The 57,671-nt window shown below is 38.8% G+C and carries 49 protein-coding genes and 1 tRNA gene; 18 read left to right on the plus strand and 32 right to left on the minus strand.

Annotation, left to right across the window (positions count from 1 at the left end):
* Positions 1 to 230 (plus strand): efflux RND transporter permease subunit (locus tag N523_RS18880; protein WP_036959666.1); only part of this gene is annotated, 230 nt, incomplete at its 5' end.
* A 683-nt stretch (positions 231 to 913) separates the two neighbouring features.
* Here the strand turns inward: N523_RS18880 and N523_RS0103515 are convergent.
* Together N523_RS0103515 and N523_RS0103520 are read right to left on the minus strand one after the other, a co-directional pair.
* Entirely contained in the window at positions 914 to 1,423 is a 510-nt protein-coding gene (locus N523_RS0103515) for a type I restriction-modification system subunit M N-terminal domain-containing protein (protein WP_331280062.1), read from the minus strand.
* A 173-nt stretch (positions 1,424 to 1,596) separates the two neighbouring features.
* Positions 1,597 to 1,833: a helix-turn-helix domain-containing protein gene (locus N523_RS0103520; protein WP_028834328.1), complete on the minus strand. Its 237-nt coding sequence runs from the start codon at positions 1,831 to 1,833 to the stop codon at positions 1,597 to 1,599.
* Between the two features lie 100 nt (positions 1,834 to 1,933).
* On the opposite strand from N523_RS0103520, the gene N523_RS0103525 reads away from it, so the two are divergent.
* From N523_RS0103525 to dinB, 3 genes are all read left to right on the plus strand, one after another.
* Positions 1,934 to 2,458 (plus strand): hypothetical protein, encoded by a 525-nt coding sequence (locus N523_RS0103525; protein WP_028834329.1) that lies wholly within the window; start codon positions 1,934 to 1,936, stop codon positions 2,456 to 2,458.
* A complete protein-coding gene (locus N523_RS0103530; protein ID WP_028834330.1) occupies positions 2,455 to 3,888 on the plus strand; it encodes a DEAD/DEAH box helicase in 1,434 nt (477 codons plus the stop codon). Before N523_RS0103525 ends, N523_RS0103530 begins: the two co-directional genes overlap by 4 nt.
* Positions 3,889 to 3,954: 66 nt before the next feature.
* A complete protein-coding gene (dinB, locus tag N523_RS0103535) occupies positions 3,955 to 5,013 on the plus strand; it encodes a DNA polymerase IV (RefSeq protein WP_028834331.1) in 1,059 nt (352 codons plus the stop codon).
* Between the two features lie 326 nt (positions 5,014 to 5,339).
* Here dinB and N523_RS0103540 read toward each other — a convergent pair whose 3' ends face one another.
* From N523_RS0103540 to N523_RS19515, 8 genes are all read right to left on the minus strand, one after another.
* Positions 5,340 to 6,092, minus strand: a complete 753-nt coding sequence (locus N523_RS0103540; protein WP_028834332.1) for a hypothetical protein — start codon at positions 6,090 to 6,092, stop codon at positions 5,340 to 5,342.
* Positions 6,093 to 6,205: 113 nt separating this feature from the next.
* A complete protein-coding gene (locus N523_RS18885) occupies positions 6,206 to 8,413 on the minus strand; it encodes a hypothetical protein (protein ID WP_051440306.1) in 2,208 nt (735 codons plus the stop codon).
* Positions 8,414 to 8,559: 146 nt separating this feature from the next.
* Positions 8,560 to 9,258: a hypothetical protein gene (locus N523_RS0103550; protein WP_028834333.1), complete on the minus strand. Its 699-nt coding sequence runs from the start codon at positions 9,256 to 9,258 to the stop codon at positions 8,560 to 8,562.
* A 513-nt stretch (positions 9,259 to 9,771) separates the two neighbouring features.
* Entirely contained in the window at positions 9,772 to 10,329 is a 558-nt protein-coding gene (locus N523_RS0103555) for a hypothetical protein (RefSeq protein ID WP_028834334.1), read from the minus strand.
* Positions 10,319 to 13,090, minus strand: coding sequence for a hypothetical protein (locus N523_RS0103560; RefSeq protein ID WP_028834335.1), 2,772 nt, complete (start codon positions 13,088 to 13,090; stop codon positions 10,319 to 10,321). Before N523_RS0103560 ends, N523_RS0103555 begins: the two co-directional genes overlap by 11 nt.
* Positions 13,091 to 13,101: 11 nt before the next feature.
* Complete coding sequence (locus tag N523_RS0103565; RefSeq protein ID WP_036949848.1) at positions 13,102 to 15,384, minus strand: hypothetical protein; 2,283 nt, start codon at positions 15,382 to 15,384, stop codon at positions 13,102 to 13,104.
* 1 nt (position 15,385) lies between these two features.
* Positions 15,386 to 16,618, minus strand: coding sequence for a site-specific integrase (locus N523_RS0103570; protein WP_028834337.1), 1,233 nt, complete (start codon positions 16,616 to 16,618; stop codon positions 15,386 to 15,388).
* Between the two features lie 201 nt (positions 16,619 to 16,819).
* A complete protein-coding gene (locus N523_RS19515; RefSeq protein ID WP_013464196.1) occupies positions 16,820 to 16,996 on the minus strand; it encodes a hypothetical protein in 177 nt (58 codons plus the stop codon).
* Between the two features lie 316 nt (positions 16,997 to 17,312).
* Here N523_RS19515 and N523_RS0103580 point away from each other — a divergent pair, with 316 nt between their 5' ends.
* From N523_RS0103580 to N523_RS0103590, 3 genes are all read left to right on the plus strand, one after another.
* Positions 17,313 to 17,744 (plus strand): acyl-CoA thioesterase, encoded by a 432-nt coding sequence (locus N523_RS0103580; RefSeq protein ID WP_028834338.1) that lies wholly within the window; start codon positions 17,313 to 17,315, stop codon positions 17,742 to 17,744.
* Between the two features lie 12 nt (positions 17,745 to 17,756).
* A complete protein-coding gene (locus N523_RS0103585; RefSeq protein ID WP_028834339.1) occupies positions 17,757 to 18,809 on the plus strand; it encodes an aldo/keto reductase in 1,053 nt (350 codons plus the stop codon).
* A 123-nt stretch (positions 18,810 to 18,932) separates the two neighbouring features.
* Positions 18,933 to 19,865 (plus strand): ABC transporter substrate-binding protein, encoded by a 933-nt coding sequence (locus tag N523_RS0103590; protein ID WP_010390904.1) that lies wholly within the window; start codon positions 18,933 to 18,935, stop codon positions 19,863 to 19,865.
* Here the strand turns inward: N523_RS0103590 and N523_RS0103595 are convergent.
* From N523_RS0103595 to N523_RS0103605, 3 genes are all read right to left on the minus strand, one after another.
* A complete protein-coding gene (locus N523_RS0103595) occupies positions 19,798 to 20,418 on the minus strand; it encodes a fumarylacetoacetate hydrolase family protein (protein WP_028834340.1) in 621 nt (206 codons plus the stop codon). The two genes, N523_RS0103590 and N523_RS0103595, sit on opposite strands and share 68 nt — an antisense overlap.
* Positions 20,419 to 20,660: 242 nt before the next feature.
* Positions 20,661 to 23,177: a glycoside hydrolase family 3 protein gene (locus N523_RS0103600; protein WP_028834341.1), complete on the minus strand. Its 2,517-nt coding sequence runs from the start codon at positions 23,175 to 23,177 to the stop codon at positions 20,661 to 20,663.
* Positions 23,178 to 23,193: 16 nt separating this feature from the next.
* Positions 23,194 to 24,459: a sugar MFS transporter gene (locus N523_RS0103605; protein WP_028834342.1), complete on the minus strand. Its 1,266-nt coding sequence runs from the start codon at positions 24,457 to 24,459 to the stop codon at positions 23,194 to 23,196.
* A gap of 251 nt (positions 24,460 to 24,710) precedes the next feature.
* On the opposite strand from N523_RS0103605, the gene N523_RS0103610 reads away from it, so the two are divergent.
* From N523_RS0103610 to N523_RS0103620, 3 genes are read left to right on the plus strand one after another with little or no spacing between them, the layout of a single operon-like run.
* The gene (locus N523_RS0103610) at positions 24,711 to 26,045 is read left to right on the plus strand and encodes a GH1 family beta-glucosidase (RefSeq protein ID WP_028834343.1); all 1,335 of its coding nucleotides are present in this window, start codon (positions 24,711 to 24,713) and stop codon (positions 26,043 to 26,045) included.
* A 15-nt stretch (positions 26,046 to 26,060) separates the two neighbouring features.
* Positions 26,061 to 27,389: a glycoside-pentoside-hexuronide (GPH):cation symporter gene (locus N523_RS0103615; protein WP_028834344.1), complete on the plus strand. Its 1,329-nt coding sequence runs from the start codon at positions 26,061 to 26,063 to the stop codon at positions 27,387 to 27,389.
* A gap of 11 nt (positions 27,390 to 27,400) precedes the next feature.
* Positions 27,401 to 28,402, plus strand: a complete 1,002-nt coding sequence (locus N523_RS0103620) for a LacI family DNA-binding transcriptional regulator (RefSeq protein ID WP_028834345.1) — start codon at positions 27,401 to 27,403, stop codon at positions 28,400 to 28,402.
* A 32-nt stretch (positions 28,403 to 28,434) separates the two neighbouring features.
* On the opposite strand, the gene N523_RS0103625 is transcribed toward N523_RS0103620, so the two are convergent.
* Genes N523_RS0103625 through N523_RS0103645 form a run of 5 tightly spaced genes read right to left on the minus strand, consistent with a single transcriptional unit; the run spans position 28,435 to position 33,955 of the window.
* The gene (locus N523_RS0103625; protein WP_028834346.1) at positions 28,435 to 30,396 is read right to left on the minus strand and encodes a response regulator; all 1,962 of its coding nucleotides are present in this window, start codon (positions 30,394 to 30,396) and stop codon (positions 28,435 to 28,437) included.
* A 25-nt stretch (positions 30,397 to 30,421) separates the two neighbouring features.
* Complete coding sequence (locus tag N523_RS0103630) at positions 30,422 to 30,883, minus strand: response regulator (RefSeq protein ID WP_028834347.1); 462 nt, start codon at positions 30,881 to 30,883, stop codon at positions 30,422 to 30,424.
* A 1-nt stretch (position 30,884) separates the two neighbouring features.
* Positions 30,885 to 32,369 carry a sensor histidine kinase gene (locus N523_RS0103635; RefSeq protein ID WP_028834348.1) on the minus strand — a complete coding sequence of 495 codons (1,485 nt, stop codon included), beginning with the start codon at positions 32,367 to 32,369 and terminating at the stop codon, positions 30,885 to 30,887.
* Between the two features lie 18 nt (positions 32,370 to 32,387).
* Complete coding sequence (locus N523_RS0103640) at positions 32,388 to 32,597, minus strand: hypothetical protein (RefSeq protein ID WP_028834349.1); 210 nt, start codon at positions 32,595 to 32,597, stop codon at positions 32,388 to 32,390.
* A gap of 17 nt (positions 32,598 to 32,614) precedes the next feature.
* The gene (locus tag N523_RS0103645) at positions 32,615 to 33,955 is read right to left on the minus strand and encodes a sigma-54-dependent transcriptional regulator (protein ID WP_028834350.1); all 1,341 of its coding nucleotides are present in this window, start codon (positions 33,953 to 33,955) and stop codon (positions 32,615 to 32,617) included.
* 227 nt (positions 33,956 to 34,182) lie between these two features.
* On the opposite strand from N523_RS0103645, the gene N523_RS0103650 reads away from it, so the two are divergent.
* Positions 34,183 to 34,698: an NUDIX hydrolase gene (locus N523_RS0103650; protein ID WP_028834351.1), complete on the plus strand. Its 516-nt coding sequence runs from the start codon at positions 34,183 to 34,185 to the stop codon at positions 34,696 to 34,698.
* A gap of 28 nt (positions 34,699 to 34,726) precedes the next feature.
* On the opposite strand, the gene N523_RS0103655 is transcribed toward N523_RS0103650, so the two are convergent.
* The 3 genes from N523_RS0103655 to N523_RS0103665 all read right to left on the minus strand — a co-directional run bounded on the left by N523_RS0103655 (position 34,727) and on the right by N523_RS0103665 (position 36,903).
* Positions 34,727 to 35,233, minus strand: a complete 507-nt coding sequence (locus N523_RS0103655) for a YgjV family protein (protein WP_024601536.1) — start codon at positions 35,231 to 35,233, stop codon at positions 34,727 to 34,729.
* A 62-nt stretch (positions 35,234 to 35,295) separates the two neighbouring features.
* Entirely contained in the window at positions 35,296 to 35,862 is a 567-nt protein-coding gene (locus N523_RS0103660; protein ID WP_028834352.1) for a Crp/Fnr family transcriptional regulator, read from the minus strand.
* A gap of 6 nt (positions 35,863 to 35,868) precedes the next feature.
* Positions 35,869 to 36,903, minus strand: coding sequence for an NAD(P)H-dependent flavin oxidoreductase (locus N523_RS0103665; RefSeq protein ID WP_028834353.1), 1,035 nt, complete (start codon positions 36,901 to 36,903; stop codon positions 35,869 to 35,871).
* A 200-nt stretch (positions 36,904 to 37,103) separates the two neighbouring features.
* Between N523_RS0103665 and N523_RS0103670 the strand changes: the two genes are divergently transcribed.
* Positions 37,104 to 38,480 (plus strand): NAD-dependent succinate-semialdehyde dehydrogenase, encoded by a 1,377-nt coding sequence (locus tag N523_RS0103670; protein WP_016900150.1) that lies wholly within the window; start codon positions 37,104 to 37,106, stop codon positions 38,478 to 38,480.
* 71 nt (positions 38,481 to 38,551) lie between these two features.
* Here the strand turns inward: N523_RS0103670 and N523_RS0103675 are convergent, their stop codons facing one another.
* The 4 genes from N523_RS0103675 to N523_RS0103690 form a co-directional block, all read right to left on the minus strand.
* A complete protein-coding gene (locus tag N523_RS0103675; RefSeq protein ID WP_028834354.1) occupies positions 38,552 to 39,088 on the minus strand; it encodes a DUF924 family protein in 537 nt (178 codons plus the stop codon).
* A gap of 132 nt (positions 39,089 to 39,220) precedes the next feature.
* Positions 39,221 to 40,300: an endonuclease/exonuclease/phosphatase family protein gene (locus N523_RS0103680; protein WP_028834355.1), complete on the minus strand. Its 1,080-nt coding sequence runs from the start codon at positions 40,298 to 40,300 to the stop codon at positions 39,221 to 39,223.
* A 9-nt stretch (positions 40,301 to 40,309) separates the two neighbouring features.
* Positions 40,310 to 40,681, minus strand: a complete 372-nt coding sequence (locus tag N523_RS0103685; RefSeq protein WP_028834356.1) for a hypothetical protein — start codon at positions 40,679 to 40,681, stop codon at positions 40,310 to 40,312.
* A gap of 73 nt (positions 40,682 to 40,754) precedes the next feature.
* The gene (locus N523_RS0103690; protein WP_013464176.1) at positions 40,755 to 41,003 is read right to left on the minus strand and encodes a TIGR03643 family protein; all 249 of its coding nucleotides are present in this window, start codon (positions 41,001 to 41,003) and stop codon (positions 40,755 to 40,757) included.
* Between the two features lie 143 nt (positions 41,004 to 41,146).
* Between N523_RS0103690 and N523_RS0103695 the strand changes: the two genes are divergently transcribed.
* On the plus strand, positions 41,147 to 41,803 hold the full coding sequence (locus N523_RS0103695) for a YoaK family protein (protein ID WP_028834357.1): 657 nt from the start codon (positions 41,147 to 41,149) through the stop codon (positions 41,801 to 41,803).
* Between the two features lie 56 nt (positions 41,804 to 41,859).
* Positions 41,860 to 43,929, plus strand: coding sequence for a TonB-dependent receptor (locus tag N523_RS0103700; RefSeq protein WP_028834358.1), 2,070 nt, complete (start codon positions 41,860 to 41,862; stop codon positions 43,927 to 43,929).
* A gap of 58 nt (positions 43,930 to 43,987) precedes the next feature.
* Here N523_RS0103700 and N523_RS0103705 read toward each other — a convergent pair whose 3' ends face one another.
* From N523_RS0103705 to N523_RS0103725, 5 genes are all read right to left on the minus strand, one after another.
* Positions 43,988 to 45,127 (minus strand): Na/Pi symporter, encoded by a 1,140-nt coding sequence (locus N523_RS0103705; RefSeq protein ID WP_013464173.1) that lies wholly within the window; start codon positions 45,125 to 45,127, stop codon positions 43,988 to 43,990.
* A 402-nt stretch (positions 45,128 to 45,529) separates the two neighbouring features.
* On the minus strand, positions 45,530 to 46,522 hold the full coding sequence (locus tag N523_RS0103710; protein ID WP_016900142.1) for a fatty acid desaturase: 993 nt from the start codon (positions 46,520 to 46,522) through the stop codon (positions 45,530 to 45,532).
* A gap of 165 nt (positions 46,523 to 46,687) precedes the next feature.
* Positions 46,688 to 47,497: a substrate-binding periplasmic protein gene (locus N523_RS0103715; protein WP_036949852.1), complete on the minus strand. Its 810-nt coding sequence runs from the start codon at positions 47,495 to 47,497 to the stop codon at positions 46,688 to 46,690.
* A gap of 1 nt (position 47,498) precedes the next feature.
* The gene (locus N523_RS0103720; protein ID WP_028834360.1) at positions 47,499 to 48,779 is read right to left on the minus strand and encodes a sensor domain-containing diguanylate cyclase; all 1,281 of its coding nucleotides are present in this window, start codon (positions 48,777 to 48,779) and stop codon (positions 47,499 to 47,501) included.
* A gap of 289 nt (positions 48,780 to 49,068) precedes the next feature.
* Positions 49,069 to 49,153 (minus strand) — tRNA-Leu (locus tag N523_RS0103725).
* Between the two features lie 271 nt (positions 49,154 to 49,424).
* Here N523_RS0103725 and N523_RS0103730 point away from each other — a divergent pair.
* Positions 49,425 to 49,922: an RDD family protein gene (locus N523_RS0103730; RefSeq protein ID WP_028834361.1), complete on the plus strand. Its 498-nt coding sequence runs from the start codon at positions 49,425 to 49,427 to the stop codon at positions 49,920 to 49,922.
* 113 nt (positions 49,923 to 50,035) lie between these two features.
* Here N523_RS0103730 and lptG read toward each other — a convergent pair whose 3' ends face one another.
* Both lptG and lptF read right to left on the minus strand, forming a co-directional pair.
* Complete coding sequence (lptG, locus tag N523_RS0103735; RefSeq protein WP_016900139.1) at positions 50,036 to 51,103, minus strand: LPS export ABC transporter permease LptG; 1,068 nt, start codon at positions 51,101 to 51,103, stop codon at positions 50,036 to 50,038.
* Entirely contained in the window at positions 51,100 to 52,212 is a 1,113-nt protein-coding gene (lptF, locus tag N523_RS0103740; protein ID WP_028834362.1) for an LPS export ABC transporter permease LptF, read from the minus strand. The genes lptG and lptF overlap by 4 nt, the downstream gene beginning before the upstream one ends.
* 307 nt (positions 52,213 to 52,519) lie before the next feature.
* Between lptF and pepA the strand changes: the two genes are divergently transcribed.
* The 3 genes from pepA to N523_RS0103755 all read left to right on the plus strand — a co-directional run bounded on the left by pepA (position 52,520) and on the right by N523_RS0103755 (position 57,561).
* On the plus strand, positions 52,520 to 54,031 hold the full coding sequence (gene pepA, locus N523_RS0103745; protein WP_013464166.1) for a leucyl aminopeptidase: 1,512 nt from the start codon (positions 52,520 to 52,522) through the stop codon (positions 54,029 to 54,031).
* Between the two features lie 172 nt (positions 54,032 to 54,203).
* Positions 54,204 to 54,650 carry a DNA polymerase III subunit chi gene (locus N523_RS0103750; RefSeq protein WP_013464165.1) on the plus strand — a complete coding sequence of 149 codons (447 nt, stop codon included), beginning with the start codon at positions 54,204 to 54,206 and terminating at the stop codon, positions 54,648 to 54,650.
* Positions 54,651 to 54,708: 58 nt separating this feature from the next.
* On the plus strand, positions 54,709 to 57,561 hold the full coding sequence (locus N523_RS0103755) for a valine--tRNA ligase (RefSeq protein WP_028834363.1): 2,853 nt from the start codon (positions 54,709 to 54,711) through the stop codon (positions 57,559 to 57,561).
* The last annotated feature ends 110 nt before the right edge of the window (positions 57,562 to 57,671 follow it).

The raw sequence follows: 57,671 nt of genomic DNA on the forward strand, positions 1-57,671 counted from the left end.
TTTTTGAAGGCGCTACTTCAAGATTAAGACCTGTACTTATGACTGCTATAACATCAGCTTTAGGTTTGATACCGATGTTAATGTCTAATGGTGTTGGTGCAGAAATACAGCGCCCATTAGCGAGTGTTATTGTTGGCGGCTTGGTAACTGCAACACTGTTAACATTATTTGTTTTACCTGTTTTATATCGCTGGTTTTCAGAGAAAAAAATAAAAGAGCTATCCAGATAAAATGACTGTGAACTCTAACCCCACGCTAAAGTCACGTTTAGCGTGGGGTTATTGAGTAGATGAACGAAAAGAAAGATTAGATTTAACAATAAACTAATAGTCATGACTGCTTTGTCGGAATATTTGTCGTTAAACAGGCCAAAGCTAACTTCCGCTTTCGTATCTTTGCAGTCTTAATCTTTATGTGTCTCAAGGTCGGCTTATGGCACAGAGCCGTCCTTCGGCTCTAACTCATTTATGTCCAAAAACGCGCTAGAGTGGCCGTCTGCTCATAGCTGCATATCAGGTGGCTTCTATACTTATTAAGCTACTTCAAATTATGATTGTTATTAACTTTGATCCCATGATTGATGTCAAAGAGCAGCTTCACTATGCTTATATTTAGCTTACCCAAAGACAACCCTCATAGAAGCACGTAATTATCGCTGGTATGTGTAAACTCAAATCGCCCCGATTTATCTGATATGTCATAAGTAGATTTAGTATCATTATCATGGTGATATAAAAAATCACTTTGATGAGTATGATTCAACACTTTGCATTTGGATCTTACTAATAATATGGCAACTATAGTGCACGTTAAACTCTGTATTAATCTTTCGTTGGATTTAAAAAGTAGATAACACTTTGGTTGCTAAATTTAGGTGGCATTCGTATAGAAAACTTGAAGATAACATTATTTATTATTCACTCTCGTTACGGCCAGCGTTACCCATGCTTTGAATTTTTACTTCGTACAGGTGGGAAAGCTCATGCTTTTCTTCTTGCGAACGAAAGCGCAGTTCGTCTACTTTTTCGAGCGCATCACGCAGTGAATAACCGCTTTGAATTTTGTTTTTGATCTCGCTAAAAATCTCACCGATTTTGTATTCAATGGTATCTGGGCGCTCCGCACGAAGCTTAAAGCCTTTAAGGTATGGAAATAACTCACCATCAACAAAATCCATTAAGTCGCTGCCGGTTAAGGCGTTATCGTGATCAAACTCACCATTAGCAGTTTTAGGCGCAGCCCAAGAACTCCAGCGGTATTTCTCATCGATAATGTATTGGTAGTCTTCTGCGATCAATTCGGCTTCTTGCGACTTTGTAAACTCTAAGTCATCAAGGTATTTTAAAAATAGCATCCACGACGATTGCTCGGTGTAGTCTAGTTCGCTAGAACAGCCAGCATTTTTATGGAAAATGTCGTCGATATTTTAAAGGTTTGATCGAACATGTAAATTAAGTCCTTGTTAGCCAATGAGTTTGAGATGATTTTTTTGCTTAAAGCAACTCACTCGCTTATTTATATTTCTGAGGTAATAGTGATTAATATACCCTAATTAATTAAAAAATTAATAATATATTAGTATCAAGTAGTTTTTGGTTAATCTAGGTCAATTTTATACTTTTTCCTTGCCGGTAGTATCTCTTCAAACTCGCAATTTAATGCGTTTACTAATTTATATAAGGTTTCGAGTTTAATATTAACATTACCTCTTTCCATTTTTCCGTAATTACCGCGCTCTATACCGACATAGGCGGCAAAGCCTTCTTGCGAATAACCTGCTTCTTTTCGTTTTTCTCGTAGTTTTTCACCAAAATTTTTAACTAAATCACTCACCAGATTCCCCTCAAGGCAAAATGATTAGATTTTCATGTTGAGGGCTTAACTACCACGCCCTATAATACCCATTATTATAAGAAGTTTATTAGGATTTACTTTGAAATTTGACCCTCTCGTAGCTCAAATTATTGTTGCACCAAATTTTGATAACTTTACAACAAGTGATGTGCGCTCGGCGTACTTAGCATTAAAAAGTGATTCTTCTTTAGTACCTACCGCAGTTAGGCGAAGTATATACGCAGAACTGCTCAAGCTTGTTAAAAAAGGCTGGCTGAAAAAGGTGGTATCAAATAAAAAAGGATTTACGCGATTCAATAAAACAGAGAGCTTTGATGTTGAGGTAATTACTCACTTAGCTAGTTCAATACCTATTTCAATCACAGAAAAAGAAAATGATAAACATGCGCTGTTACTTAGTAAGTTAAACCATTACAAAGCCGAGTTATTATTGAATATGGGGGAATCAGAGGCGTATAAAGAGCTCTATTTGGAGTCACCCGAACTGGTAGATGAACTACAGCCACAATACAACAAAGCAAGAGACAACAATACCAGAATACTTGGCAAGATTAGAGCGATTGAAGGCTTACTGAAGCAAAACGAAGCATTAGAAAAAATATGAAACTAAGACTATGGCAAGCCGAATGTATTAATTTTGCGCTTACACAATATCAGAACGGCAATAGCCACTTTTTAGCCTTGGCAACTCCTGGGGCGGGTAAAACTTTGATGGCTTCAGAATTAGCTAACCAGTTATTAAAAAGCAATATGGTCGATTTAATCATTTGTTTTTCACCGTCGTCTATTGTTTCCCAAGACTTTAAGGAAAGCTTACAGCTAAAAACGAATGAACGATTTGATGGGTTTATTGGCGCTAAAGGTAGAGCTTTAACCTATCAAAGCTTACAGTATTTAGATGTGCACTTTTGGCAACTATTTGAACGATATCGTGTTTTTGTAATATTTGATGAAATTCATCATTGTGCAGGCTCTAATATTGACAATGCCAATGCATGGGGTGAGCAGATAATACTTAACATTCAAAATAAAGCACAGTACACATTAGCCTTAACAGGCACTCCCTGGCGCTCTGACGCTGCTCCTATTGTTCTTTCATCGTATCAACAGCCTAACAATAAAATAACGTGTGACTACGTTTACGGGCTTTCTGAGGCTATTGGAGATAATGTTTGTCGGGTTCCACAAATAGTAGCTGTTGATAATAGCCGCATTACAGTTGTAGATGACGCTGACACCAAAACATTTAACTGCTTTAAAGCGTTATTAAACGACTCTGGCGTTTCTTATCAAGAAATTATTGAAAATGAAGCGGTAATAAAATACATGATTTCTTCAGCTCAAAAGAAGCTGACTTCAATCAGAGTGAAAACCCCCGATGCAGCGGGGTTAATTGTTGCATCGTCTGTTGAGCATGCCCATCAAATCTCTATGTTAATGCGAACTCAGTTTGACGAGGGTAGCACTGTTGTAACCTATCGAGAAAATGAACCTACAAGTATTATTCAGCAGTTTAGGTATGCACAAACTAAGTGGATTATTTCTGTTGGTATGATTAGCGAAGGTACAAACATCCCTCGTTTGCAGGTTTGCTGCCACCTTACAAACATAAAAACAGAAATGCATTTTAGGCAAATATTGGGCCGTATACTGAGGGTAACAAACTCTAAAAACCAAGAAGCTATTATGTACATGCCCGCCGAACCTAAGCTTTTAGAGTATGCGTATAGAGTTAATCAAGATGTTCCTTTTGAAGCTGATGTAGTTAAGTTTGAAAAGATGAAAGCTACTGCTAAAGAGCCTACAGAAGGTAAAGATTTAAGTAAAATGACTTTTAATAAGAAAAATAAAAAACCTTCCAAAGCTCAGTTTGATTTAGATAACTTTGCTGACTTTTTTGATCAGCCAGTTATGAGCAATAGGCCTGAAGCGACTGAGGAGCATTTTTTAACCGGTGCCTATGAGCGAATAATTAATATATCAGGCCGCTTTCAGCAAGAGGCTATTGCTTTGGGGTTAAGTGAATTGAGATAGACTGTTAATTGATCTCTGCAAAAAAACACTGTATTTTTATACAGGCTTCATTTTTTATTAATAAATATGCGAAAAATAATTCATGTAGATATGGACGCATTTTATGTGTCTGTAGAAATTAGAGACAACCCAAAGCTAGCGAATAAGCCCGTTGCAGTTGGTGGTAGCAGGAGCTCTAGAGGCGTGCTCTCTACTAGTAATTATATAGCGAGGCGATATGGTGTAAGAAGTGCAATGCCGACAAGTGTAGCACTGCGAAAATGCCCTGACTTAATTTTGGTTCCGGGCAGAATGGAAGTATATAAATCGGTAAGCTCTCAAATTAGAGAGATTTTCGAACGATATACAGACATTATTGAGCCCCTAAGCTTAGATGAAGCATACTTGGACGTTACTGATTGTAAGCTCTTTAGCGGTTCAGCCACGCTAATCGCACAAGATATATGTCGCTCTATCCATAAAGAATTAAATCTCACAGCTTCTGCTGGCGTTGCACCAATAAAGTTTTTAGCTAAAGTTGCCTCTGACTTAAATAAACCAAATGGTGTTTATGTCATTCCCCCTAAAGATGTAGATTCTTTTATCGATAATATGGAGTTAAAAAAAATCCCTGGTGTTGGTAAAGTAACTAATGAAAAGCTACTTCTTAATAACCTTAAGTTTGGTAGAGACGTGAAAGCATCTAGCTTAGAGTATTTAACTTCTAAATATGGAAAGCTTGGTCGATTGTTATGGGACCGATGCAGTGGAAGTGACGATAGACCAATTATGGTCAGTAGAGAAAGAAAGTCGGTAGGTGTTGAAAGAACGTTCCCTGAAGATATATTAGATCTATCTATTCTTGATGATATTCTCAAAAATAAATTACTCCCAGAGCTTCAAAAAAGAGCCGAAAAACAATTGTTAGATAGAGGTATCAGCAAGATTGGCGTTAAAGTTAAGTTCTCTGATTTTCATCAAACAACTAAAGAGTTTTCAACAGATAAAATTGACTTGGCCATTTTATCTGAATTATTAGTTGAAGCCTTTGCACGAGGAAATGGAAAAAAAGTACGTCTACTTGGTATCCACATAGGGCTTACACCTAATAAAAGTGAAACAGAGCAAATTTCATTTGAGTGGTAGTACGATTTAAGGGACAGTCTATTGGTAAGCGCCACTTAAATTGAGATTTCACGGCAGCTTGAGAATAGTTTGAATTTCAAGCACGGTGTAGTGTTGGAGTTTATTAGTTAGAGCCTGCTTTAAATTAAAGTAAGGTTAGTTAAGGTTTAGGTTTAGGTTTAGGTAAATATTTTAATGGTCGAAAATTTATTACATTAAGTCTTTAAAAACTTTAGTCTATAGATACGGAATTTATCAACAGGCTATTTCCGGTATGTGCCATTTCCGGACGTTCGTAACGCGTCAAGCAGGGGCGCAGCTTTGTTGCGTCCCTGCTTGATTGTTAGCTACTTTTCGCCTTTTGATCCGCTGTCGGAAGCGCTTGTCTTACCTCCATCAGTGTTGCCCTTAAAGATCACATTTTGTGGACCAATTGGCTTAGGAGCTGCTGAAGGCGTTGGCAAAGGGGCTGCACTGGGAGCCGCTTGCTGTCCTTGGTTGCTGTTACCCGAATCATTATCGGCCATATTTTCTTCCTTTTTTTGGGATATATTATCAATTAAATTTACTTGGTAAACCTTATCTACTGTAGTAACTCGTTCGTAAATATAAAAAGGCGAAGCACAGAATAGAAAGACAAAGGCAACAACCACGAATAAGGTTGCATCGTGTAAGTAGTTACCTCTTTTTATATTGTTTGCACTATTGTGCTCAGCGGCTTCCGACAACTTTTCGTCAAAGTATTCATCAAAATCAATAATTGCTTTATCGACGCATGAGCCATTTGTATTATGCCAATTTTTAAGATCTTCTAGGTGTTTTCTCAACTGTTTCGCTAGCGGTATTTTTTGATACGAATATCCTAAGAATGTCCGAACCAGCTTATAAACAGAAATTAACATGCTTCCGATAGCAAGAAGTACAAACAACAAAAACAAATATGTAGCTGGTTCATTTGAGTACCTAAATCCAGTAATTACAGCAGCAAGCGCTCCACCGAGTATCGTTAATGCAACAATAGGTGTATTTGTCGCCGAAGCTATACCGTTCCTCTGCTCAAGCTCAAAATCATATTGTTTTTGAAAAACATCCCTATTCAAATCTCGCCTCCGATATAGCTAACGCCCCCAAAAGGGGCTGATAATAGTTTACTAAAATGTGCAAAGTAGCGGAACCGAGCAAACTATTAGCAGTTCCGTGCTTAATGTGCTTGTTAAAGGGCTGGCTCGCTTTCTTGAGTAACTGGAACTGCCGACTCTAACTCCAAAATTTCTGAATACAATGTGATTAAGTGTTCGATCGTCAAATCTAATATCGGTTCATACATGAACGAATTAAGGTGAATGTTCGAGCTAACAGTAATGCTAACCTTTTCAAGAGTGCTGATAGCTTGACTATCAGGTAATTCTTTTATGTATGACTTTATTAGAGCACCAAACTGATTCATTGATTGACACCAATAAGTATCATCAGATTTTATTTTGCGCATTTCTTCGATAAGAAAAATTTCAGATCTCATTCTGATAGCTATTGATAAAAGGACTTTATCTTCTAAATTAAGTCCCTCATGGTTAGCCCTATCTTTGATCTCATTTGCTTTATTAAATAATAATTCTTTGAAAGAATTTGCATCGTTCGTCGGGTAATTCGTACCAAATAACCGATTATAGATCTTATAATACTCACCTATAGTAATTTGGGCTGTGTCTTCTTTCCAGTGCAATAGACTAGTAAGCTTCAAGTAATCAGGATCAGTTTCGCCTTTAATATACTCGAGCAGATTTCTTGTAAAAGGTACTGTCGCACAAAGGATGAACTCACTATTAGTTATGTTTCTTTTCCACTTTCCAATAAAGTAGTTTTTTATACCTTCAGCTTGAGAGAGCTCTATACCATTTTCAGTTCTGTTAGCCATTAAACATCTTTCACGATGAACAAAGTTATTTGCCAAAGTTCTAAAGAAATCAAAATTATGAGTCAGAATTAATTGTGAGAAATGTTCAATCTCAGAGATATCCTCAAGGTATTGAACAATAGCATGCTTATTTTTGTAATCGAAAGAGTCTGCTACATCGTCAATAATAAAAAGAGTCTCCGCTGATTTTCTTTTTCTATCTTCTACTTCAAAGATAAAATTAAGAAGATAAAGTGCGCGTTTCTCTCCTTGGCTTAAAGACTTAATTTCACTTCTAGTACAATCTATACGATCATCACCATCTTTAAACGTGAACTTTAATTGTGCTTTATCTTTACCTAATGCTGCTTCAACCTGATTAAATAATGAAAGAGTAAAAGGCATGTCGACAAAACGATTATTAAAAAGCTCTATAGCTACAGACCAATTTGGAGCTTCTGTTGCAGCGTCTAATTCGATTTGTTGCAACTCAGCTTGATTGTCGGAGAAAGCTTCTAGGAATACATCAGTATCAGGACAATTTTGAATATAAAAAGCCCATAAGCTCCTTTTAAATTCTGCTTGGTTATCAGGTTTTACATTATGCAAAAGTAGCTCAACCTCAGTTGCAGAAATATTTTCCAACAATGAAATTAATGCTTGAGTCTGTGCATTTTTAGCTAAATTAACTCTTAACTTTTTAAGTTCATCATCACTGTCAATTGACTCATGTACAACCCTCATTTTTTCTTGCAGTTCTTCGTAATTAATTGAAGAAGCCTCACCTTGAAGATGAACTTTATGCCCACCGGCAAAGTAACCTTGCTTATTTAAGGTGCTGAAAGATATATCTGCTTTTGTAGGGTTAAAAACCCCTCTACTGTATATTGTTCCTTCTTGATTAAAGAGCTCTTGATAACGCTGATTAAACTCATCGGATTTTGATAGAAACTCAGGACTTTCTAGTATCGAAATGGCTTTGGGGTCGAATATTTCGTTATAGATAAAACTTTTTAAATCATCACCAATAACAATTTCTTTTGCTAATTCTATTGCTCTAACAAAATTATCTGTTTGAAAGTCATTTATCAGCCTATTTTCGACTTCACCTTTTTTTAGTTTGGACTTTTTTTGGAGTGATGTTTCAAGCTTTGATTTCAATTTGTGAATGTTAGAAATTAATGTGTCATATCTAATCTTACTCTCTTGATTAATTAGAATATTTGTTACGGCTTCATTATCAGAGCTTATTTCTATTTCAGATTTAAGAACGTATATTTGTTCCTTTTTAATTTCAACATTATCAACTTCAATAGTACAAGTTGGTAGGCGATTAAAGCGTTCTTCTTTTGGCTGTTCGCCTTTTGATAAGGCATCAAAAGTTCTAGAAAACGATGTTTTCATCAGTCCGTTTGGGGCATAGATTGAGTAAGCTTTAGTTTTTCCTCGGGTGTTAGATAAATCAAAAGTTTCATTTAATGAAGAAATACCGTAACAGTTTTCAAAACGTACTTTAAGGTTATCCATAACTCATCCTTTTAATTATTAACCGAGGGTAGATTAATCATCTAGCCCTGTAACGCCGCACTAAGCGGACTAAAATGGTGGGTTGAATGTGTGCGAAGCAAAACGTAACCTATTGTTTTACTCTCATTTAAGTGCCTAGTTAGCTGCTATATATTCTGAAGTTCATTTTTCATTTGTTTTATTAAACTAGTTCGAATAATTTCATTTTGTAGACCTAGCTCAGTAAGAATATTTGTTAACTCAGTTTGTTTATCTTTATCATTCATACCATTGGGAGTCGCAAGATACTGCATAAAATCAGTAGATAAATCCTTTGTTTGCTCCAAGTTGATAAGTAAATCATTCAATAAACTTTCAGCTTCATCAGAAGTGCTCAGTCGCAATTTGTTTGTTTGATTTTTTACTTCGACAAAAGCCAAGTTTAAGTCGTTACATAGTAAGAGCATTTCAGAAAAGTAATCTGAAAATGAAACCTCTACACTTTTCGTTGAGCCGTCACTATCCTCAATTGATTCAAGCAACCGAGTCATCATAGGCATCATTCTTTCTTTAAAGATGACTTGCCCTTGGCTCTGGTACTTATCTAAGTCGTTACAAAAGTCAGAGTACACTTTCCTTTTATCTTCATACTGATATTTTCGGTGTTCAATCTCTAAGTTATGCTCTTTTTTTACTTGCTCTACCTCTACAACGAACTTCTTTTCTACAGATCTTTTTTCTTCTTCTAATCGCCTAACATCTTCTAATAATGCGCGGTTCTGTGCTTTCTTTTTAAGGTATGCAGCCACATATCCAGCTATAGCACCAAGAATAATTCCTATTAAAATTTCGATTGGAGACTCCAAAGTATTCCTTAGCAGCTAACAGCTTTATCAGTGGACACTTTCCTATTTTAGCGCGAAAACGTCCTTATTTTATGAATCCCTATTAATAGCAAATAGCGTAAACTATTGCCAGCTACAAATATTATGCTTTCTGTAGCCTATATAAACATGTAAAAAAGAGGAAAGTTTCCTCTTATTCTTACTAAGCTAATAACAACTTACTTAAATGACTGGTTTTCGCTCAAATAAGACCCCGAAAAGTTGCTCATATATCTATCTAGGTTAACGCTATCAAAAAACAAAAGTATATTTCCGGTAATTACCCTTGAAGCCCTATAAACGGAAGTTTTCTTCCGAAATATAGCAATATAGGCTTACAAACCGGAAGCTTACTTCTGCTTTGTATTTTAAGATTATAAGCAGGTGTTTAGTGAAAGCGGGGAAGTCCAGTGAGCCACCTTACTCAGTGTGGAATATGACAATTTATATAAACTTGCTCTAATTACTAAAAGCGCATATTTCTATACATTTATTTTATAGGCCTAGTTTTAGCCTGTAATCTAATGGCATTTTATCTATAGCTAAATCGAGCACTTCTTTAGTTGTTCGTGCTTTAAGTTGATTTAATTCGTTTTCGATATCTTGGTGACTCCTCACAATAGCTTGTTTCTTTCGAGACCGAATCCCCGTATTTTTTTGTCTATTTCTTTGCTTAATTTGTTCTTTTTCATACAACTCTAACAAGGCGATATTTATTTCATCAAAAAACTTAAGAATTGAAGGGCTAAACTTTGAAGTTCTGAAGATACTTTGAGAACTAATCTCCATTTTTTCTGCAACTTCAGACTTTAATATCTTATACAAAGATCTTTGTGTTTTATTATTAGCAACTTTTCCAAACTTTTTGATGTTTTCTTCTTTTTCTTCTTTAATTACCAAAATAATTTGCCAAGACTTATATGTAGTATGATTCTCATCATCAATTACCCACGATGGTCTTTCGGGTGTATGAGACTGAATATATTTATCATCTAGAGTTTCTAGGAATTTTTCTCCAATTAACTCATCCAAGTCAATATGATCATTTGCCATATATTGTATTCTCTTGCTGAAGCTTTAATTCAATTGTCTTGATTGCAGTTTCGATAACCCCTAAAATTTTCGCCACTGCTTCCGAGTTTGATGATTGTAGTTGCTTTATTCGCTTATAGCCTGAGCGTAAAGTAGGTAAATGTGATTCCAGCATGAAACCTAACGTATTTTCGTTAAGAGCTTCTTTCACCATCGGTTGAATTGTTGTCCAAATACCTCTTAAGTTTCCAGATGTAATAACAGCATTAGTGCAATTCAAACAGAACTCTGGTTTGGCATCTTGTGGATTAATACTGCCAAATTTGGCGCATTTAGCCCTTATTTCACCGCTATCTCTAGGAATACATATAGCAAAAATGCTTGGCTGAATACTAATGATACGCTCGTTGATACTCGACCTTAATGTATTAAACTTATCTACACTTACTGGCTTAGTAAGAGCAACAGCTTTTTTGACATAATGAGCAAAACCACCAATATACTCTTGCCCTACTTTATCTGAATCAATGAGCAACGAATCCACAATAGAATTAAGATAACGTTGACTTGCACCTTTCATTAAGCCTCGAACGTCTTTATTTCGAAGATACGCCATAAAGAACGAGCTATCTAAATGACAAAATTGATGCTGAATCACGGCACCTATATCACCATGATATCGAGTTAATACGGCTTCAGCCCAAATATGTCTCAATGCATGTGAAGATGGATAACGAACTCCCACTAGCAATTCATTAACAATATCATTCATAGCTTTGTTGTCTAAAACCACAGTTCCGGAGCGAAGCAATTTTTTTGTTTTTTCAGAAAAGTAAGTTTCTATTAACTTTTGATGTAACTCATTGTGGGTGAAACCAACGGATATAAAAGACTTTAATGAAGCTTTAAACGCTCTTTGGGCTCGAGAGCTAGAAAAAGAAGTACAAGACAATCTTTTCCAATCCCGTTTTACCTCTTTTGCTGTAGATAATAGATGCTTATACCGAGCGCTTTGGGGATCATACATGTGACGTAATCGATCAAAGTCTTTTAACTCATCACTGTTCATAAATTCCACATCTTTAGAATTCAATAGCGCTAATTTAAGAACATCATTAAAAGGCTGATAACTATACACAAAATCTTGCCAGTTTGCCTTCACCCTTCTTTCAATAAACATCTCAGATTGAGTCGTCACTTTCTTCCCTTCACCGCATTCATACAAGCATGGATCATCGAATGAAGCACTGAATAAGTTATTTAGCTGTACTGCGATTTGATAGCACTGCGAAGTAATCTCTCTCTTAATTTTAGTTTTCCCATGAGTTTTTGGAACAAGCCAATTTAACTTAAAACGAAATGGTATATGTGAACTATCAAGAATATCTATGTTTGGTTCTATGTGAATTGCATTTAACGGAAAACCAAACTCACTTTTTCGATAACCTAGCCAAGCAGCAACAAGGGTAGTCATAGCATGAACAATATTATTCAATGTAGCCTTAAAAGATCTATAATCAGGCCTTAAACCTTTTTTTAGAATCTTATCACCGAAACATTCAAGGGTTCGCAAAAACTCCGCTTTTTTCAGTTTTTTTGGTAAAATTATGCCTTGCATTTGTTCATAGACGCATTCAATAGTCACTTCAGCTAATTTATGACTTTCAATAAAAGTCTTATCGAGTGAAGCTAAATAACTATCCCATATCTCTGTTGGTGATTTTTGCACATCCAAATCATAAAACTTTGCGAGCATTAAAATACGAATTATTTCAACGCCATCGAACCGCATACCAAGACCGAGCTTGATTACTAGCTCTTTGATACACTTTTCATTGAGCGACATGGCACTCTCAAACAGCTTTTGATACTCGCTGAATGCAATTTCTTGCACCTCATTAAATAAGTCTTTGTGATTAATACCTTTTGTGTGTTTCTTATGGGGGTCTAATTTGTGATGAGTTAACGAAGCTACCACCACATCGTTTATCCTGACGTGTAACTTTGAATCCAAAACTCTATTGTAGGTCTCAGCTACTTTTTTAATGGTCTTCTTACATATGGCCATATATAAGTAATCTTTTTGGTAAACCAACCTTAAATAATCAATATAGTACTGCCCAAGCTCTAAACCTAAAAAGTTAAAACTCCCCCCTAATCTATATTCACTCAGTGTTATACCTAACTGTGATTGGCATACATTATCTAGTATGATTTCAACCTTTTTTTGCGTAATATTATTATCTATGACACCAATAACACCTAGCGCTTTAAGTTTGTTTCTTGTAATGGCAAGAGGTATAAACTTGATAGCTGCACTAAAGCTCGGAGGAGATAAACGATTATAAAATCCATTTTCGTTAACTGACTCACTTAAATATGAAATCCAAAAATCTTCTAATTTATTTGAACTTAGATATAGAGCTTTATGGAAGTTTAGGAAAGCAAAAATATGTATTACTATTTGTAAAATAGAAGTAATACCGTATACATTATTTTTGGGGATAGTAGCGATAAAAAATAATTTGGCATATTCTTTAGCTGACAGTGGGTATACATCTCCCCCTATTTTTAAAGTTGCAGATCCACTTGAATTAATGTGAGGCATGTCAAACAATGAAAAATTAATTTCTGTAACGTTATTTATATTGTGGTGTTTAAAATAGAATACATCATCGAAAATTATTCCTTTTTCCTTTATAAAACAAGGGTGTGAGAGCAGCTTTTGATTTTGATCTTCCCAAAACATTTCATATGCAGTTGTAGAAAAATTTAATTTCATATTAAACCTCATTAAATAGAATGAAAAACACTAACTACAACGCGGTTTTTAATTGCATTCTCGAATATGGCCTGTCCAGCCTCTTGACTTTCTTTACTCAACTGACTCAGAGTATGTTCTGCCCACTCTACAGTAGGCAAAACTGTCTTATAAAGGTATTCAGAGTTTCGGGATAATAACTTTTTATAATGCTTCTTAAATTCGTGTAAATAATTGAACATTTTCCATGCAACAACAGCACTATCCATGACATACAAAAAGGATAATTTTGGTGTATCCTCAACACTATCGAGAGCTGATACTCCCACTTCATTAATTTCACCTTTATTTTGTCCGGTTATAATTCTAAGTCTAGATAACATCTCACCCGCTTTATAAGACACACTTTGTGTTACTGACATGAATTCACTATTAAACCGCTCAACAGCTTCTTTCTTACCCTTGGTATTTAAATCTTCAAAATCTAGATCATACACATTATTAATTAAGTCCAACATGACTTCTCTAGTTATACGTCCTGCTGAATTAATCCAGTTTTCATTCTCACTATTCAAATAATGCCGCTTTTCAGTTTGATTAGAGTGTGAGTTTTTATTAATGAGGTAATTAAGCGTGTAAGGGTCACTAAAAGCATGTACAGCGCTATTTTTTATAGCCTGAAAACCAAAGAGTGTAACTGGGCAAGTTAAATTTGTTGTTGCCACAGGTTTTGATGCATCTTCAACTAAAAGACCATTATATGGGCCCCCCTCAATACCAGCGTAACCACCAGTATTTTTAATCAATGAAATTAATGCTCTAGGCATAGACAATGGTATATTATCTAGCTTACGATGGTGTTCAATCAAATAGTTTGACAATACTCTTGTCGTTAATAGGCAATAAAGAGTACCAACTAGTGAGTTAACCCCATTACTAATTACAAGGGCCCTTTTTTCAACAAGATACTCACTTTCTTTTCTTAAAGACAAATATGATACTAGTGCTTCACCTTCAAGAGTACTAACAGAAAGAGAGCGGGTTGTATGAAATACCTTTGCCCGGCCTTTAAAGTATTCACATTCAATATTTCTAACTTTGCCTCCAACCTTCAACAGGCGAAATGATCCTACCGTAAGCTTTGGTATGTCAAAAGGTTGAACACATTGAGATGCCATCAACCATGAAAACATTAATTCTTCTATTACGGTTGCAGGGGGGGAGAATTTATCAAGAGTAATTTGTTGCAACACTTCAAAGCTAAATAAGTTACCTGGCATAACCTGAGAACAAGTACCTGCGCAAAATACAGAACTGACCTCTCCCTTAAATTGCGATTGACTAGTAAAGAGGTCATCACATTGCGTTTTAGAAGCTAAAGCTGATAGTAAAAATTGGAAAGATTTGAAGTTATTCGAATTTGATAATAATACTACTTCTAAAGCCCCTTTTAGCACGCAGCTAGGGGTTTTCATTCTATGGTAAGCAGAAAGCAGTCGATATATTGTACTCCCAACAAACTTTCTTTTTTTTGTATGAGAGAGGTTTTTAGGAATTAAAAATAAAGAAAAATCAACTCCCTCTGACTTGAAAAAGCTATGTAACTCCTGCTTATATTTGGCCAGTACATTAATAACCGTAGATGCAGTTAAGCTTAATGATTTAACAGTTAGGTTCGGTGAAGCTAATACATTATACAACTCATGTCCTATTCCCACATCATCACGTCTTAACCAACTGATTGAACCAAAGTAACTTGCTAAAGATATTTGTGTTTTATTCAAGTTAGGACTAGCTTTTGTTTTCCTAAGCTCGTATAAGTAGCTGAGCTCTGATGAAGTTAGCGCTTCATGTAGCTCAATTGATTTATCTAATGCATGACAAAATAATGTCTTCAGTGAGGTAAGCCGACTTACCCCACCATGATTACTCATTTTATCAAATTGATATTCTTCATACTCTTTCAGGATCTCAAAACGGTTTGTTACCACTGCGATGTTTAACCATTCCACAAAACGAGGAGCAATACTTAAAAAGAATTGCTTGGCTGAAAGTGCCGCTGATTTATCAAAATAAGCGTAGTTATATGCTGCAACAATAAATTTATATAAAACCTCTTTATCTGGGTTGTTGGTGTCGGTCATTCTAATTTTTAGTTTGATCAATTTTGAGGTTTTACGGACTATAATTTCTCGTGCCTCAAGTGGGTATTTAAATTCACCTACAAACTCTTTATGATTAAACTCCGATTGAAGAAGTTGCTCATAATAATCAGAGCTTTTTGGTTTCCGAACTTTTTTCTCTGAATCTTCCATCTTATTGTTCTCCATTAACAACCAGTTTTAGTAAACGCTCTTTATAACCGCAAGAATGTATATATAATTTGGTTGTTTGATTCGAACTATAGCCATCTACCTTATGGCCCATACGCCTAGCTGTCTCAATGTAAGTTGCAGACTCAGTGGTGATTGACTCAAAATTTTTGCCACTATTCCTGCACAGCTCGTAAAATACATCCGTCCCAAACGAGTGTCGCAAGTGATGGTAAACAGCCCCTCTTTCGAGGATCTGGCAACCTGTATATAATTCTGGATTTTCATCTATACTGTTGATAACTTTAAGTAAAACTTTATGAAATGTCCTAGAACCATATTCAGAGGATAAAACGCATCCCTTTGAGTAATTATTGGCGTTAGATACAAATAGATTATTGGAGTTGGTAATTGGTCTTTCAGTAGAATAGTAGCGTTGCATTTTCTCTAGTAAAAACCTTGGTATATAAAGAGTCCTTGAACGTCCATATTTGGTATATAGAGAAGAGAGATGGTATTCAAATTCATGTTTATCGGCTTTTTTTTCTAATTCAGAGAATAAGCTCAATAGACCACTGTGTTTTTTCTGGTTTGCAGTAAAATCTTTTAGTAAAAAGCCTTGATTTTCTTTAGTCCGACAACCTAAGTCACCGCCAGTTCGCAGTATAATTTCTTCGAGTAGTGTCCCTGCTCTGCGGTATAATAGCTCTCTAGTTGCAGGTAGAAGGTATTTAACAAGCAAGCATTGTTTGTTATTGGCTCTTGATAGTGTTCGGTGAGATGAAAACACAAAAATATTTTTATATTTATTATCAAAGAAATAACTTAACCAATTGAAGTAACTTTTCAAGGAGTAAACAGCTTTAGAAACAGCAGCTTCACTCTTACCTTGAGTTTTAATAAGGTAGTTATTTATATATCCATTAATAACATCACTAGGCAAAGCAGTATGGTTAGTTAAGGACATTTGAGAGCCTGATAGAGATTGCATACAAACCCAATCTAAGAAAAGGCCAAGCTGATTACAACGAACATACTGCCCGTCGAAAGAAGTTTCTACTTCCTCAAAAAAGTGGATGATTTGATTAGTAATTCTATCTTTTTTTACTTTGAGCTCAATATATACCCCTCGCTGAGTTATATATCGAGCGTAAAGACAAGGTAAAATTAAAGGTGTATTATTATCATCTAAGTAGATCCAATGCTTATTATATTTCTTATCATGAAACCTCTGCATTTAAAAACAACCCTAAGTTACTCTCTATAACTTAAGAGTAGCAGAGATAATTTAACTTACATTTAAAACCGCAAGAATACACCCCTGAGTTTAAAAGCAGTCCATATCTATATGAATAAACTTTTTCATCACACAATAACAACTGTTTATTTATACAGCCATTATTGTGGAATCACTTTTAATTAGCAAGCATGTTATTGCTTAAAAAGAGCGTTTACTTTTCTTTGGCTTATTAAAACAATACATCCAAAATAAAATTTCTAAAGAAAAGCCTAATAAAATCAAAACAATTGCCCCAGCCTCATTACCCATAGCGTAACAAGTAAACGACGCTATAAAAACGGTGCATGCCAATAACCAATTAATTATATTCTGCATAGTTATCTCCTTGTGTGTTAATAGTTACTATAGCCATGAATTTAAAGAGGTACAATTTTTACTCAAGGGTTTTTATTTAGCACTGTTGTTTTTTTAAGGTTAAGGTTTGTTCAATCTGAGGCAGTTTACTCGCGGCGCGAGGTTTATAGCCTAATTGTTTAAATAAAAAAGGCGCAAAGCTTCCATGTCCTGCTTACGTCCCTTATTTACATCCATGAGGGCAATACAGAGTAGCTCTACCCCTAGTTATAATTCCCTTGAGCTCATCCGACCATATTGCTAATCTAAATGCTTTAAAACTAAGAGCAATAAATACATGGAAACGTTTAAACAACAACACCCTATTCATACCGATATCACTGTGGCATGGGGCGATATGGATGCCCTACAGCATGTTAATAACTGTGTTTATCTGCGTTATTTTGAAATAGCCAGAATCGATTTTTTAAATAAATTAAATTTATTTGATACCATCAACTCAAAAGCCACGGGGCCTGTGATCAGTGAAAATAATATTCGCTATAAGCGTCCAGTTACCTTTCCCGACACATTGAGCGTAGGTATTACCATTAGTGATATTAAATCTGACCGATTTGTAATGAACTACAGTGTGTTTAGTCATGCGCAAAACGCGATAACAACCACCGGCATGTCAAAAGTGGTGATGTTTGACTTTAAAACAGGCCAAAAAGCCACGATCACTGAGCCATTGTTATCGGCTTTAAAAGCAAACTCTCAAACCGAATAATTAGGATTAGCAATGCAATATAGTCAATTAGGCAGTAGTGGTGTTAGCGTTTCAAGAGTGTGTTTAGGTAGCATGACCTGGGGAGTACAAAACACCCAACATGATGCCGACCAACAGATAGCCTATGCGCTTGAGCAGGGTGTGAACTTTATTGATACAGCAGAAATGTATGCTGTTCCTCCCTCTCCCGATACCTACGGTAAAACAGAAGAAATTATAGGCAATTGGATAGCACGTAATTCACAAAAACGAAAAGACATTGTTATTGCAACTAAAATTGCCGGTAATGGGCTTTCATGGATCCGTGATGGCGGTGATATTACTCGCCAAGCTGTTATTGATGCCGTTGATCAGTCTCTAAAGCGCTTACAAACAGATTATATTGACTTATACCAATTACATTGGCCAAATCGTCGCACTCCTCATTTTGCAAGGCAATGGCCTGGCATGCTTAAATTTACTGATGTCGATGCAAAACAACACACCGCTGATATGCTTGATATTTTAGAGGGGTTAGATGCGTGTGTTAAAGCAGGAAAAATTAAGCATTGTGGGCTTTCTGATGATACGCCTTGGGGAATTAGCCAATTTTTAAATTTATCAAAAGAGCATAACTTGCCAAAAATGGTGTCTATCCAAAACGAGTTTAGCCTAGTACATGCCAAAGATTGGCCTTATTTAATAGAACAATGTGTACATGAAGATATTGCTTATTTACCTTGGTCACCATTGGCCGCAGGGCTATTAACCGGTAAATACCTAAATGGAGCACGCCCTGAAGGCTCCCGCTGGACATTTATGCAGCGTAACGGTATTTTTCGTGATACGCCACAATCACAACAGGCGACCAAAGAGTATGTTGAACTTGCCCATGCACACGCTATCACCCCAGCTCAATTAGCGCTGGCTTGGAGTAATCAAGTTGATGGAGTGACATCATCTATTATTGGTGCCACTACTATGGCGCAATTAAAGGAAGACATTGATGCGTTTGACCTAACACTAAGCGATGACGTGTTATCAGCGATTGATATCATATTTAGAAATAATCCAATGCCTTACTAATGAAATCAAGCAAAGGGTAAATGTTATTCAATAATGTTGATTCTTTGCTATTCTTTATGTTTATTTTTTAAGCGCTAAGGTATAATTAAATACAGTCATTTAATAAAGAATTATCAGCTTTTTATGGATACAGCTCGTTATTTCTGCCTGCTATTTTTAATATTCTCGAGTAACAGTATTAGCCAATCTAAAAATCAGCTCACTGAAATTTTATGGCTACAAAGCAACACACCACCTTTTCACTTAGACTCAGAGAATACTCAAATGGGCTTGTGTGATAATTTAACTAAGCAACTAATCAGTAGTATAAAGGATGTAAAACATACTCGATTATTTGTTCCACAAAAACGAATTAATAAATATATCAAAGAAGGCAAAAATGTCTGCTTTCCATGCGTAATCCATAAAAAGAGCACCAACGAAGTCTATACATACTCACGTCCTACCTCTATCTACCCTGAGTTTAGTATTATTACAACTAACCAAAAAGCAGAAACACTTACTAAAGCACATGGTAATCCTATAAATTTAATTAGTTTACTTAGCGATGAACGCTTTACCTATGGACAAGCCGCAGCACGACGTTTTTCACCACACATAAATATGATTATTGAAAACTCTTTGAGCCATCATAACGTGTCCTTGAGCTTAAGTAGTGATAATGAGAGTGGCGTTGTGATCGATAGGTTGAGGCATGGCTTTTTAGACTACTCGCTCGATTACCCTTTTATGGCCAGTTACTTTAACCAGCAACAACACCCTATAAAAATAGTTAGTATACCCATAGCTCAAAATACGCGCTCATTAATCAAAGGAGCTGTAGGCTGTGCGACTAATGCGCCTAATGATTTTGCTAATCAGGCAATTAAGAAAATTAATGCGGCATTAGAAAGTACCATACTAGAATCAGCGGCTCATCAACTAAGCCAGCGACACTGGCTAAGTGAACATATCGATAATTTTGATAAACAATATTATCAACACATAATTAACTTTGACTCACAGACCAATGATGCTCCAATAAACACTGCTGACCAGAATAAAGAGCAACGTTGAACTCTCGTCCAGTACTAACCATCCCTACGCCAGCAGGAGTGCCAGTCATAATAATGTCGCCTTCTTCGAGGCTCATAAACTGACTAACCTCAGCCAATATTTGTGCAGGTTGGTGCAACATAAGTTGGCTATCACCATGTTGAACCGGCTTGCCATCAATATGTAATTCAAATATAAACGATGTCATTTCTGGCGTTAATTCAATAAACTCACTAAATAATGCTGAGCCATCGAATGCTTTAGCACGTTCCCACGGCAAGCCCTTTTCTTTTAAACTGCTTTGCAAAGCGCGCTTAGTCAAATCAAGTCCAATCCCTACGCCCACAAGTTGTTTATTTTTAACCACAAAGCATAATTCAGTTTCATAATGCAACGTATCACCGTTATGGGAAGAGAGTAAGGTATTAGTGATCGCGCTATTAGGCTTATTAAAAATTACCATTTGCTCAGGGTGTTCGTTGTTTAATTCAGCAATATGCGCACTGTAATTGCGCCCCACACAGACTATTTTTGAAGGCTGTATGCTCTGCGAAGCCAGCTTTATTTGATTCATTTTCTCACCTGTTAATTACATAACGCTTTTAATATTTCGGCATACTCTCAAATAATTAACGCAAAAGCGAATGCAGTTTTATTATGTTTTTATGATAACTATTGAGCTGAATATAATCAATCACATAGAATGGAATGAAAGTAAGAAGGGACTAATTTGGTAGGTTTTTGTATACGCGGTTTTAAAGCAATAAGCAGGTACATTTAGTACCTGCTTATTGATGTTTGTTAATAGGTTATTGACTACTTACAAGTAACACTACTTTGCTCGGCAGCATTTGCTGTAATAGCCAGCTTAGCAATAGATACATGCCAATCACCTTGCGTGCTTAACTGCCAAGGGGTGAACACTTGTGCTAAATCAACACCTTGCTCTGCAAAACAACTTAAGTTGATGTTTAATGTTTGCCATTGACCTGATTGCTCAAGGTTATCAGTAATATCAAACTTACCCTGACAACTCTCACCACACCCCATACCAACCCATAACGGACTAGCCGCGGCTTTATCTACTTTAATTTGCATTTGCAGTTGGCCATTACTCTCAACGTATGAGCGTAAGTCAGATGGGAATGCCGCGGCTAAATTAACCCCAGCCATTGCTTGGCCATTAAAACGAATAGCGCGCGCATCTTCTTGCACCTCTTTATCAAATGTTTGGATGCTCACCGCACCTAATGACTCGCGACTGCTCGCCACCGTTTTTTGTTGCTCACCACTTTTTAAAACCAGTGACCACGGTGCTTTAATTGCACGCTCAAACAATACTAAATCATCCAGTTTTTCAGTCTGTTGAGTTTGCTCCACCAAGTCATCTTTTAAGACATTACTATCGTTGTAAGTTAAACCAAAACCATAAGGAAGTAATGGGCTGTAAGCTTCGTCGTTACGGTTTTCATTATCAATTGGATTATTAGGCCATGAAAACGATAATTTCCCTTTAAAGTCATGATTAATTGAACCGTCTGCATTTTTAAACAAGACATCGCTAATAGCATCGCCTTCACTACCTGGAAGCCAAATAGCAACGAACGCATCACTGGCGTTAAGCTCAGCATTAACCCACATAGGGCGACCGCTTATAAATAATGAAACAACAGGAATTCCCGCATCTTTAAACTTACGCAGTAGCGCTAAGTCGCTTTTATTACCGCGCTGGTATTCGAGGTTATCAACATCACCATTACCCTCTGCGTATGGTTGCTCACCAAACACCACAATGGCGACATCAGGGCGTGCTGTATATTCCCCTTCAACGCTCAGCGCTGCACTGCCACCAGCTTGCTCTACAGTATCTTTAATACCTGCATAAATAGAGCTGCCACCAGGAAAATCACTGTTTTTATTACCTGTACCTTGCCACGTAACACTCCAACCACCCGACTGCATACCTATGTTATCAGCCCCTATGCCTGCGACTAATACGTTGGTTTTAGGTGATAATGGCAGTAACTGCTGCTTATTTTTAAGTAATACTAAAGACTCGCGTACAGCCTGTTTAGCCACTGCACGGTGATCGCTACTACCAATAATTTCAGTTTTTCCAGACAGGGGACGCTTCGCAGGGCTTGGTTTATCAAATAACCCTGCACGCATTTTAACGCGTAAAATACGCGTTACTGCATCATTAATTCTACTGAGTGGGATTTCACCGCTATTAGCTTGGTTAACCAAGTTGCTAAATAATGGTTTCCACTCATCCGGTGCCATGTATACGTCTAAGCCCGCATTAGCCGCTTGAGCACAGTTACTATTAGAACAACCTTTAACCTGCCCGTGGCCATTCCAGTCACCGACAACAAAGCCATCAAAACCCATTTTATCTTTAAGCACATCGGTCAGTAAATATTTACTGCCGTGAATTTTTTCACCATGCCAGCTATTAAACGAGGCCATTACCGTTTGTGCACCTGCACCCAAACCACCAACATAACCTTGAGCATGAAGCGCAAATAATTCTTCTTCAGAGGCGATATTATTACCTTGATCATCGCCATTCACAGTACCGCCATCACCTAAAAAATGCTTAACCGTACTGACTACCCGCGTATCTGATAAAAAGTCTTCATCAACAGCGCCTTGTAAGCCTTTAACAATTGAGGCTGAATATGCTTTTACTATTTCAGGGTCTTCAGAATACCCCTCGTAAGTGCGACCCCAACGATCATCTCGCACTACGGCAACCGTAGGTGCAAATACCCAGTCAATACCGGTAACCATAACTTCACGCGCCGTTGCTGCGGCAATTTTTTCAATAAGTTCAGGGTTGTTCGCCGCCCCTAAACCAATATTATGCGGAAATAAAGTCGCACCAATCACATTGTTGTGTCCATGTACCGCATCAGTGCCCCACATTGTAGGGATCGTGCTGCCATCGAGGGAATCATCAATAGACGCTTGATACATCTTTTCAGCTAAATCAACCCAGTCTTCGGGGGTTGCATGTTTATTGTTATTTGGAAACGAGCCACCGCCGTTTAAATAGGAGCCAAAGCCATATTTACGCATATCTTCAACCGTAATGTGACGAATTTCAGGTTGGATCATTTGCGCTATTTTTTGCTCTAGCGTCATGCTCTTTAACATATCTGCGATTTTTTGCTCCATTTGAGCATCGCTTTTAATACCGGTCTCTATTGTTGGCCAAATTTCTTTTTGATTTGTCGCATCGCTAGCACTGTTAGAGGGTTGCGAACAACCGCTGCTGGTTATTGCTGCTAGCATCAGTGCAGTGACTGAAAAAGTTCGTTTAATAATCATAGCATTCACCTAAAACTTAAAGACGAGTTGACGTTGTTTTTTTTGCACCAAACAGCGCGAAGTAAGTAATATATAAATAGCAGCCAATAGGCAGTATAAGCGCTAACTGCACACCGATATTGTCAGCCAGCATACCTTGTAGTAATGGAATAATAGCTCCACCTACAATCGCTAAGCATAAAATACCCGACCCCTGTGAGGTGTATTTACCCAAGCCTTGAAGCGCTAAACTAAAAATAGTAGGGAACATAATAGAGTTACACAGACCAACCAATAAAATAGCCCACATAGCGAGTGACCCTTGACCTGTCATTGCAATTAACACTAACACACCGGCCAAAATACCATGACAAGCTAACACCTTGGCTGCATTTAATTTTTGCATAATCGCAGCGCCAGCAAATCGCCCTATCATTGCACCTGCAAAATAATAGCTAATATAATGTGCAGCTTGTTGCTCTGGTAAACCTGCAATATGGTCAAGGGTTAAAAAGCCGACTAAAAAGCTACCAATCGCAACTTCAGCACCTACATAAACAAAAATACCAATAGCGCCCAAAATAAGATGGCGATATTTCCAAACACTGCCTAAGTCAACAAACTCAGTGTCACCTTGATTTTCAGCTTCACTATCAATCGCTTTACCGAGTTTAGGTAACTTCAAAAAAGCAAAAATAATAGCCAGTGTTAGTAAACTTGCACTGAGCATTAAGTAAGGGAACTTAACTTGTTCGGCTGTAGCTTGACTAATTTCAGACAAAATCAACCAACTACCAAATAATGGCGCAACCGTTGTTCCTAAAGAGTTAAAAGCTTGGGTCATAGTTAAACGCGAAGACGCTGTTTTTGCAGGCCCTAATACGCTTACATAAGGGTTAGCAGAGACTTGTAAAATAGTGATCCCTGAAGCAAGCACAAATAAAGCAAGTAAAAATAGTTCGTAAACATGTGCCTCTGCAGCGGGGTAGAATAATGCACACCCTATCGAAGCAACAACCAAACCAACAACAATACCAAATTGGTAACCTATTTTACTAACGAGTTTTCCTGCAGGAATTGACATAACAAAGTAGGCACCAAAAAAACAAAATTGTACCAACATTGCTTGGGTGTAATTAAGGGAGAACATTCCCTTTAAATACGGAATTAAAATATCGTTCAGGCAGGTAAGAAAACCCCACATAAAAAACAAGGTCGTAAGCGATGTTAACGCAAAGGTGTGTGTAGACCCTGGTTTTTGGCTGTTTTCTGCTGCCGGTAGTGGCTGTGTGATATGTGCCATAGTATAATCTCTAATTATTTATAATTATCAGATTGTTACCTCTATTTAATTGCGTTTAGTAAAACTTAAAAAGCAGATAATAGTTGCAACACCAAATGTAAGCGCTTACATTTATAGCATACAGAGAAAATTTATCAATTTATTTACAAATAATATTGTAAGCGCTTACATTGCTGTATTATACAATTTCTATTGATTAGCTAATTACGGTAAAGCGCATTATTATTGCAAGCTTAAGGACGTATCTCATTGTGTTTAAAACAATTTATTTGCCAGGCACGTCAGCCCTTTTAAAATCGCCGTTTATTTTTGGTGTTGCCACGGCCTCTTTTCAAATAGAGGGAAGCCACAACACGCGCCTACCATGTATTTGGGATACTTTTTGTAGCAAACCAAACACCATTGCAGATAACAGTAACGGCAATCACGCCTGTGAGCATGTAAAACATTGGCAACAAGACGTTCAAATGATTGCCGATTTAGCCGTTGATGCCTATCGACTTTCTATTTCTTGGCCCCGCGTTTTACACCAAGATGGAAGTTTAAACATTCAGGGCATGGCGTTCTATAAGTCATTACTACAAGCTCTTAAAGCACGCAATATTAAAACTTATGTCACTTTATATCACTGGGATTTGCCACAACATTTAGAAGACAACGGTGGTTGGCTAAATCGCGATACCGCGTATCAATTTGCTCATTACGCTCATATAGTAACTCAGCAACTAGAGGGCTTAGTGGATTCTTATGCGACCTTAAACGAACCGTTTTGTAGTGCCTACCTAGGCTATGAAATAGGGGTACATGCACCAGGCATAAAAAGTCAAAAAGCAGGACGCCAAGCGGCGCACCATTTACTACTAGCCCATGGACTTGCGATGCAAGTGATACGCAAAAACTGCCCTAAGATAGAGGCCGGTATTGTGCTTAATTTTAGCCCTGCCTATCCATTTACTCCTGACGATGAACGCGCTGCTAAATTAGCTGATGACTATCATAACCAATGGTATATTCAGGCTGTATTAGAGGGTCATTACCCTGAGATGATTAACCAGCTGAGCAGTGATGCACAACCCGACATGGCGGATGGCGACATGGCAATTATTAGCCAAAAAATCGATTTTTTAGGGGTTAATTACTATACTCGTATCCATTACAAAAATACGCCAGATCATTGGTTTAGCGAAGCTCCTTTAGAGAATATTGCCACTACTGATATGGGCTGGGAAATATACCCACAGGGATTGTGTGAACTCCTACTTTCATTAAATGATCGTTACACGCTACCCAAAGTATATATAACTGAGAACGGTGCAGCGATGGCCGATGTATTAATAGATGGAAAAGTAGATGACATACATCGTATCAATTACTACCATACACACCTTAATGCCGTTCATAATGCCGTTGAGCAAGGCGTTAATGTGCAAGGCTACTTTGCATGGAGTTTAATGGATAATTTTGAATGGGCCTATGGCTATGAAAAACGCTTTGGGCTAGTCTATGTTGATTACCAAACTCAACAACGCACCTTAAAACAAAGCGCAATTGCGTATCGTGATTTTCTTAAACAGCGCCAAAAATAATAATGAGTGGCTTTTATGCTGAGTAAAAAAGAAAAAATAGCTTATGGCCTAGGTGATACGGCCAGTAATATTATTTTTCAAACCGTAATGCTATTTTTAACTTTTTTCTACACCGACATTTTTGGTATTTCGCCTGCTGTTGTTGGTACCCTTTTTTTAGTCGTCAGAGTCATTGATGCAGTTACAGACCCAATAATGGGCGCCCTGACCGATGCCACTCATACAAAATACGGTAGCTACCGACCTTATCTACTTTGGCTTGCCATCCCCTTCGCTGTTATAAGCGTGATTACCTTTACTACCCCCGCGATGGATGACGGCAACAAAATTATTTACGCGTTCGTTACCTACACCTTGCTAATGTTGGTTTATACCGCAATTAACATTCCTTATTCGGCACTTGGCGGCGTACTCAGTAGCAATCCTAACGAACGGGTTTCTATTCAATCATATCGATTTGTGTTTGGCATGCTGGGGGGGTTATTGGTTACGAGCTGCACTTTACCTTTAGTAAAGTGGTTTGGGGAGGGTAATAACGAGTTGGGCTATCAACTCACCATGCTGGTTATGAGTTGCCTAGGTGTAGTGTTATTTCTAATTTGTTTTCGTTACACCAAAGAGCGGGTGATCAATCCACCACATAAATTATCTTTAAAAACACAACTTCACGTTTTATGGCAAAATCAGCCGTTTAAAATATTATGTATGGCAGCACTGATATTATTGACCAGTATGGTGCTGCGCACGACATTAGCTATTTACTATGTAAAGTATGTTCTTGGAAAAGAAGATTTAATCACCGAATTTGTGACTTTAGGTATGGTCGGTAATATTATAGGCTGTGCGTGTGCGCAACCTTTAAGTAAACGCTTAGATAAAAAAATGGCTTATATTTATCTGCAATATATTTCTGCCATATTGAGCTGTTTTGCTTTTTTTGTCCCTAATGAGCAAGTTTTACTCGCCTTTTTAATGTATTTTTTATGGTGCTTTTTCACTCAAATGGCGACACCTTTATTGTGGGCAAAAATGGCAGATGCTATTGACTACGGAGTTTGGCAAAATGGTCAACGACTCACAGGATTGGTTTATGCAAGCGTGGTATTTTTTATCAAATTGGGGCTCGCATTAGGCGGCGCTATAGCGGGTTGGTTACTTGCGTATTATCAGTATCAAGCCAATGTAGAATTAAGCGAAGCAACTAAAAGCGGTATTTTAACCTCATTTACACTCTACCCTGCTATTGGCAGTATACTTGTGGCTTTAATAATGACTAAATACAACTTAGATAACAAAACCATAAAAAAAATCACCGCCGATTTAACACAAAAAAGTAATTTGTAACAAGGAATAGTATGGCCACCATTTATGAGGTGTCAAAGCTTGCAGGGGTATCACTTGCCACTGTTTCAAGAGTAATGAACAACAATGCAAACGTAAGTGATGCAACCAGAAAAAAAGTGACTTTAGCGATGGAAGAATTAGGCTACCGCCCAAATTCTATTGCCCAATCACTGGCCTCTAATTGCTCTAATAGTGCTGGCTTATTGGTTTCTGAGTTAAAAGGTCCTTTTTATGGCCCTATGATGAGCGGCATAGAAAACACCCTCAGAAAACAAGGTAAACACGTTATTATTACCGCAGGGCACAGTGACGCAGAGCGAGAACAACAAGGCATAGAGTTTTTAATTAGCCGTAATTGTGATGCACTTATTTTGCATGTTGAAGCGGTTAGCGATGAATATTTAATAAAGCTGAGCAAAGGTAAAACACCATTTGTTTTACTCAATCGCCATATTCCTGAGCTCGCCGATCGCTGTATTATTCTTGATAATATTAAAGGGGGCTATTTAGCGACTAAATACATTCTTGAGTCTGGTCACAAAAACATTGCTTACATTAGCGGTCCTTTATGGAAAAAAGACGCTCAAGAGCGTTTAAACGGACATAAACAAGCACTTGCTGAACACGACATTGAGTTTGATGAAAACAGTTTGTATGAAGGTGACTTTATAGAGGACAGCGGCTACGAAGGATTTACTGCTCTTTATAAAAAAAATCCCGCCATTACCGCCTTAGTGTGCGCCAATGACGAAATGGCAACGGGTGCAATGGTCAGTGCCAGAGAGCATGGCATTGAACTACCCGCACAACTTTCAATAATAGGCTACGATAACGTGTTCTTTACCCGCCATGTATACCCCCCTTTAAGCACTATTAATTACCCAATAGATGAAATGGGAAAAGTAGCTGCACAGTGGGTACTGAGCCATGTATATCAAAAAAGCGTACAGCCTATTCAAACTTTATTTCAGCCCGAATTAGTCATACGCCAATCGGTCGTTAATATTACCTAGCTAATTATTATATAAATTGGCAAATAGTGGCGTTAAACAAGTTTACTTAATAGCGCCAAGTTTATTGGTTTAAGCAAAACTTGCTCTATTTCTAGCTGCCTAATATGTACGGCATCAGGCTCCATTCCACTAATAATAACTCGTTGAATATCAGGATAGTGTTCTTTAATAAACCCAGCAAGCTCTAAACCTGAACCATCGGGTAAATGCATATCGAGTAATACTTTGTCGTAATTACTGTCTTGTTTAAGCGTTGTACAACACGCCTCTATACTGGTTGCAATAGTGGTTTCTACATCCAAGCTTTCTAATAAAAGCTGAGTTATTTGTGCGGCATCAGCATCGTCTTCCACTAATAAAAAACGCTTTATATTAGTATTATGTTTTGGCGTTGGCTGTATCGATGAAACACGTTGTGTTTTTTTCCCCAGCGTTGACTCTAAGCATTGGTACAGTAAGTTGGAATCGACAGGTTTGGCAATCATATCGTCAAACCCTAACGCGGTTAGTTCGTTATGAATACCTTTCATGGTGGCCGCGGTTAAAGCAATAATCGCCCCTTTAAACCCTAACTTTCTAAGTTCAATGGCTGCTTCTTTTCCGCCCATCACCGGCATATGAATATCTAAAAATATAATATCGTAAGCGGCGCGGCCCTCTGCAAGTTGCTTTTTAACCTTATCAAGCGCTTGTTTGCCATTATCGGCATAATCTACATCTGCACCCGCTGAGCCAATTAAATGGCCAACTAACACGCGTAAATCGCGTAAGTCATCCACCACCAACACTTTGCCACTTACTTCGCATGGCGCTACTTTTTGCTGCATGTTGGGGGTTAAATCAAGTTTTAATAAATTGCGCTCTACCTGTCTGATATCACCAGGGTATAAGGAAATGGTAAACGTTGAGCCCTCACCTACATAAGAATCTAATGAAATAGTACCCTGCATACGACTAAGTAGCTCCGAACAAATAGCTAATCCCAAGCCCGCACCACCTACTGAGCGCGACTCTACATCGGCAATTTGCTCAAAAGGCTTAAAGATGAGTGCTTGTTTTTCTGGAGCAATACCCAAGCCTGAATCTTTAATGCTAAAAAAGAGCATTTCACGTTCAGCCACCGTCTCTGTCCATGCGTTAACGATAATTTCGCCTTGCTCGGTAAATTTTATCGCATTATTGATCAGGTTAATGAGAATTTGTCGAACCCGAGTAGCATCTACACGAATAACTAATGGCAAAGGCTCCAGTGATTCAAATTTTAATGATAAACCTTTATCAAGGGCTGATACACGCATTAGCGTAAACACGTCGGCCATTAGGCTATCAAGATTAACATCCCCCAAGCTTAGCTCAAGCTTATCGACTGCAATTTTAGATAAATCTAAAACATCATTCAGTAAGCTCAATAAGTGTTTGCCATTACGATAAATAACACCCAACTCATTTTCAGCTTGCTTGCTAAAATCACTGAGCATAAGTAGTTCGGTATAGCCTAAAATAGACGACAAGGGAGTTCGCAGTTCGTGGCTTAAATGCGCTAAAAAGCGGTCTTTTGAACGGTTTTCGGCCTCTGCTTTTAAACGCTCAACTCGCTCATCTTCTACATCGCGGCGCGCTAATGCATAACGAATAGAACGGGCAAACCGGCTACCACTCATTTCACTTTTAACTAAGTAATCAACCGCACCAGCATCAAGCGCAGCAGAATCTAGCGCATCGTTAGATTGCCCCGTTAACATGATAATAGGCCCACAAAAGCCATTCTTAATCGCTTGCTTTAAAACACTTAAGCCATCTGAGGCACCTAAGCGATAGTCAAGCAGGCAAATATCATGCTCATTTTTACTTAGTACATGTATTGCCTGCTCAGGAGAGCTTATCCACTCTATGTCAAACACATGGGAACTGAGCTGCTCTAAATAGTCACGAGTAAGAATGTAATCATCTTCATCATCTTCAACCAATAGCAGTTTCGTTGCCTTTGCTAACATAGCGTCTCCTGTTTTAATTATATGCTTAATCGTTAAACGTGCTTGGTAGCTCTACAAATTCAACCCAGTATTTACCTAACGTTTTCATCAACTCAACTAAACCATCAAAAGTTACTGGCTTGGTAATATATGACGCCGCACCTAAATCGTAACCTTTAACCATATCCTCTTCTTGCTTTGAGGTAGTTAAAATAACAACGGGAATACCTTTTAAATTAGGGTTGGCTTTAATCGCTTGAAGTGCTTCACGTCCATCCATTCTCGGCATGTTTAAATCAAGTAAAATCAAGCCAGGTCTTGGTGACAGGGTTTTATCTTCAAACTTGCCTTTACGCTCTAAATACTCTAAAAGCTCTACACCGTCTTCAACAAAGTGTAATTCATTTAAAACGCGACTTTCAGCGAGGGCATCTTGGGTTAATAAACGATCATCTTCATCATCGTCTGCCATTAAAATGGTAATGGGTTTTACGTTTGTTAATGGCATATTATGCCTCTCCTTGTAATGTGAATAACTCTGCATCCACAGGTAGTTTAATAATGAAGGTTGCGCCTTCGTTAGGGGTGCTTATTGCTGTAATAGTTCCGCCATGTCGCTCTACAATTCTGCGACACACAGATAATCCAATGCCGGTTCCTTTATATTGAGAACGCCCATGTAAACGCTGAAATGGCACAAATATTTTATCCGCGTACTCATCAGAAAAGCCGATACCATTATCTTTTACAGTAATAACATGCCAACTTACTTTACTATTATGGTCTTCACTAAACTCGCTAATTCGTTCAAAGCTAATATCAATAACAGGGTTTACGTTAGGCGCTCTAAACTTCACAGCATTTGAAATTAAGTTTAAAAACAGCTGATGCATTTGACTCGGATCAGCCTGAATGATTGGCATATCAACCGTTATCACTTGCGCATTAGACTCATTAATGGCTATTTCTAAATCGCTTAAAATATCATTAAGTATGCTATTTAGATTGGTGTCGGTAAAATCTTTACCTCGAGTTGTTACTCGAGAGAACTCTAATAAATCATTAATTAAATTAGACATGCGCTGCGCAGCATTTTTCATTCGAGCAATGTAGTCAGTTCCCTTTTCACCTAACTCGTCTTTAAACATGCTTTCAAGACGATCGCTAAATGCTTGGATTTTTCTTAGCGGCTCTTGCAAGTCATGACTGGCAACAAAAGCAAACTCTTCTAACTCACGGTTACTGCGACTTAACTCATCAGAATATAACGTAAGTTCTTGGGTACGTTCGGTCACTTTACTGGCTAAGGTTTCGTTTTGCATTTCGAGCTCAGCTCGATATACCGCCGCATTTTTTAAGTTAAGCCGCGCAAGTAAAAACATACCGCCAATAAGTAAAGCACTCGTGATGGCTGTAATTGCAAAAGTGATTTTTGCCTCGTTTTTTATTTGCGCTAATTTAGAAAAGTGACTGACTTTAAATAACAGCTCACGATCTTGGATATCATTAACAAGTACACGAATCTCTCGGTATAGGTCACGCCCTTTATGAGAGTTGAGTATGAGCATTGCACGTTCTTCTTTGTCATTTAATGCTAATTGAACTGTGCTTTTAAGCTCAGCAATTTTACTATCAACTAATAAAATTAACGTTGCAATACGCTCAGCTTGCCCCTCAATTTCAGAGTTTAAAGAGCGAACATAATCGGTTTGCGATTCAATTTGTGCAACCGCATCGTAATATGGAGCTAAGTAATCATCGTCCTGCGTTAATAAATACCCGCGCTGCCCTGATTCAGCCTGCACTACAGAGAGATGCATTTGCTCAATGGCTGTACTTAGCATATTAGTGTTATCTAAACTTTGCTGAGTACGCGTTAAGCCTTGTATGGTATTAACCGCTAAAAATGCATTACCTACAATAATGCATAGTATTATGGAGATAAATAACGCCCATATAACATTTGCTTTGCCTTGCTGTTTGCGTTTAATCATTTATCGTCCTGGTTTTTATTATTTTGAGTCTGAAATAAGCTGTAAACTGTCACTACATGCTTGGCAATTAACAATTATTTTATCGAGTGCCTCGAGTGCTTTTTCGACGGGCATATCGTTTTCAAGTACTAGCTTGATAAGCTCAGCATTCATTGAAATACGATTTAACGGTGCCCGCGCATCATGTACTAATTCGTTTAAAGGCTTTATTTGTTTAGTTAATGCCATACTATCCTCATGTTGTTTTATTTATATTCGCCAATGCCACCATATGCGTTAAGGCGGTTATAAAGCGTTTTAGTACTTATACCTAACATTTGTGCAGCCAATGTTTTATTACCTTGTACTTTATCGAGTGTTGCATGAATAAGCTCTTTTTCAACTTCTTCAATGGTTTGTCCTGCAGAAACCTGATTTTCCTGAGCTTGATTATTTACTCGTGAAAAAGGTGACTCTAGGTTATCAGGCAGTGCCACATCGCTTGTTTGTGGATCGCTCATAATAAAAGCGCGATGAATTGCATGACGAAGTTCACGTACATTACCTGGCCAGTCGTACGTTTGCAGCTCTTTAAGTTGCTCGTTCGTCCAGCTAAAAGCAGTGCCATTTTCGTCATTTAACTGCTCTAAAAAGACTTTTGCCAATAATGGAATATCGTCTTTTCGTTCACGTAATGGCGGTATATCAATAGGAAATACGGCAAGCCTGAAGTATATATCTTCACGTAAAATATTATTTTGGGCTAAATCGATTAAAGAACGGTTGGTCGCAGAAATAACGCGGCAGTTAGTTGGAATTTCTCGGTTACCACCTACCCTTGTTACTTTTTTTGTTTCTAATACGCGCAATAAATTAGGCTGCATGCCAATGGGCATTTCAGTGACTTCATCTAAAAATAAGGTGCCATCATTTGCCTGTTCAAACACGCCCTCTTTGCGGGCTATCGCCCCTGTAAAGGCACCTTTTTCATGACCAAATAATTCACTGCCAATAAGCTCTTTTGAAAGGGCGCCACAGTTGCTAGCAACTAAAGGTCCTTCGCATTGACTGGCATTATGAATCGCTTGTGCAACCACTTCTTTACCGGCACCACTTTCACCTACTAACATTACGTTAGCCTGTGTTTTAGCAACACGCTCTATCATAGTATAGAGCTTTTGCATTGCCTCAGATTCACCAATTAAGGTATCAAAATGATGGGTGATAGCGTTTTTCTTAGCTTTTTTAACAGTTTTTTTAGGACCGTTTAAAACCAGTTCTAAATCTTCTCGCTGCAGCGGCTTTAATAAATGCGTTACATTGGGCTCACACATATCGGCTAAAATCCCCTTAACCGATGGGTGACCTGAAATAAGAGTGACTTTAGGAGATTGACCAATCATTTTTAAATGATCTAATAAATGCAAGCCACTGCCATCGGGTAACATGAAATCCAGTAATACATGATCAAAGGAATTATTCTCAAACCACTGATGCGCTTCTTCTAAACTGGTCGCAGTTTGAATATTATGCCCAAGAAACTCAACAATGTGACAAATAACATCACTAAATTCGATGTCGTCATCAACTAAAAGTATATTTAACATGATTAATCCCTATGCTTTTTTATTATTCTACTCACCCCTTTAAACAAATGAAAGGTATTCAGAGCAGGACTAAAACAATGACATTTTATTTTTTAATAGTTCGCCATTATAACTACAGATATATGTATAAACGCTTAAATTAACAATCTTTTCAGTTAATTACTTTTTAACAATGAAGTAATTAATACAACCAACTGATATAATTTACCTTTATTGCTGGAGTCGTTATGCGCCTATTAAAAACCACTATTCACCCCACTATTAATATTACTCAAGGTCGTCAGTTTAATCGCCCTACTGCTCGCGCAATTGTATTTAAACAGCAGTACATTTTATTAATGTACACTCAGCGCTATGACGATTTTAGTTTACCCGGTGGTGGCGTAGACTTACACGAAAGCATTGAACAAGGACTTATCAGAGAGCTTAATGAAGAAACTGGCGCGCAAAATATAAAAATCTGCAGTGAGTTTGGCCTCTATGAAGAATATCGTCCTTGGTACAAAGATGACTTTGATATTATTCATATAAAGTCATACTGTTATGTATGCGAAATTAACGAACAACTCGGCCAAGCACAGCTTGAGCACTATGAGCAACAAAATGGTATGCAAGCTAAATGGGTAAATATTTTTGAGGCGATAGCTCACAACGAACGCACATTAGCTAATAGCGATAAACAAGGATTGTCGATTATTCGAGAAACCTTTTTATTAAAAGAAATTGCCAAACAGTTCTTTTAATAAGTTTACATTGCTGCATTTTACGTTCCTACTTGAGGTTCAGCAAGACTTTTTTACTAATATAAAATCGATATAAACCAAATAAGTTACTACTTAAAAATAGGCTTTCCATAATTATTGCCACAGGGGAGCCAGCAAAAATATTATGCGTTATCCAAAAAGAGGTTCCCACCACCATACATAACCTCAAGTGCAAGTCTCTATTTTGAAATGAAGCAATGGTTTGTATTAATGTCGCCACCAGCGCAAAGCCACTAAACCAATCTTGCCATGTTAAATAAACGGCTAAACAACTCACTGCCATAAATCCAAACATGGCCCAAGTATGCTTAAAGTATATGCAGTAAAAATAACGTAACGCGGCAATAAGCATTAAGCAGCCGGCACTGTTATAACCCAAAATAAAAAAGTGGACTGAGGTTAATAACACAGAGGTAAATAAACAACATAAGATAATGCGTCGGGACTTAAACTGAAATGAAGCTAAGTCGAGTAAAGTCGCGACGGCAACCAATGATTGGGCAATTAAAAACATAACACTCCAAGGCACTAAAGGCATAAAAATGAGGAGTGTATAGTGCTTTATATAAACAGCACTTAACTTAAGTTAAGTCGCTTACGAATTCGTGATAACGAAATGGCCGAAATACCTATATACATAGCCACTTGGCTTAAGCTTAACTGCGCCAACCAATGCGGTTTATGTTTAAGCAAGTAACAGTATCGCTGCTCGGGGCTGTTGAGTAATAAAAATGCTTCTTTGGCTTCTTTAAATATTAGTTGCTGCGCAATTAGCTGCTGCTTAATAAGTTGGTACTGTGCTTGCTCAAATAGTGTTAGCGGTACTTTAATTACACTGGCTTCATTAATTACTTTTAATTGGTAAAAAGCGGGGCTTGAGGTCATCCAATTGGCAAACAGCAATGCAAACTCATTTTTAAAATAAAACTCTTTGCATTTTTGCCCGCCATCAATATCATCATGAATAGCACCTAAAACCCCCTCCACAATTAAATAGCCATAACGCTGTACATCGCCTTGGGGCAATAACACGGTATTGCGCGCGACAAGCTGTTGAGGGTAAATACCTGCCAATTGTGTTTTAAGCTTATTTATAAGCACTTCATAACTATCGCCAAGCGATAAAAGTGGGTTATCAGACATTAAACATTACCATTTTTCCATTAAAATATGCGTAATATCCGCAGCTGATACCCCCACCCGAGGCACATACTTTTGACCACACCATAAAGGCGAAAAATCACTTTGGCCTGCTTTTTCAGCGCATGTTCTTAATGCTGTTATTGCGCTACTAGCGTGAGGAAACGAAGGCACGCCCTCAGGCATAGTACCTAACTCGAGCATGACGCGGTTTTGAATACCCCGCGCAGCTCGACCTGAAAACAAAGTAGTTAGTGCGGTGCTATCTTGAGCCTGCTCTAAAATAGCTTGCTGATGTAAAGCAGATGTTTTTGCCTCTTTACATAATAAATAAGCGCTACCAACTTGAACTCCACTGGCTCCCAGCGCTTTCATATGCTTTACATCATCTGGCGTTGCAATACCTCCTGCAGCAATAATCGGTAATGATAAATGCTCAACACAACGCTTAACTAACTGCTCAGTGGTTTGTTGTAAGCTTAAATCCATTGATAAAAAATGCCCTCGATGCCCTCCAGCTTCTAAACCCTGAGCAATAACAGCATCAGCGCCATTTTCACTGAGCCAAATAGCTTCATCTAAAGTGGTCGCCGTTGAAATTACTTTAGTGCCCCAGCTTTTTATTTGCGCCACAATAGCGTGCTTAGGTAAACCAAAATGAAAACTCACAACCGCCGGTTTATAGGGTGCAATAATATCAACAACGGCTTGGTTTATAGGCTGACGGGATGCCCCTGCGGTTAAACTTTGCGGGTCAATTTCATACTCTGTAAAATAAGGGGTAAGCATATTATGCCATTGCTGCTTTTGTTGGCTGGTGTAATCAGTAACCGTGTGACAAAAAAAGTTTAGATTAAATGGTTTATCTGTTTTTTGAGTAAGTAAGTCGAGCTGTTCAACTAACTGTGCTGGCGATAACATAGCGCAAGGCAACGACCCTAGCCCGCCAGCTTCACAAACGCTTGCAGCCAATTCAACGTTTTGTACGCCCGCCATAGGCGCTTGAATAAGAGGTAAATCGATATTAAACAATGACTGTATCATCTAACTACTCCCTGTAACTTTTTCAACAACTTGCAGTATTTACAGAACCATAGCAAAAACAACGAACAAACAAAATCTAGATTTTTGTATAAAGTAATATAAAAACCATTATTAACAAAAAGTTATGAATTTTTATAAACTATCGCCCAACTGGCTTTGGTTTTGCACCTACCCTATTACATAATTTGTTAGGAGGTAAAATGAGTAACACAGTAGATACGATCAATCCCGCAACCGAGCAAGTCATCAATAGCTATACGCTGCTTTCTCAAGCTCAAGCAGAACAAGTGATCGAAAAGTCTCATGAAACATACTTAACATGGCGATTAACCTCGTTTACTGAGCGCGCTAAATACCTGAATAAGCTAGCCTCTTTATTTGAAGAGCAAAAAGAAGCGCTTGCTAAACTGATGACCGAAGAAATGGGTAAAGTGTACGAACAAGGCTTTCAAGAAGTGCAGCTTTGTGCTGACATTTGCCGTTATACCGCAGAACATGGCGCCGATATGTTGAGCGACGAAGAACGCGATATGCAAGGCGGTCGTGCAATTATAAGTTATCGCCCCACTGGCGTGTTGCTAGGTATTCAGCCATGGAACTTCCCACTTTATCAAGTTATTAGATACAGTGCCGCAAATATTATGGCGGGTAATACCACGGTATTAAAACACGCGGGCAATGTATTTGGTATGGCAGAAAAAATAGATACCTTATTTAAACAAGCTGGGTTCCCTGAGCATTGCTTTAGTAACTTACTAATTGACGGAAAAACAGCCAGCGCACTTATCTCTCATAAACACATTAGTGGCGTTACCTTCACAGGAAGTGATGGCACAGGTAAAAAAGTAGCTGAGCAGGCCGGTAAGCACGTTAAAAAAACGGTATTGGAGCTTGGCAGTAACGATGCTTATGTTGTACTTGATGATGCCGACCTTGCACTAGCAGTTAAAACCTGTTTACAAGGCCGTATTATTAACAATGGGCAAACCTGTGTGGCTGCCAAGCGCTTTGTGGTAGTTGACTCATTATACAATGACTTTAAAGAAGCGCTGAGCCAGCAATTTAAAGCAATTAAAATGGGCGACCCTATGGATAAAGATACGGAACTGGGTCCTATGGCACGCGAAGATTTACGCGACAAAATTCATCAGCAAGTGCAAGACTCGGTAAATGCAGGCGCAAAAGTAATTGTAGGCGGCGAAATTCCGCAGCAAACAGGCTATTACTACCCGCCTACAGTACTAGAAAATTTATCACCAGGGATGCCTGCATACGATGACGAATTATTTGGCCCTGTGGCATCTTTGATTAAAGCCAAAGATAATGATGACGCTATGCGTATTGCCAACGACTCCCGTTATGGACTAGGCGGCGGTATCTTTTCAAAAGATGAGAAAAAAGCCATTGAGCTGGCTAAAAAGCATTTTGATACCGGTATGATCAACATAAACGGTTACGGACTGGCACAACCGAACCTACCATTTGGCGGTGTTAAAGACAGTGGCTATGGCAGAGAACATGGCGGCTTTGGTATTCGCGAGTTTGTGAATGTTAAAAGCATCATGATTAATAGCTAATATCAGGTATCTGGTTAATAAAACTAAACACCGCGCTTGTAATAAACGCGGTGTTTTTTTGCCTGATGAATCTAAAAACCTGAATTGGGCTGTTTTAAAAACTCGCGTTCTTCTTCTGTAGACTCCCGCCCCAGTATTTTATTACGATGCGGGTAACGATTAAATTTATCGATAATCGCTTTATGTTGATACTCAAAGTCTAAGTTATTTTGAATACCTAACGCCTTAAATAGCCGGACTGCTTCCTTATGAATTAACTGCGATTCGCTGTGCATAAAAGGCATATACAAAAATACTCGCTGCTCATCCGTCAACTTCTTATCAAACCCTTTTGTAATGGCCGATTGTGCTAACGCTAAAGCCATTGAATCACAGGCGAATGATGCTGGCTTGTCACGATAAATATTGCGCGAGAACTGATCAAGCACGATAATTTCAGCTAGGCTGCCTAATGCACTCTCACGCCATTGAAATAACTCACTCGCACTCGCTTGCTGGTGTAATTGGCCAAAACGAGCCTGAATCATCAAATCAAACGCCTCGTCTTTTTGCCACCACTGCTTAGGCTCAAGCTCTGCAAACCAAAAGTCGATAATTTCATTAAACATAATGAATCTCTTTGTTAATTAACACTCAACTAAATAGCTCGCTATATAAAATCCCGCAAATTTAAAAGCACGACCCTAATGTATTAATTTTGCCTTTCGCCTAAAGCCTTTAACCTAACATCTGTACTTCATCTAGCCTTTTTCAAACCTAGGCACTTTACGTTTATCGGCTTTGCTCATAGCAAGCTCTTGTATATCTTGCTGCTTTTGCTCACTTGGTTTTGTTTCTAGGGATTGCTGATTAGCATCTTCATAAACAAGTTCGGTAAGCAGAGCAAAGTGATCGGAGCCATATTTAGCAAGACGTTTGATACGCTTTACAGTAAAACCTGTAGAGTGAAATAAGTGATCGAGCGGCCAGCGCATAAAAAAGTAGCCGGCATGAAAAGTGTTATAAAAGCCCCGTCCTTTACGTGGGTCTAAAAAGCCACTGATTTGCATAAATAAACGGGTGCTGCGTGACCAAGCTACATCATTTAAATCGCCGGCGACTATCGTCGGGCGGCTTGGATTTTTAAGCGCTTTAGCCACCATTATTAGTTCGCTATCGCGCGGACGCGATGAATCTTCTTCGGTTGGGCTCGGTGGGGCAGGATGAATAAAGTGGCCTTGCATTTTTAGCCCTTGATGATTTTCAAACAAAATATGAATAGAGGGAATATTATCTTCTATGAGTTCACAAATTTGTGCATCGAGTATGTTAAATTTACTAAAGACATGCATGCCGTAGCGGTTATCTTTTGGGCACTGTACTTGATAAGGGTAGTTTTTTTTAAGCACAGATAACTTATCTTGCCACCAGCTATCGCTTTCTAAGGTGATAAGTAAATCGGGCTGATATTTATCGACTAAGTTAATTAACTGCTCACTATGTCGATTCGACATCAGTACATTAGCGGATAAGATTCTGATGCTATGATCACTACTTTTTGGCGCTGTTAATACTTCTTTTTTAGCAAACCAAGTGTAGGGATAAATCCACTTAGCTTGAAGCGCACAAATAATTAAAGCAACAGCCGCTATTAATGAGTATGCAATAAAGTCGATTTGCCACATACCTATTAGTGCAACGATAATTACAGCGCTTGCTAGGTAGCACACCTGCAAGCGCACAAAGTCGCAACTACGTATCAAGTAATGCTGACTGTATGACAGGGGTAATATGGTTATTAACAACAACAAGCCAGTAACTATGACCAATACAGTGAGCATTTATAAATCCTAATAGCGCTGTAAAATAGAGAGTATTTCACGAGTGTCGTGCACTAGATGAATAATAGTGCGATCAACTTCTATTCGCACCGTGCCTCGTTCTCGATCTATTACTCTAGCACGCTTATAAATATCACGCTCGAGGATATCGCCTTGATGATAACGGGTGTGCCAACCTGGTGGAGTCCACCCTTGACGAATTAACTGCTTGACTTGTTTCTTAGAAAGCCATTTTTTATTATGGTATTGGTTATATTTTTGCTTTTTCCAGTGATGCTTGTTTGCGTGTTTATTCGCATGTTTGTCTTTGTGCGGTACAGCAAATGCGTTTGTTGCCATTAGCGCAAAAACCATTACTAAAATACTGATTAGTGATTTCATGGCTGTTCTCCAGTGTGGTTATTACTGAAGATTATTAACGCTTAAGCCTGAACATTACATGAAATGAGAAAAATTAACGCTGCTTGTACTGTGTTTTACAATGACTGCGCATAATCGCGGGGTCGCGTAACTTTAGGTGTTTAGTTTTACGCCCAGCATGGCGCTTACGCCATACTTTAAATGAGCCGCTAGATATGTGGTCACGCATGAAATTAACTAACTGAGAGTAATTTAGCCCATACAGATTTTCAATGGCTTCAAATGGCGTTCTGTCTTCCCATGCCATTTCTATAATGCGTGATTGCTGTTCTTGGTTAAACATATTTATTCCAAATTGGGTTAATACGCAAAAGTTAAATTTAGCGATCATCACTTGCTTGTGATGTTAAAAATATAATCTCTTTTCATTTATTAACTTTAATTAAGTGTATGATTAATCTACACACTGAAACCGGAGCTAAAAGGATGTTTACAAAACTACCTAAGTGGGTCGAATATGGTGCGTTTACCCTCGCTTTTATTGCCGGTATGGTAAACGCAGTAGGTTTATTAGGGTTTGAACAGCAAGCAATTTCTCACGTTTCAGGGTCGGTGACTTCATTAGCTATTGAACTTACTACCAACATCAATGCAGCGTTATTTTTAGTTGCGATTGTACTGAGTTTTATATTTGGCTCGGCATTAACAGGCTTAATGCTTTCAGGCGGTTCACTTAAGCTAGGCCGCCATTACGATACGCTCTTATTTATTGAGGGTATTTTACTGCTGTTAAGCGCACAGCTACTTCAATATTCTTACCCTTACGCACTTACACTTGCCTCTGCTGCCTGCGGCTTACAAAATGCTTTGGCCACTAACTACAGCGGCGCTGTAGTGCGAACCACTCATTTAACCGGTATATTTACCGACTTAGGGTTAATGTTTGGAAAAGCCCTAAAAGGACACACATTCGATACTAGAAAGTGCATTGTTTTTGTATTAATTATTGCCGGTTTTTTAACCGGCGGAGTGGTAGGCGTATTGCTATTTAAACATTACTCAGTGCTGACTTTAGTTGTGCCCGGCATTTTTTGTATTGTTTTATCGATTACTTATCGGGTTTATAGGTTGAGTGTGCTTTAACCAATTCACAAAATCCCCTACCCTAAACTTATCAAATTGCCGATGTGCTGGAATTTATGAAATATTACTATTTACCCCCTTTATTGTTATGCAGTCAGTTAAGTTTAATTAATAGTGCGTGTGCTGAAGATACCGCGCAATCAATTGAACGTATCACAACCACAGCATCACGTAGTGAAGCGCTTTCCACCCCATTACCTTTGGTGATCAGTGTATTAAGCGAATCACAGCTTGAGCTTATTGCCCCTACCCATGTAGAAGAAGCACTGCAACGCGTTGCAGGTGCCAATGTACAACGTGGTAATGGTCAAGAGTATTTACCCGCCCTGCGCTCGCAGGTGCTTTCTGGTACGGGTGCCTGTGGAGGGATTTTAACTGCTGAAGATGGTATTGCACTTCGTGCAGCTGGGTTTTGTAATATTAATGAGCTGTTTGAAGCACATAGTGAGATGGCACAGCGTATTGAAGTATTAAAAGGCCCAGGCTCTGCACTGTATGGCTCAAATGCAGTGCATGGCGTAATTAACGTCATTACACCAGACACGACCCAAGGTGGTGGTTTGCTGGGTGTTGATTATGGCTCTTACGGTTATGCTCGCTATAAATTGCGTGCAGGCCATGCTATGGATAATTCAGGGTTCGGTATTAATGCCAGCTTTACCGATGATGGCGGTTACCGAGATGATGAAAGCGTTAAACAACAAAAAATAAATGTGCGACATCGATACGCTAACAACAACTTAAGTTTAATATCGGGGTTGACCTATACCGACTTAGACCAACAAACCGCAGGATATATTAGCGGCTTTCAAAGCTATAAAGATGAAGATATTGCACAGCAAAATTTTGATCCTGACGCCTTTAGAAAAGCCCGCTCGCTTAGGGCTTGGAGTAAAGCAAGCTGGCAATTAGGTGAGAACACGCTTGTTGTTACTCCTTATATTCGTGACCAAAGCATGGACTTTTTTAAACACTTTTTACCCGGTACTCCGCTCGAAAAAAACAGTCAAACGGGGGGTGGCCTACAATCGCTTTATCAACATTATGTGAACGACAATACGAACTTAAAGCTTGGCTTTGATGGTGAGTTTACCCAAGCCGATTTTTTACAAACCCAAGATAACCCCACCCAAGGCTCTGCGTTTTTAGTGGCCACTGTGCCGCAAGGTAAACATTACGATTACCAAGTCGATGCCACCTTATACGCTCCATTTGCCGCTATTGATTGGCAGCTTAATGACTGGCTTATTAGCGCAGGACTGCGTTATGAGCACATGCAATATGACTATCAAAATAATATGCTTGCAGGGCGTACAAAAGAGGATGGCAGCGAATGTGGTTTTGGTGGCTGTCGTTATAGTCGCCCCGAAAGCACTAAAAATAGCTTTAATAATCTTTCGCCAAAACTAGGTGTGAGCTATCAGCTTAATACTAACAATACATTATACGCTAATTTTTCAAGAGGCTATCGAGCCCCCCAAGCGGCTGAGCTCTATCAATTACAACGCGAGCAAAGTACTGCCGACTTAGACGCAGAAATAGCTAATAATGCTGAGATGGGTATTAAAGGGGTGTACAACAATACTCGCTATGGCTTATCGATGTATGCGATGAGCAAGCACAATACCATCTACCGCGACAGTGACTTTTTTACTGTTAATGACGGCCAAACTCGGCATCGCGGTATTGAGCTTGAATTAGCGCATAGCTTTAATCAGCACTTATCTGTTAATTTTGCAGGCACCTATGCCAAGCATACGTACTCAAATGAGCAAGTTATTGGCAGCATTAATATTAAAGGTAACGATATTGATACCGCACCTCGAAAGGTTGCTAATATCGATTTTAACTGGCAAGCCAACGAGAGTATTAGCCTTGCGCTGCAATGGCACTATGTGAGCCGCTACTTTTCCGACCCTGAAAACTTACATGAATATCAAGGCCACGATATTTTAAGCTTGCGCGGCCAGTGGCAAATTAGTCCACAGCTATTACTGAGTGCCCGAATTATAAACTTAACTAACACAGCCTACGCTGAGCGCGCCGATTACACCAGCTTTACTGGGGATCGTTACTTCCCAGGTAAACCACGTAATGCCATGTTGTCTGTAAGTTACCAGTGGTAAAACAAAAAATGCGCTATATAAATTATATAGCGCATTCCTTTTATACGTTTATTTCTACTTATCGAACGGCCAGTACAATTAAACCAGGCACCACAAAGAACGATCCTAGTATATAGCCTAATGCTGCTGATTTATTATTTGTACCAATTTCGGCTAGCTTTTCAGCAAGTTTTAGCGGTATTTCACGCAGCACAGGAACGCCGTAAATAAGTGCAACTGCAAATACATTAAACATAACGTGTACCAATGCAATTGTTAGCGCAACCTCAGCCATAGGCCCTGTAATTGATGTGGCCGCTAATAAAGCAGTAATGGTTGTACCAATGTTAGCTCCCAGTGTGAATGGGTAAATTTGACGCGTAGTAAACACACCACTTCCAGCAAGTGGGATCATCAAACTGGTTGTCGTTGATGATGACTGAACCATAATTGTTACTGCCGCACCTGATGTGATACCCGCGATAGGCCCGCGCCCAATGGCTCCATGCAGTATATCTTTTGCAGTGCCAACCAGCGCTTTTTTAAGTAATTTACCTAATGTAGTTACGGCAAATAAAATCAAACAAATACCTGCAATAACCATCGCTGCACCTAGCATTTTTGTATCTAAAAAACTAAATGCATCTTTTATTACGCCCACAGCTGGTTTTACGAGTGGTTTAATAAAGTTGTAGCTCTTTAATGATAAGTCGGCATCACCAATAAATAAGTGCGATAAAGCAGCAGACATTTTTTGCAGCAAACCAAACATTATTTCTAGCGGTAAAAATATAATAACGGCAAATAAATTAAAGAAATCATGAACAGTTGATGCCGCAAATGCACGTTGGAACTCTTCTTTAGAGCGAATATGGCCAATAGACACTAAGGTGTTAGTAATAGTAGTACCAATATTTGCACCCATCACCATTGGAATAGCAATACTTAACGGTAAACCGCCAGCAACTAGCCCCACTATAACTGAGGTAACCGTTGATGATGATTGCACTAAAGCGGTTGCTAAAGCACCTAATAATAATGCGATAAACGGGTTGGTTGCGAATGCAAAAATCTCTTTCGCTCCCTCAGTACCGCCCGACGCTAATTTAAAACCACCACTGACAGTGCCAACGGCTACAAGGACTAAATAAACTAAAAAGGCGATAGCAGCCCAGTTAAGCGTTTTTATTAATAGCGTATTGCGCTTTGATTCACTCATGTTTAAATCTCAGTTTTGTCTTACCGATTATGGCATTTTGATGACGTTTTTGTTTCAGAGCGCATTAGAACACCTAAATATTACAGAAATATTTCAATTCGATTAACGTGCTTTTTTATTCATAACATAAAAACATAAGGGTGAAAAATTGAGTATAAGGCAAGCCATAACTTTAAAAACAATCAATTAAAATCAAAAAATTAAACTTAGTATTCAATTAAATAACAAAGCGCTAAGTGGGATCAATTAAGGACTAAATTTAAAAAGGTCTGAGTAATAGATTAAGTTGGTATTAAAGGGAAGTTTTATAAGCTTTATCTGACTTTACTAGGGGTATTGCCTAGCCTTAGGCTAGGCAAGGTTAATAAAGCAGCAACCTCGAAGATTGAGTAAAAACGAGCTTTATGATTGATACAAATTAGCTTTTTTTATACTAGCAAAATCATTAAAACGCACACCGTGCTGGCGCATCACTTCAAGAATTTTTTTGCTAATCATTTGACGTAAATAAAACGGCTGATTCGGCACAAAATGATGAATAGTATGAGTATGCCCAAAGTTAAAACAAAACAAATTAAACGGCATAAACAAACGGCTAGTAATTACGTGAGTTTGCTCAAGCATATTATTAACACCGCCGTAATAATGCATACTGGAGGTAACAAAATTAAGTGAGCTCGAACGTACAATGTTAGGCACTATCAGCACCACCATTAAAAACTCGAACACATTCATTACATCGAGCAATAATGCCGGTGAGTCAGCCGCAATCGGGGTAAATAAATTAATTAAATGAAACGCTATCACACTGTATAAAATAGCAAAATAAGCAGTAGTAATTGGAAAACCTGCGTTAAACACTTTAAAAAAGCTAAATCCTTTAATTTCTTTACTAAAACGTTTTGCGTTAATTAATAAACCAAGCAATCCATCAACAATCACCAATGCACGTAAAAACGGGTTTTTAATACCATTACCTACCAAACGTTCTTCTAAATCTTGCTCAGTGCCCGACGTTTTGTGGTGATGCAAATGCATCTTGCGACGATACCACGGGCTAATCGTATTAGGGCGCATCAACCACACAGTAAACATCATAAAATTGTGTAAAAAAGGCTGGTTGCTAAAGTACTGCTTATGAATAAGATCGTGCTCAAGCTCGTGCGAAATAGAGGTGGCTATAGCGGCTAATATAATACAAAGCCAAGCAGGGATAATGGCAAAGTAATACAAAGTACCCACCCCAATTAACGCACTTAGCGAGAGCAATAAGATAGCCATTCCCAAGGTGTTTTGATGCATTAACAATGGATGTTTTTGACGAAGCAGCGCTTCTTCCGCCTTAATCGCTTTAACAATGGCTTGAATATTCTGTTTTGCGGTCAATTGAGTCATGATGTTTTATTCGCAACAAGAGGTTGAGGTATATAATATCCGAGTAAAAAACTCAGTACAAAGTAATTTAATACTAATTAATTTACGGGGAAAAAAAGTATAAGATCATAATCAAATTAAATATCTCACTTTCTTAGCACGTGCTATTGGGGCATTTTAAAGCACTTATAAAGCCACATTATACTTTTTAAGAAGCATTTTTTGTTTATCTCCCTTGATAGATAAACGGCCACTGTTCCATATATTTATTAGCGTTTTCCTTCTTTCAGCGGGCATTTTATTTGAAAAAATAGGTATTTCAACCAATTTATTTTCTAAGCCTGGACGCACTATTTTTAATCCATTGTTCCAATCAAATCGATTCAACATGTACTGTAAAACCAGCATATTATCTGCATATAGATCGATTCTGCCCGCTTTAATCATCTGAAAAATCCGTTCTACCACATCGCTAGAGCCCGCGATTACTTCCACTAAATCAGAATTATTTGGATCATCAATATAATTTTGATAATCAACACTTACCGAGCTGTAATCCCACCCAGGCCCTGTTGCAACACGCTTTCCTTGTATAGATTGAATCCCATCATAGCGCCAGGATTCATCCTGCCTAACAACAAAAGCAGTTGGATATGCAAATGTTGCCTCTGTGGCGTACTCGAAACCCACTTCGGTGTCTTGCGAAAATAAATATTCTGGCAACATATCGCAAAGACCATCCGCAACCATATCGAGTCCCCTTGCCAAAGGCACTTCGTAATATTCTAATTGATAGCCTTTTGATGTATATATTTGCTCTAGCATATCAATCACAAAGCCGCGGGCAGGAAAACCCTCTGACGGAAATATGGTCATAGGAGGCCATTGGTCGTAGCAAACTTTTAATGTATTGGCATGACTAAAGTTACCTATACCCAATGCTAACAATAAGGATATAAGCAGCACTTGAGAGATCTTTTTTTTACCTTTAAACATTCTATTTTTCAACACGATCACGTCCTTTATCTTTAGCGCAGTAAAGCTTCAAGTCAGCGACTTTGAATAACTCAATAACTGAGCAGTCTTTTAGCTCGGATGAGGCAACGCCTTGGCTTACAGTATAGATTACAGTCTCACCATCAACTTCTAAGGTTGAATCAACCACAGCCTTTCTTATTTTATTAGCGAGTTTGAATGCGTTATCAAGCCCTGTGTTTGGAAGAAATAGTGCAAACTCCTCTCCACCCACTCTACCAATAAGATCAGACTCTCTTATCATGCTCTGAACTGTGTCGGTAAAATGAATAAGCACCTTATCACCAACAAAATGTCCATACGTATCGTTAATGTTTTTAAAGTAGTCTAAGTCAATTAAAATAAAAGATGCGGGTAATTTCTGTCGCTGAGAAAGTTCTAGCAAATGATTTGCTGTATCAAAAAAGCTCCCCCGATTTAAAGTACCCGTTAGAGAGTCTCTTGTTGCAAGCGTTTTAAGTTTTTCATTTAATACTTGTAGATCTTTTGTACGTTTTGTAACGGCCTCTTCCAGCCAATCTCGCTTAGATTTTTCATCCTCGAGTAATCGCTCCCGATCCCTTTCCATACTAAAGAGCATCGTATTCATATGATCTTGGAGCTGGCTGAGCTCGTTGTTTTCAATATGTGAAAGATTGATCCGTTTACGTGTATTTTTACTTGATTGGACCTCATTAACTTGTTGCATCAATTCTTTTAAAGGCCTGGCTAGGTAACGATCGAAAGCCCAAATAAATAACCCAAACAAAATTGATAATTTTATCATTGCCGTAATAGCAATTAAGAAAAAACCAAATAAAACACGATCTAAAACCACCTCAGACGATGAATAGAGCACCAAAGTGCCAAGAAAAATCCGTTTACCATTAAGCGTCCAATACAACTCAGATTTAGTTTCAAAAATTGAGAGAGGAAGTGAGGCTTGAGTGTAAGAACGTTTAGAAATCATGCTTTTGCCATGTTTGTCAAAAACATCAACTCCCTCAATAACCGGCATTTTAATAAGCCCATCAACGAGTACACCCAACTGTGTTTGGTCATATTGCCACAAACTCGTCGAAACAGGACCCTGAACAGTTTCTTGCAACTGTTTTAATTCATAGGAGATTGAGTTTTGTGTTTTTAAGTATTCAGTTAAAAACTGCATGCTTGTTATGAGGCAGGTTACAAACAAGTAGATAGAGAAAATAACGCGCATCATTTTTTTAGATAAACTGTTTGGACTACGGTAACTTGCAAACATTAACAATGGCACTTCTTAATAAACTTTATAGTTGAGCTTAGGTTAATTACATTCTTAATGGAAGCAAAGAACAGCATAAGGAATAAGTGTTCTCATTTCTGGCGGCTTTAGGCAACTCAAATTTGAGGCATAAAAAAACCCCTGCTAAATCTAGCAGGGGCTATAAAAAGTGGTACCAGCGGCCGGACTTTTACTTATAACAGCGGCACCTCACGTGCCGCTCAAGTTCAGCCACTCAAATTTGAGGCATAAAAAAACCCCTGCTAAATCTAGCAGGGGCTATAAAAAGTGGTACCAGCGGCCGGACTTGAACCGGCACGCCTTGCGGCAGGGGATTTTGAATCCCCCATGTATACCAATTTCATCACGCTGGCATCATTTTTCTTTAACCTTCTAAACACGAGAAGATAAAGAAAAACCACTTTAGAGTGAAAGGTTATGTACCCTCTTCCATCTCATTGCCTAGCATTATACAAACAATAAGCAAAGCGGCAAGCGTTTTATGTATTAAGCATGATCAACCGCTTAACATTTAGGCACCCATTAACATTTGAGCCAATATCGAGTTAAGCACGTAGCGTAATAGGTAGTATTTGACGGCTTATTTGCTAAACTATCGCGCACATTAACAGTGAGAGTATATTTATGTTGGCTGAGTTTCCACGGGCAGGGTTTTGGCGCCGTTTTGCGTCATTGGTGTACGATACATTAGCTATTATCGCTTTTGCGATGCTAACGGTGGTATTGTATTTATTTGCTATTCAAGGGCTTATTTCCCTTGATGTTATTGCTCTTAATGGCGCTGAAGATGTCTCAGCACGTATTCAGGACTCACTGTTACTTTCAGGGATTCGCAGCTCACTGTTAGTTCTGGTTGGTTTGATGTTTTTTGGTTATTTTTGGACTAAAAGCGGGCAAACAATCGGTATGCGTGCGTGGCGATTAAAAGTACAAACCCATCAGGGAAACTTAATTAGCTGGCCACAAGCCATTATCCGCAGTATCAGCGCATTGCTGGGTTTAGGTAATTTAGTGGTATTAGTGGATTTTAAAAATAAAAAAGCACTACAAGATTACTTATCAAAAACCGAAGTGGTTACGCTCACCAAAGAAGAAAATAAACGCGTTTATCGCGAACTATGATATCAATCCGCAATAATACTTAATTAAGCGAATTGGTATAACCTCAAGTTAAAGCATAAAAAACGCGGCGCTTTTTACAAAGGCCGCGTTTTTTATATAAGCTTTAAATTTAGCTACACCCGCTTATTCATTAAATAAGCTGCAAACCCAGTAAATAAAATGCTCGGCAAAACGGCTCCTATAATCGCTGGAATTTGATATACCATTACCACAGGGCCAAATATCTCGTTGGTTAGGTGGAACACAATACCGGTTACCACCCCCATAATAATTCGTGCCCCCATAGTTACAGTTCGCAGCGGACCAAATATAAACGACAAGGCAACCAACAACATTACGGCAATAGACACGGGCTGCATTAATTTACGCCAGAGCGCTAAATCGTAGGTGCTGGTGTCTTGCTCATTTTGTTGTAAGTAAGCTAAATATGACCATAGCCCGGAAAACGACAGTGATTCTGGTTTTACCGATACCACGCCTAGCTTTTCGGCGGTAAGCTGCGACGGATAAAACTCTTCAGAAACTTGTTCAGTGGTAATTAACTCTTCACTGATCATCACTTTATTTACATCGCGCAATAGCCAACCACTATCTCGCCCTACGGCTTCTTTTGCTTTGGTGATTTGTGTTAGTGATAACGATTTATCAAAATGATACATATTAACGCCGCGCAGCATGCCATTTTGGTCAACATCTTCAATGTTAATGAAGTTATTACCATCTTTAGCCCATACTCCTTTTTGCGCATTAAACACATCACCACCATGAATCGCTTGATTACGCATTTCCTTAGCGTGCAGCTGTGCAGCAGGAGCGCCCCACTCGCCTAAAGCCATTACGCACAATGCCATAAAAATAGCTGTTTTCATTACTGAGCCAATAATTTGTAAACGCGACATCCCCGCCGCTTGCATTACTACCAACTCACTATTTGAGGCAAGCGCTCCTAATCCAGTTAAGCCACCAATAAGTGCAGCCATAGGAAAAAACACCACTAAATCATCTGGAATACTGTAAATAGTGTACAGCATGGCAGTCATTATATCGTAGCTCCCGCGCCCTACAGATTTAAGCTGCTCAATAAACTTTATTAATGTACTAATACCCACGAGCACCATTAACGCAAACCCTGTGGTTTGCAAAATGCTACGACCTAAGTACCAATCAAGTGTTTTCATCATAGGTTTTGCTCCCGCTTAGTGACGACAGCTTTAAGCCAAGCACCCAATGGACGACCTCTAATAATTAATAAGCTACCAATAAATAATGCACTTAAATGAATCCACCACAGTCCAATTGATGGCGGAATTTTGCCATCCTCTACTGCAAATTTGGCCGCATTAAGTAAAATAAAATAACCTAAATACAAGCTGATAGCGGGTACCAATTTTGCAAATTTACCTTGGCGAGGGTTTACTACACTCAAAGGCACGGCCAGCAAAGTTAATAACGGAATGGAAAGTGGGATCGCTAAACGCCACTGCCACTGTGCAATTGCTTCGGGAGTATTAATTGAAATAAGTTCACGGGTTGGCACAGCTTCTAATTTACGACGTTGATGCTCTATTTCTTGTTCGCGAATTTGTACGCTGTAACCATCAAACTCAGTTAAGTTAAGCGAAGGCGCTTCGCCATCAGTTTCGTAGCGTTTACCATCAGTAAGTACTAACTGCTGCTCACCATTTTGTGCTTCAATTACAACGCCTTGCTCAGCGTATACTAAACGCGCTAAATCGCCTTTTTCACTATCTGGCAACTGAGCAACAAATACTTTATTAAGTTCTTTGCCGCCATTTTCAATATTATGAATAAATACCACGGCTTTTTCGTTACCGGTTTGTTGAAAACGCCCAGCTCTAAGCGCCGATAATCCAGCATCCGCCTTTGCTTGCTCTTTTAATTGATATTCTTGCTCGCTAGCCCAAGGTGCAACATACAAGGTAAGTACCGCGGCGAGTAACGCTAAGATGACACTAGAAATAAGCGTAATGCGCACCACATACCACTCACTCACGCCACAAGCTTTAAGTACCGTCATTTCACTGTCAGCGTAAATACGGCTATAAGCTAAAATAATTCCTAAAAATAAACTCAGAGGTAAAATTAATGATGCTAACTGTGGCAACTTAAGCGCAATCATTGCGAAAACGAGTTTTGCTGGGATGCTCCCCTCTGAGGCATCACCAAGAATAACAACAAACTTTTGCGACAAAAATATGGTCATTAAAGTTAAAAATACGGCGACCTGCGATTTTAAAACCTCAGTGGTCAAATAACGGAAAATTAGCAACATTCGCCCCTGTTAAACATGGAATTTCAATATAATAATAAAAAACGATGAGTGAACTAGTTAATTCACTCATTTTAAATGAGTATTAAGCACATATTATAAGCCATCAATATTAATTATCCTACCTAACATCACGATATAATGTTGCATTAGTTACCCTTAAGCATATAAAGTTCAAATACACAGTAAGAGTCGAGTAAAATCTACTAATATTAGCGCTAGACCTAAAAATTTAGGTAAAAAGACTAGAAAACACATTTTTAGTCCCAATTTAGCTTCTATAGATGACTCAAAATCAGGAGTGACAATGGAATTCAACGTAAAAAGTGGTAGCCCAGAAAAACAACGCAGTGCGTGTATTGTTGTGGGTGTGTATGAACCACGCAGGTTATCCCCCATTGGTGAACAACTTGATAAAATTAGCGATGGTTATATCTCTAATTTATTACGCCGTGGCGACTTAGAAGGTAAGCCAGGACAAGTACTACTATTGCATCATGTGCCCAATATTTTAAGCGAACGTATTTTACTTGTTGGCTGCGGTAAAGAACGCGAACTCGACGATAAACAATATAAGCAAATTATTTCTAAAACTATCAACACGCTAAACGAAACGGGTTCAATGGAGGCCGTGTGTTTTTTAACTGAACAACATGTTAAAGGGCGTGATACCTATTGGAAAGTACGTCAAGCTGTTGAAACAACACAAGATTGCCTTTACACCTTTAATCAGCTGAAAAGTAAAAAAGTAGACCCTCGCCGCCCACTACGTAAAATGGTGTTTAATGTGCCTACGCGCCGTGAACTGACTATAGGCGAAAGTGCTATTGAGCATGGTTTAGCGATTGCAGCAGGTAGTAAGCTGTGTAAAGACGTTGCTAATATGCCGCCTAATATTTGTAATCCAGCGTACCTTGGCGAGCAAGCCAAAGAACTGGAAGCTAATTTTGATAACATCACTGTTGAGCTAATTGGCGAAGATAAAATGGCCGAACTAGGAATGAACTCATACCTAGCAGTAGGTCGTGGCAGTGATAACGAATCAGTTATGTCGGTAATTAACTACAAAGGCGCAAGCGATGACCAAGCGCCTATCGTTCTCGTTGGTAAAGGCTTAACCTTTGACTCAGGCGGTATTTCATTAAAACCAGGCGAAGGCATGGATGAAATGAAATACGACATGGGGGGCGCAGCTGGTGTTATTGGCGCTATGCGCTCGCTTGCACAAATGCAGCTACCTATAAACGTAATTGGAGTTTTAGCCGGCTGTGAAAACATGCCAAGCTCAAACGCCTATCGCCCAGGAGACATACTAACAACTATGTCTGGGCAAACGGTTGAAGTACTTAACACCGATGCCGAAGGCCGTTTAGTATTATGTGATGCGCTGACCTATGTTGAACGTTTTGAACCAGAAACCGTGATTGATGTTGCAACCTTAACCGGTGCATGTATTGTTGCTTTAGGTGCCCATGCTACGGGTTTATTAGCTAATCATAATCCACTGGCGCATGATTTATTAAAAGCGTCTGAGCAAAGTGGCGATCGTGCATGGCAACTGCCATTATGGGATGATTATCAAGATCAACTTGAAAGCCCGTTTGCCGACTTTACTAATTTAGGTGGGCGCGCAGCAGGTACTATTACCGCGGCCTGTTTCTTATCTAAATTTACTAAAAAGTATAATTGGGCTCATTTAGATATTGCCGGTACTGCATGGCGCAGCGGCGCTAAAAAAGGCGCAACAGGTCGTCCTGTTCCTATGCTGACTCAGTATTTATTAAACCGAGCTGGTATTAGCGAAGCAACTCACGACTAACAAACTAACACAGGGCTTCACAGCTCAATGTAGAGTATAAAATAAGGCGCTTTTAAAGCGCCTTATTTATTGGGTATTAATTGAAGCAAACCCCGTTATATGGCAAAATCCCCTTCTTAATTTGTGTGTATTTAATAACAGCACAATCAATGTCATGGGAAATCCCGATACAATGAACATGAATGCCCAGTTTTTCATTTTAAAGCAACAAGATGAGTCATTAGCTAAAGCCGATGATCACTTTGCTTTAGCAGCTCAAATAGCTGGGCAACAGTATCGGCTTGGTCAACGCGTATTTATTTTTGTAGATAGCGAAGAAACCGCCAACAGCATTGACGAAACTATTTGGACATTTGATGCCGACAGTTTTGTACCTCACAATTTACAAGGCGAAGGCCCAAAAGGCGGCGCACCTGTAGAAATAGGCACAACACCACCCGTTGGTAATCGTAAAGTATTAATTAACTTGGCCAATCACTTACCGGATTTTATTCGTCGGTTTAACCAAGTTTTTGATTTTGTACCCGTAGAGCCCGTAGCCAAACAAGCCGCTCGTGAGCGCTTTAAAAAACTACGCCAACTCGGTGCCAATATCACCACGCAAGATATTAATCGCTAACGCTCACTGCGTACAAAGCTAACTAACTCATTTAAGTACTTATTTAAGGTTCTGTGTAATGGATAAAACCTACAATCCGCAAGATATTGAACAGTCTCTCTATCAAGACTGGGAACAAAAAGGCTACTTTAAGCCATCTGGCCAAGGCACCCCATATTCAATTATGATCCCGCCGCCAAATGTCACGGGTAGCTTACACATGGGCCACGCTTTCCAAGATACTATCATGGATACCTTAACGCGCTTTAAACGTATGCAAGGTAACAATACGTTGTGGCAAGTAGGTACTGACCACGCAGGTATTGCCACACAAATGCTAGTAGAGCGTAAGCTTGCGGCAGAAGAAGGTAAAACACGCCACGATTTAGGCCGTGATGCATTCATCGATAAAATTTGGGAATGGAAAAACGAGTCTGGTGGCACGATTACAAAACAACTTCGTCGCCTTGGTGCTTCTGTTGATTGGGACCGTGAACGCTTTACCATGGACGATGGCCTATCAGAAGCTGTTAAAGAAGTGTTTGTACGCCTTCATAAAGAAAACCTAATTTACCGCGGTAAACGCCTAGTAAACTGGGATCCAAAATTACACACGGCGATTTCTGATCTTGAAGTTGAAAACAAAGACAAACAAGGCCACATGTGGAACTTACGTTATCCACTTGCTGATGGCGTAAAAACACAAGACGGTAAAGACTACATTGTTGTTGCAACCACGCGCCCAGAAACCATGCTGGGTGACTCAGGGGTTGCAGTAAACCCAGATGACGAGCGCTATCAAGACCTAATCGGTAAAGAGATTTTACTACCGATTGTTAATCGTCGTATTAAAATTGTTGCCGATGAACATGCCGATAAAGACAAAGGTACAGGCTGTGTAAAAATCACCCCTGCGCACGACTTTAACGATAACGAAGTAGGTAAACGTCATCAAATGCCGATGATTAATATCTTCGATAAAGACGCGGCTATTTTAACAAAAGGTGAAACCTACACCTTTGATGGTAAAGAACTTGAATTTGACGCGCCTATTCCTGAGCGCCTGCATGGCCTTGACCGTTTTGACGCACGAAAAGCCATTGTTGCTGAATTTGAAGAGCTCGGCCTACTTGAAAAAATTGAAGACCACGGCTTAACCGTTCCTTACGGTGACCGTTCTGGTGTTGTTATCGAACCACTACTAACTGATCAGTGGTATGTGCGTGTTGCACCACTTGCTGAACCTGCAAAAGACGCAGTTAAAAACGGCAACATTCAATTTGTACCTAAGCAATACGAAAACATGTACTTTTCGTGGATGAATGACGTACAAGATTGGTGTATTTCACGTCAGCTTTGGTGGGGTCACCGTATTCCAGCTTGGTACGATAGCGAAGGCAACGTATACGTTGGTCGTGATGAAGCAGAAGTACGCCGCGACAACAATATTGCAGATAGCGTAGCACTAAGCCAAGACGAAGACGTTCTTGATACCTGGTTCTCATCAGCACTGTGGACGTTCTCAACTCAAGGTTGGCCAGAGAATACTGATGACTTAAAAACTTTCCACCCATCTGACGTGTTGGTAACCGGTTTTGATATCATTTTCTTCTGGGTTGCACGTATGATCATGATGACGCTGCACTTTATAAAAGATGAAAATGGTAAATCACAAGTGCCATTCAAAACAGTTTATGTAACTGGTTTAATACGTGACGATAACGGCGATAAAATGTCTAAGTCAAAAGGTAACGTACTTGACCCACTAGACATGATTGATGGCATTGGCCTTGAAGACTTAGTACAAAAGCGTACTGGTAATATGATGCAGCCTAAACTTGCCGCTAAAATTGAAAAAGATACCCGCAAAGTATTTGCAAACGGTATTGAAGCACACGGTACCGACGCACTGCGCTTTACTTTAGCTGCCATGGCATCAACCGGTCGTGATATCAACTGGGATATGAACCGTCTTGAAGGTTACCGTAACTTCTGTAATAAATTGTGGAACGCAAGCCGTTACGTATTAATGAACACAGAAGAGCAAGACTGTGGCTTTAACGACAGTGAAAAACAGTACTCGTTAGCTGATCGTTGGATTTTAGGCCAATATGAAGCAACGGTTAAAACCTGCACCGAACACCTTGATAACTACCGTTTTGATTTAGCGGCGAACACGCTTTATGAATTCACCTGGAACCAGTTCTGTGATTGGTACTTAGAGCTGACGAAGCCGGTATTATTTAAAGGTAATGAAGCACAGCAACGCGGTACACGTCATACCCTTATTACCGTACTTGAAAGCTTACTGCGTTTAATGCACCCAATGATGCCTTACATCACAGAAACGATTTGGCAACGTGTTGCGCCACTTGCAGGCCTTGAAACAGCGGGTACCAGTATTATGGTTCAGGGTTTCCCTGTTTATAACCAAGCCAATGTTGATGCACAAGCAATGGACGATTTAGAGTGGGTTAAGCAATTCATTTTAGCGATTCGTAATATTCGTGGTGAAATGGATATCAGCCCAAGTAAACCACTTAGCGTTTTACTGGCTAACGCATCAAGCGATGATGTACGCCGTATAAACGAGAATGAATCATTCCTAGCGTCATTAGCTAAGCTTGAAGCGTTTACCCTGCTTGAAAACAAAGACGATGCTCCAGCGTGTGCGACCTCTTATGTTGGCAATCTTGAGATTATGATCCCAATGGCGGGCTTAATTGACGTTGAAGCCGAGCTTGCACGTATTAACAAGCAACTTGAAAAAGCAGAAAAAGGGCTAGCCCAAGTGCAAAACAAACTCGCTAACGAAAAGTTTGTTAACAACGCACCTGAAGCCGTACTGGCTAAAGAAAATGCTAAGCTAGCTGAATTTACCGATGCTAAAACTAAGCTACTTGAGCAAAAAACTAAGATTGAAAGCTTATAATTAAACCGTTACGGATGGCTTATGCCATTCGTAAACAGTTAATTTATAAGTATAAAAAAAGCCGATTACTTCATTTGAAGTAAGCGGCTTTTTTATGTCTAGGCTCTAGG

It is taken from the genome of Pseudoalteromonas sp. 23_GOM-1509m, from assembly GCF_000518425.1.
Lineage (GTDB): Bacteria > Pseudomonadota > Gammaproteobacteria > Enterobacterales > Alteromonadaceae > Pseudoalteromonas > Pseudoalteromonas tetraodonis.

Coding starts and splice junctions, on each gene's coding strand:
- N523_RS0103530 (WP_028834330.1), top strand. CDS start 2,455: ATGAAACTAAGACTATGGCAAGCCGAATGTATTAATTTTGCGCTTACA.
- dinB (WP_028834331.1), top strand. CDS start 3,955: ATGCGAAAAATAATTCATGTAGATATGGACGCATTTTATGTGTCTGTA.
- N523_RS18885 (WP_051440306.1), bottom strand. CDS start 8,413: ATGGATAACCTTAAAGTACGTTTTGAAAACTGTTACGGTATTTCTTCA.
- N523_RS0103555 (WP_028834334.1), bottom strand. CDS start 10,329: ATGGCAAATGATCATATTGACTTGGATGAGTTAATTGGAGAAAAATTC.
- N523_RS0103560 (WP_028834335.1), bottom strand. CDS start 13,090: ATGAAATTAAATTTTTCTACAACTGCATATGAAATGTTTTGGGAAGAT.
- N523_RS0103565 (WP_036949848.1), bottom strand. CDS start 15,384: ATGGAAGATTCAGAGAAAAAAGTTCGGAAACCAAAAAGCTCTGATTAT.
- N523_RS0103570 (WP_028834337.1), bottom strand. CDS start 16,618: ATGCAGAGGTTTCATGATAAGAAATATAATAAGCATTGGATCTACTTA.
- N523_RS19515 (WP_013464196.1), bottom strand. CDS start 16,996: ATGCAGAATATAATTAATTGGTTATTGGCATGCACCGTTTTTATAGCG.
- N523_RS0103580 (WP_028834338.1), top strand. CDS start 17,313: ATGGAAACGTTTAAACAACAACACCCTATTCATACCGATATCACTGTG.
- N523_RS0103585 (WP_028834339.1), top strand. CDS start 17,757: ATGCAATATAGTCAATTAGGCAGTAGTGGTGTTAGCGTTTCAAGAGTG.
- N523_RS0103590 (WP_010390904.1), top strand. CDS start 18,933: ATGGATACAGCTCGTTATTTCTGCCTGCTATTTTTAATATTCTCGAGT.
- N523_RS0103595 (WP_028834340.1), bottom strand. CDS start 20,418: ATGAATCAAATAAAGCTGGCTTCGCAGAGCATACAGCCTTCAAAAATA.
- N523_RS0103600 (WP_028834341.1), bottom strand. CDS start 23,177: ATGATTATTAAACGAACTTTTTCAGTCACTGCACTGATGCTAGCAGCA.
- N523_RS0103605 (WP_028834342.1), bottom strand. CDS start 24,459: ATGGCACATATCACACAGCCACTACCGGCAGCAGAAAACAGCCAAAAA.
- N523_RS0103615 (WP_028834344.1), top strand. CDS start 26,061: ATGCTGAGTAAAAAAGAAAAAATAGCTTATGGCCTAGGTGATACGGCC.
- N523_RS0103620 (WP_028834345.1), top strand. CDS start 27,401: ATGGCCACCATTTATGAGGTGTCAAAGCTTGCAGGGGTATCACTTGCC.
- N523_RS0103625 (WP_028834346.1), bottom strand. CDS start 30,396: ATGTTAGCAAAGGCAACGAAACTGCTATTGGTTGAAGATGATGAAGAT.
- N523_RS0103630 (WP_028834347.1), bottom strand. CDS start 30,883: ATGCCATTAACAAACGTAAAACCCATTACCATTTTAATGGCAGACGAT.
- N523_RS0103635 (WP_028834348.1), bottom strand. CDS start 32,369: ATGATTAAACGCAAACAGCAAGGCAAAGCAAATGTTATATGGGCGTTA.
- N523_RS0103640 (WP_028834349.1), bottom strand. CDS start 32,597: ATGGCATTAACTAAACAAATAAAGCCTTTAAACGAATTAGTACATGAT.
- N523_RS0103645 (WP_028834350.1), bottom strand. CDS start 33,955: ATGTTAAATATACTTTTAGTTGATGACGACATCGAATTTAGTGATGTT.
- N523_RS0103650 (WP_028834351.1), top strand. CDS start 34,183: ATGCGCCTATTAAAAACCACTATTCACCCCACTATTAATATTACTCAA.
- N523_RS0103655 (WP_024601536.1), bottom strand. CDS start 35,233: ATGTTTTTAATTGCCCAATCATTGGTTGCCGTCGCGACTTTACTCGAC.
- N523_RS0103660 (WP_028834352.1), bottom strand. CDS start 35,862: ATGTCTGATAACCCACTTTTATCGCTTGGCGATAGTTATGAAGTGCTT.
- N523_RS0103665 (WP_028834353.1), bottom strand. CDS start 36,903: ATGATACAGTCATTGTTTAATATCGATTTACCTCTTATTCAAGCGCCT.
- N523_RS0103670 (WP_016900150.1), top strand. CDS start 37,104: ATGAGTAACACAGTAGATACGATCAATCCCGCAACCGAGCAAGTCATC.
- N523_RS0103675 (WP_028834354.1), bottom strand. CDS start 39,088: ATGTTTAATGAAATTATCGACTTTTGGTTTGCAGAGCTTGAGCCTAAG.
- N523_RS0103680 (WP_028834355.1), bottom strand. CDS start 40,300: ATGCTCACTGTATTGGTCATAGTTACTGGCTTGTTGTTGTTAATAACC.
- N523_RS0103685 (WP_028834356.1), bottom strand. CDS start 40,681: ATGAAATCACTAATCAGTATTTTAGTAATGGTTTTTGCGCTAATGGCA.
- N523_RS0103690 (WP_013464176.1), bottom strand. CDS start 41,003: ATGTTTAACCAAGAACAGCAATCACGCATTATAGAAATGGCATGGGAA.
- N523_RS0103695 (WP_028834357.1), top strand. CDS start 41,147: ATGTTTACAAAACTACCTAAGTGGGTCGAATATGGTGCGTTTACCCTC.
- N523_RS0103700 (WP_028834358.1), top strand. CDS start 41,860: ATGAAATATTACTATTTACCCCCTTTATTGTTATGCAGTCAGTTAAGT.
- N523_RS0103705 (WP_013464173.1), bottom strand. CDS start 45,127: ATGAGTGAATCAAAGCGCAATACGCTATTAATAAAAACGCTTAACTGG.
- N523_RS0103710 (WP_016900142.1), bottom strand. CDS start 46,522: ATGACTCAATTGACCGCAAAACAGAATATTCAAGCCATTGTTAAAGCG.
- N523_RS0103715 (WP_036949852.1), bottom strand. CDS start 47,497: ATGTTTAAAGGTAAAAAAAAGATCTCTCAAGTGCTGCTTATATCCTTA.
- N523_RS0103720 (WP_028834360.1), bottom strand. CDS start 48,779: ATGTTTGCAAGTTACCGTAGTCCAAACAGTTTATCTAAAAAAATGATG.
- N523_RS0103730 (WP_028834361.1), top strand. CDS start 49,425: ATGTTGGCTGAGTTTCCACGGGCAGGGTTTTGGCGCCGTTTTGCGTCA.
- lptG (WP_016900139.1), bottom strand. CDS start 51,103: ATGATGAAAACACTTGATTGGTACTTAGGTCGTAGCATTTTGCAAACC.
- pepA (WP_013464166.1), top strand. CDS start 52,520: ATGGAATTCAACGTAAAAAGTGGTAGCCCAGAAAAACAACGCAGTGCG.
- N523_RS0103750 (WP_013464165.1), top strand. CDS start 54,204: ATGAACATGAATGCCCAGTTTTTCATTTTAAAGCAACAAGATGAGTCA.
- N523_RS0103755 (WP_028834363.1), top strand. CDS start 54,709: ATGGATAAAACCTACAATCCGCAAGATATTGAACAGTCTCTCTATCAA.